The 55073-nt window shown below is 63.4% G+C and carries 55 protein-coding genes (2 of these 55 cut by a window edge); 26 read left to right on the forward strand and 29 right to left on the reverse strand.

The window, feature by feature from the left end; genetic code table 11:
* From HHJ18_RS15595 to HHJ18_RS15645, 11 genes are all read right to left on the reverse strand, one after another.
* Positions 1–587 carry the 5' portion of a TetR/AcrR family transcriptional regulator gene (locus tag HHJ18_RS15595; RefSeq protein ID WP_296916770.1) on the reverse strand. The gene continues 37 nt to the left of window position 1, outside the view, so the window shows 587 of its 624 coding nt (coding positions 1–587); it begins with the start codon at positions 585–587; its stop codon lies off the left edge, out of view.
* Between the two features lie 12 nt (positions 588–599).
* Entirely contained in the window at positions 600–1790 is a 1191-nt protein-coding gene (locus HHJ18_RS15600; protein ID WP_296916771.1) for a 2Fe-2S iron-sulfur cluster-binding protein, read from the reverse strand.
* A 41-nt stretch (positions 1791–1831) separates the two neighbouring features.
* Positions 1832–2377, reverse strand: a complete 546-nt coding sequence (paaD, locus tag HHJ18_RS15605) for a 1,2-phenylacetyl-CoA epoxidase subunit PaaD (protein ID WP_296916772.1) — start codon at positions 2375–2377, stop codon at positions 1832–1834.
* Positions 2374–3147 carry a 1,2-phenylacetyl-CoA epoxidase subunit PaaC gene (paaC, locus tag HHJ18_RS15610; protein ID WP_296916773.1) on the reverse strand — a complete coding sequence of 258 codons (774 nt, stop codon included), beginning with the start codon at positions 3145–3147 and terminating at the stop codon, positions 2374–2376. Before paaC ends, paaD begins: the two co-directional genes overlap by 4 nt.
* Before the next feature lie 8 nt (positions 3148–3155).
* Entirely contained in the window at positions 3156–3446 is a 291-nt protein-coding gene (paaB, locus tag HHJ18_RS15615) for a 1,2-phenylacetyl-CoA epoxidase subunit PaaB (RefSeq protein ID WP_296916774.1), read from the reverse strand.
* Between the two features lie 9 nt (positions 3447–3455).
* The gene (paaA, locus tag HHJ18_RS15620) at positions 3456–4481 is read right to left on the reverse strand and encodes a 1,2-phenylacetyl-CoA epoxidase subunit PaaA (protein ID WP_296916775.1); all 1026 of its coding nucleotides are present in this window, start codon (positions 4479–4481) and stop codon (positions 3456–3458) included.
* 21 nt (positions 4482–4502) lie between these two features.
* Positions 4503–5825 carry a phenylacetate--CoA ligase PaaK gene (gene paaK, locus HHJ18_RS15625; protein ID WP_296916776.1) on the reverse strand — a complete coding sequence of 441 codons (1323 nt, stop codon included), beginning with the start codon at positions 5823–5825 and terminating at the stop codon, positions 4503–4505.
* 17 nt (positions 5826–5842) lie between these two features.
* On the reverse strand, positions 5843–6280 hold the full coding sequence (gene paaI / locus HHJ18_RS15630; protein ID WP_296916777.1) for a hydroxyphenylacetyl-CoA thioesterase PaaI: 438 nt from the start codon (positions 6278–6280) through the stop codon (positions 5843–5845).
* Positions 6281–6644: 364 nt separating this feature from the next.
* On the reverse strand, positions 6645–8066 hold the full coding sequence (locus tag HHJ18_RS15635) for a MipA/OmpV family protein (protein WP_296916778.1): 1422 nt from the start codon (positions 8064–8066) through the stop codon (positions 6645–6647).
* Positions 8067–8285: 219 nt separating this feature from the next.
* Positions 8286–8786: a single-stranded DNA-binding protein gene (ssb, locus tag HHJ18_RS15640; protein ID WP_296916779.1), complete on the reverse strand. Its 501-nt coding sequence runs from the start codon at positions 8784–8786 to the stop codon at positions 8286–8288.
* A gap of 56 nt (positions 8787–8842) precedes the next feature.
* Positions 8843–10072, reverse strand: a complete 1230-nt coding sequence (locus HHJ18_RS15645; RefSeq protein WP_296917343.1) for an MFS transporter — start codon at positions 10070–10072, stop codon at positions 8843–8845.
* Between the two features lie 343 nt (positions 10073–10415).
* Here HHJ18_RS15645 and HHJ18_RS15650 point away from each other — a divergent pair, with 343 nt between their 5' ends.
* The 10 genes from HHJ18_RS15650 (at position 10416) to HHJ18_RS15695 (ending at position 22078) form a co-directional block, all read left to right on the forward strand.
* Positions 10416–13469: an excinuclease ABC subunit UvrA gene (locus HHJ18_RS15650; RefSeq protein ID WP_296917345.1), complete on the forward strand. Its 3054-nt coding sequence runs from the start codon at positions 10416–10418 to the stop codon at positions 13467–13469.
* Between the two features lie 292 nt (positions 13470–13761).
* The gene (locus HHJ18_RS15655) at positions 13762–15369 is read left to right on the forward strand and encodes an ABC transporter substrate-binding protein (protein WP_296916780.1); all 1608 of its coding nucleotides are present in this window, start codon (positions 13762–13764) and stop codon (positions 15367–15369) included.
* A gap of 76 nt (positions 15370–15445) precedes the next feature.
* The gene (locus tag HHJ18_RS15660; protein WP_296917347.1) at positions 15446–16465 is read left to right on the forward strand and encodes an ABC transporter permease; all 1020 of its coding nucleotides are present in this window, start codon (positions 15446–15448) and stop codon (positions 16463–16465) included.
* Between the two features lie 197 nt (positions 16466–16662).
* Positions 16663–17541, forward strand: a complete 879-nt coding sequence (locus HHJ18_RS15665; protein ID WP_296916781.1) for an ABC transporter permease — start codon at positions 16663–16665, stop codon at positions 17539–17541.
* Positions 17538–18419: an ABC transporter ATP-binding protein gene (locus HHJ18_RS15670; RefSeq protein ID WP_296916782.1), complete on the forward strand. Its 882-nt coding sequence runs from the start codon at positions 17538–17540 to the stop codon at positions 18417–18419. The genes HHJ18_RS15665 and HHJ18_RS15670 overlap by 4 nt, the downstream gene beginning before the upstream one ends.
* Positions 18416–19201, forward strand: coding sequence for an ABC transporter ATP-binding protein (locus tag HHJ18_RS15675; RefSeq protein WP_296917349.1), 786 nt, complete (start codon positions 18416–18418; stop codon positions 19199–19201). Before HHJ18_RS15670 ends, HHJ18_RS15675 begins: the two co-directional genes overlap by 4 nt.
* Positions 19198–20175: a membrane dipeptidase gene (locus tag HHJ18_RS15680; RefSeq protein ID WP_296916783.1), complete on the forward strand. Its 978-nt coding sequence runs from the start codon at positions 19198–19200 to the stop codon at positions 20173–20175. Before HHJ18_RS15675 ends, HHJ18_RS15680 begins: the two co-directional genes overlap by 4 nt.
* Before the next feature lie 28 nt (positions 20176–20203).
* Positions 20204–20653, forward strand: a complete 450-nt coding sequence (locus HHJ18_RS15685; RefSeq protein ID WP_296916784.1) for an acyl-CoA thioesterase — start codon at positions 20204–20206, stop codon at positions 20651–20653.
* A 16-nt stretch (positions 20654–20669) separates the two neighbouring features.
* Entirely contained in the window at positions 20670–21587 is a 918-nt protein-coding gene (locus HHJ18_RS15690; protein ID WP_296916785.1) for an EamA family transporter, read from the forward strand.
* 269 nt (positions 21588–21856) lie between these two features.
* The gene (locus HHJ18_RS15695) at positions 21857–22078 is read left to right on the forward strand and encodes a hypothetical protein (RefSeq protein WP_296916786.1); all 222 of its coding nucleotides are present in this window, start codon (positions 21857–21859) and stop codon (positions 22076–22078) included.
* A gap of 268 nt (positions 22079–22346) precedes the next feature.
* Here HHJ18_RS15695 and HHJ18_RS15700 read toward each other — a convergent pair whose 3' ends face one another.
* From HHJ18_RS15700 to HHJ18_RS15725, 6 genes are all read right to left on the reverse strand, one after another.
* Positions 22347–23324 (reverse strand): succinylglutamate desuccinylase/aspartoacylase family protein, encoded by a 978-nt coding sequence (locus tag HHJ18_RS15700; protein WP_296916787.1) that lies wholly within the window; start codon positions 23322–23324, stop codon positions 22347–22349.
* Positions 23321–24301 (reverse strand): tripartite tricarboxylate transporter substrate binding protein, encoded by a 981-nt coding sequence (locus HHJ18_RS15705; protein WP_296916788.1) that lies wholly within the window; start codon positions 24299–24301, stop codon positions 23321–23323. Before HHJ18_RS15705 ends, HHJ18_RS15700 begins: the two co-directional genes overlap by 4 nt.
* Before the next feature lie 31 nt (positions 24302–24332).
* Positions 24333–25331, reverse strand: a complete 999-nt coding sequence (locus tag HHJ18_RS15710) for a tripartite tricarboxylate transporter substrate binding protein (RefSeq protein WP_296916789.1) — start codon at positions 25329–25331, stop codon at positions 24333–24335.
* Between the two features lie 96 nt (positions 25332–25427).
* Positions 25428–26321: a LysR substrate-binding domain-containing protein gene (locus HHJ18_RS15715; RefSeq protein WP_296916790.1), complete on the reverse strand. Its 894-nt coding sequence runs from the start codon at positions 26319–26321 to the stop codon at positions 25428–25430.
* Positions 26322–26353: 32 nt separating this feature from the next.
* On the reverse strand, positions 26354–27193 hold the full coding sequence (gene pyrF, locus HHJ18_RS15720; protein WP_296916791.1) for an orotidine-5'-phosphate decarboxylase: 840 nt from the start codon (positions 27191–27193) through the stop codon (positions 26354–26356).
* A gap of 151 nt (positions 27194–27344) precedes the next feature.
* The gene (locus tag HHJ18_RS15725; RefSeq protein WP_296916792.1) at positions 27345–29888 is read right to left on the reverse strand and encodes a cytochrome c3 family protein; all 2544 of its coding nucleotides are present in this window, start codon (positions 29886–29888) and stop codon (positions 27345–27347) included.
* 258 nt (positions 29889–30146) lie between these two features.
* Between HHJ18_RS15725 and HHJ18_RS15730 the strand changes: the two genes are divergently transcribed.
* Positions 30147–31034, forward strand: coding sequence for a DMT family transporter (locus HHJ18_RS15730; protein ID WP_296916793.1), 888 nt, complete (start codon positions 30147–30149; stop codon positions 31032–31034).
* Positions 31035–31052: 18 nt separating this feature from the next.
* Here HHJ18_RS15730 and HHJ18_RS15735 read toward each other — a convergent pair whose 3' ends face one another.
* From HHJ18_RS15735 to tsaB, 3 genes are all read right to left on the reverse strand, one after another.
* Positions 31053–31817: a uracil-DNA glycosylase family protein gene (locus tag HHJ18_RS15735; RefSeq protein ID WP_296916794.1), complete on the reverse strand. Its 765-nt coding sequence runs from the start codon at positions 31815–31817 to the stop codon at positions 31053–31055.
* A complete protein-coding gene (rimI, locus tag HHJ18_RS15740) occupies positions 31814–32293 on the reverse strand; it encodes a ribosomal protein S18-alanine N-acetyltransferase (protein ID WP_296916795.1) in 480 nt (159 codons plus the stop codon). Before rimI ends, HHJ18_RS15735 begins: the two co-directional genes overlap by 4 nt.
* A gap of 67 nt (positions 32294–32360) precedes the next feature.
* Positions 32361–33173, reverse strand: coding sequence for a tRNA (adenosine(37)-N6)-threonylcarbamoyltransferase complex dimerization subunit type 1 TsaB (gene tsaB / locus HHJ18_RS15745; protein WP_296916796.1), 813 nt, complete (start codon positions 33171–33173; stop codon positions 32361–32363).
* A gap of 188 nt (positions 33174–33361) precedes the next feature.
* On the opposite strand from tsaB, the gene dacB reads away from it, so the two are divergent.
* The 3 genes from dacB to HHJ18_RS15760 all read left to right on the forward strand — a co-directional run bounded on the left by dacB (position 33362) and on the right by HHJ18_RS15760 (position 35915).
* Positions 33362–34858, forward strand: a complete 1497-nt coding sequence (dacB, locus tag HHJ18_RS15750; protein ID WP_296916797.1) for a D-alanyl-D-alanine carboxypeptidase/D-alanyl-D-alanine-endopeptidase — start codon at positions 33362–33364, stop codon at positions 34856–34858.
* Complete coding sequence (locus tag HHJ18_RS15755; RefSeq protein WP_296916798.1) at positions 34855–35130, forward strand: SemiSWEET transporter; 276 nt, start codon at positions 34855–34857, stop codon at positions 35128–35130. Before dacB ends, HHJ18_RS15755 begins: the two co-directional genes overlap by 4 nt.
* Positions 35131–35261: 131 nt before the next feature.
* On the forward strand, positions 35262–35915 hold the full coding sequence (locus tag HHJ18_RS15760) for a hypothetical protein (protein WP_296916799.1): 654 nt from the start codon (positions 35262–35264) through the stop codon (positions 35913–35915).
* An 82-nt stretch (positions 35916–35997) separates the two neighbouring features.
* On the opposite strand, the gene HHJ18_RS15765 is transcribed toward HHJ18_RS15760, so the two are convergent.
* Positions 35998–36324, reverse strand: a complete 327-nt coding sequence (locus tag HHJ18_RS15765) for a metalloregulator ArsR/SmtB family transcription factor (RefSeq protein ID WP_296916800.1) — start codon at positions 36322–36324, stop codon at positions 35998–36000.
* A gap of 110 nt (positions 36325–36434) precedes the next feature.
* Between HHJ18_RS15765 and HHJ18_RS15770 the strand changes: the two genes are divergently transcribed.
* Together HHJ18_RS15770 and HHJ18_RS15775 are read left to right on the forward strand one after the other, a co-directional pair.
* Positions 36435–37313, forward strand: a complete 879-nt coding sequence (locus tag HHJ18_RS15770; protein ID WP_296916801.1) for an MBL fold metallo-hydrolase — start codon at positions 36435–36437, stop codon at positions 37311–37313.
* Positions 37314–37436: 123 nt separating this feature from the next.
* Positions 37437–37778, forward strand: a complete 342-nt coding sequence (locus HHJ18_RS15775) for a zinc ribbon domain-containing protein YjdM (protein WP_296916802.1) — start codon at positions 37437–37439, stop codon at positions 37776–37778.
* A gap of 38 nt (positions 37779–37816) precedes the next feature.
* Here the strand turns inward: HHJ18_RS15775 and HHJ18_RS15780 are convergent, their stop codons facing one another.
* Both HHJ18_RS15780 and HHJ18_RS15785 read right to left on the reverse strand, forming a co-directional pair.
* Positions 37817–38212: a C40 family peptidase gene (locus HHJ18_RS15780; RefSeq protein ID WP_366558849.1), complete on the reverse strand. Its 396-nt coding sequence runs from the start codon at positions 38210–38212 to the stop codon at positions 37817–37819.
* 159 nt (positions 38213–38371) lie between these two features.
* Entirely contained in the window at positions 38372–38617 is a 246-nt protein-coding gene (locus HHJ18_RS15785; protein WP_296916804.1) for a hypothetical protein, read from the reverse strand.
* A 282-nt stretch (positions 38618–38899) separates the two neighbouring features.
* Between HHJ18_RS15785 and HHJ18_RS15790 the strand changes: the two genes are divergently transcribed.
* Both HHJ18_RS15790 and HHJ18_RS15795 read left to right on the forward strand, forming a co-directional pair.
* Positions 38900–39247 carry an RNA-binding protein gene (locus HHJ18_RS15790; protein WP_296916805.1) on the forward strand — a complete coding sequence of 116 codons (348 nt, stop codon included), beginning with the start codon at positions 38900–38902 and terminating at the stop codon, positions 39245–39247.
* A 214-nt stretch (positions 39248–39461) separates the two neighbouring features.
* Complete coding sequence (locus tag HHJ18_RS15795) at positions 39462–40466, forward strand: AAA family ATPase (protein ID WP_296916806.1); 1005 nt, start codon at positions 39462–39464, stop codon at positions 40464–40466.
* 51 nt (positions 40467–40517) lie between these two features.
* Here the strand turns inward: HHJ18_RS15795 and HHJ18_RS15800 are convergent, their stop codons facing one another.
* From HHJ18_RS15800 to HHJ18_RS15810, 3 genes are all read right to left on the reverse strand, one after another.
* Complete coding sequence (locus HHJ18_RS15800) at positions 40518–41255, reverse strand: hypothetical protein (protein WP_296916807.1); 738 nt, start codon at positions 41253–41255, stop codon at positions 40518–40520.
* A gap of 333 nt (positions 41256–41588) precedes the next feature.
* On the reverse strand, positions 41589–42689 hold the full coding sequence (locus tag HHJ18_RS15805) for a PHB depolymerase family esterase (protein ID WP_296916808.1): 1101 nt from the start codon (positions 42687–42689) through the stop codon (positions 41589–41591).
* A gap of 25 nt (positions 42690–42714) precedes the next feature.
* Positions 42715–43134 (reverse strand): CopG family transcriptional regulator, encoded by a 420-nt coding sequence (locus HHJ18_RS15810; protein ID WP_296916809.1) that lies wholly within the window; start codon positions 43132–43134, stop codon positions 42715–42717.
* A gap of 197 nt (positions 43135–43331) precedes the next feature.
* Between HHJ18_RS15810 and HHJ18_RS15815 the strand changes: the two genes are divergently transcribed.
* Both HHJ18_RS15815 and HHJ18_RS15820 read left to right on the forward strand, forming a co-directional pair.
* Positions 43332–44480: a branched-chain amino acid ABC transporter substrate-binding protein gene (locus tag HHJ18_RS15815; RefSeq protein ID WP_296916810.1), complete on the forward strand. Its 1149-nt coding sequence runs from the start codon at positions 43332–43334 to the stop codon at positions 44478–44480.
* A gap of 229 nt (positions 44481–44709) precedes the next feature.
* Positions 44710–46305 (forward strand): methyl-accepting chemotaxis protein, encoded by a 1596-nt coding sequence (locus HHJ18_RS15820; RefSeq protein WP_296916811.1) that lies wholly within the window; start codon positions 44710–44712, stop codon positions 46303–46305.
* A 54-nt stretch (positions 46306–46359) separates the two neighbouring features.
* Here the strand turns inward: HHJ18_RS15820 and HHJ18_RS15825 are convergent, their stop codons facing one another.
* Genes HHJ18_RS15825 through purE form a run of 3 tightly spaced genes read right to left on the reverse strand, consistent with a single transcriptional unit; the run spans position 46360 to position 49084 of the window.
* Complete coding sequence (locus tag HHJ18_RS15825) at positions 46360–47358, reverse strand: L-threonylcarbamoyladenylate synthase (protein ID WP_296916812.1); 999 nt, start codon at positions 47356–47358, stop codon at positions 46360–46362.
* The gene (locus HHJ18_RS15830) at positions 47358–48569 is read right to left on the reverse strand and encodes a 5-(carboxyamino)imidazole ribonucleotide synthase (RefSeq protein ID WP_296916813.1); all 1212 of its coding nucleotides are present in this window, start codon (positions 48567–48569) and stop codon (positions 47358–47360) included. The genes HHJ18_RS15825 and HHJ18_RS15830 overlap by 1 nt, the downstream gene beginning before the upstream one ends.
* Positions 48566–49084, reverse strand: coding sequence for a 5-(carboxyamino)imidazole ribonucleotide mutase (gene purE, locus HHJ18_RS15835; protein ID WP_296916814.1), 519 nt, complete (start codon positions 49082–49084; stop codon positions 48566–48568). The genes HHJ18_RS15830 and purE overlap by 4 nt, the downstream gene beginning before the upstream one ends.
* Positions 49085–49234: 150 nt before the next feature.
* On the opposite strand from purE, the gene trxA reads away from it, so the two are divergent.
* The 6 genes from trxA to kdpC form a co-directional block, all read left to right on the forward strand.
* Positions 49235–50131, forward strand: a complete 897-nt coding sequence (trxA, locus tag HHJ18_RS15840) for a thioredoxin (RefSeq protein WP_296916815.1) — start codon at positions 49235–49237, stop codon at positions 50129–50131.
* Between the two features lie 218 nt (positions 50132–50349).
* Positions 50350–50565, forward strand: a complete 216-nt coding sequence (locus tag HHJ18_RS15845) for a hypothetical protein (RefSeq protein ID WP_296916816.1) — start codon at positions 50350–50352, stop codon at positions 50563–50565.
* The gene (locus HHJ18_RS15850) at positions 50562–50660 is read left to right on the forward strand and encodes a potassium-transporting ATPase subunit F (RefSeq protein ID WP_296916817.1); all 99 of its coding nucleotides are present in this window, start codon (positions 50562–50564) and stop codon (positions 50658–50660) included. Before HHJ18_RS15845 ends, HHJ18_RS15850 begins: the two co-directional genes overlap by 4 nt.
* A gap of 9 nt (positions 50661–50669) precedes the next feature.
* The gene (kdpA, locus tag HHJ18_RS15855) at positions 50670–52469 is read left to right on the forward strand and encodes a potassium-transporting ATPase subunit KdpA (protein ID WP_296916818.1); all 1800 of its coding nucleotides are present in this window, start codon (positions 50670–50672) and stop codon (positions 52467–52469) included.
* A gap of 20 nt (positions 52470–52489) precedes the next feature.
* On the forward strand, positions 52490–54565 hold the full coding sequence (gene kdpB / locus HHJ18_RS15860; RefSeq protein WP_296916819.1) for a potassium-transporting ATPase subunit KdpB: 2076 nt from the start codon (positions 52490–52492) through the stop codon (positions 54563–54565).
* 9 nt (positions 54566–54574) lie between these two features.
* Positions 54575–55073, forward strand: the 5' portion of a protein-coding gene (kdpC, locus tag HHJ18_RS15865) for a potassium-transporting ATPase subunit KdpC (RefSeq protein ID WP_296916820.1). Its footprint extends 74 nt past the window's final position; 499 of the gene's 573 nt are visible here — the first part of the coding sequence; it begins with the start codon at positions 54575–54577; its stop codon lies off the right edge, out of view.

Genomic DNA, 55073 nt, shown 5'->3' on the forward strand with positions numbered 1-55073 from the left:
ACGGCGCCCAGGCCACCTAGAAAAAGATCGGCCACGATGGGTGCCATGGCGCCGTAATCAAGCTCGCCTTCGGGTTTCATCCAGGTGAACATCCAGTTGATCATTCCAAACAGCAGCATGGTCAGGGGCTTGCTCAGTTCGGCCTGCCGCAATTCGGGGTGCATGCCAGCGACCGCGAGAGAAAATCCGGCGACCACCTCGCGCTGCTTGTCCAGCACGCTCTGCCTATCCTCGGGCTGGAGGAAGCGCACGTCCTCGGTCAGCACGCGGTGCGCATCCTGGGCGTCGGCGTATTCCTCGACGATGCGGCGAATCAGTTCACGCAGCTTCTGCTCGGGGACCAGCGCCTCGCCCAGCACGTCGAGCACCAGCGCCTGCAGCCGTGACACATGGCCGTCGGCAATGCTGACGAGCAGGCTGTATTTGTCGCGGTAGTAGTGGTAGAGCGTCGCCTTGGACAGCCCGCAGGCTTCGGCAACCTGGTTCATCGAGGTGGCAGGGTAACCGCGGCGCGCGAACAGGTGCGCCGCCGCAGCAAGAATTTTCTCGCGCTGGTCGTCGTAGCCGGCGGCGCGTCCTCGGGCCATCAGGCGCTCCTTTCAGCGTTCATCGAATGACAGCACGACGCGTTCGGTCAGCGGATGGGCCTGGCAGCTCAGCACAAAACCGGCCGCCACCTCGTTCTTGTCGAGCGCAAAGTTGCGCTCCATGCGCACCTGGCCCTCCATCACCTTGGCGCGGCAGGTGCCGCAGACGCCCGAGGTGCAAGAAAACGGCACTTCCAGACCGGCCGCCGTGGCGCAGTCCAGAATGCTGGGCTGGTCATGGCGAAACTCGATCTCGCGGCGCAAGCCGTCGCGAATGATGAGCACGCGCGCCACCTCGGCATCGCCGGGCTGGGCCTGGTGAATCACCGCGCCCATCTGCCCGGTCCCCGGCTCTACCGTTTGCTCGCTCGCCGGCTGCGCCACGCCGAAGCGTTCAATGTGAATGCGCTGCTCGGGCACGCCGGCGGCTAGCAATGCCGCCTCGGCCTCGTCGTTCATCTGAAACGGGCCGCAAATGTAGACCTCGCCGATGCCGGCGCCTGGTAGCACGGTGGCGAGAAACTCGCTGATTTTCTCGCGGTTCATCACGCCGCGATTCAACGCCCCGCCAGCGCGCCGCGCTGCAGCCGCCCCGGCTGGGGCCGCCTCAGCGGACAGCAGCGCGGCAACGGGCGGGCCGTCGCCGTCCTCGCTCGGTTCGTCGGAGAACACCTGGTGCAGCACCAAGCGCGCCATGTAGCGGTTTTTCAGGTCTTCGAGTTCTTCCTTGAACATCGTCGAGCGGATCTGCCGGTTGCCGTAAATGAGCGTGCACTGGCTGTGCGGTTCGCGCGCCAGCACCGTCTTCAGGATGGACAGAATCGGTGTGATGCCGCTGCCGCCGGCGATGCCGACATGGTGGCGGCGCGCGGCCGGGTCCAGCGGCACAAAAAAGCGTCCCTGCGGCGCCATCACCTGGATCGTGTCACCGGGTTTGAGGCTGGCATTGATCCAGTTGGAAAACACGCCGCCCTTGACCTTGCGCACGCCCACGCGCAGCTCGCCATCGTCCACCCCGGCGCAGATCGAATAGGAGCGGCGCAGGTCCTGCCCGTCTATCTCGGTGCGCAGCGTCAGGTACTGCCCTTGCGTGAAACCGAAGATCGCGCGCAGCCCCTGCGGTACCTCAAAGGAGACGATCACGGCTTCCGGCGTATCGGCCTGCACCGAGCGAACGGTCAGCGGATGAAAGAGGGTGCTCATGGCGAACTCGATTTGATCTTGGTGAGTCGTGCTGAAGGGCGTCAGATCGGCTTGAAATACTCGAAGGGCTCCAGGCACGCCAGGCAGCGGTACAAGGCCTTGCATGCCGTCGAACCATAGGCCGATAGCTGCGTCGTGTCGGTGCTGGCGCAGCGCGGGCAGGCAATTAGCGTGCTGACCACGACGCGGCGGCTGAGGAAGCGCAGCGGCAGCGCCGCGCCCGCGACCAGCGCACCGGGTGGCGCAATGCCGTAGTCGCGCAGCTTGCGCCGGCCCGCGGCGCTGATCCAGTCGGTGGTCCAGGCCGGCGCGCGCTGCAGCCGCACGCGCGCGGGGCCGAGGCCGGCGGCATCAATCGCTTCGATCACAAGGCGCTCGATCAGCTCGGTGGCGGGGCAACCGGAATAGGTTGGCGTGAGCACGATCTCCAGCGCGCTGCCTGCTGCATCGCCCTGCGGCAGCACGTCGCGCACGATGCCCAGGTCGCACAGCGACAGCGCCGGGACCTCGGGATCTAGCACGGTGCCCAGTACCTCCCAGGCCAGGGCGATGCGGGCGTCGCGGGTAGTCGGCGCGGTGACGTTCACCAGGCACCGCCCGGATAGGCGCGCTGCAGATACTGCATCTCGCTCAGGAGATGGCCCATGTGTTCACTGTGCAGGCCGCGCTTGCCGGTGCTGCGAAACGCGCTGTCTGGCGGCAAGGCCAGGCCTGCCTCGTCCAGCAGCAGCGTCATGTCGGCCAGCCAGGGCGCACGCAGCTCGGACCAGCGCGGCCCGAGGCCGATCGCTGCGGCGTGCTCGTCAACGGCATCGGACTCGAGCAGCTCGGGCGTGTAGCGCCACAGCTGCGCCAGCGCCGCCTCCATGCGCTGGCGCGACTCTGCCGTGCCGTCAGCCAGTCGCACCACCCAGTCGCCGGCGTGCTGCTGGTGGTAGCGTGCCTCCTTGACGGCCTTGCCGGCAATCGCGGCGAGCTCGGCATCGGCAGAATCAACCAGCCGCTGCCACAGCAGCTTCAAGAAAGTCGCCAGCATGGCATTGCGCAACACGGTGAAGGCAAAGTCGCCGCGCGGCAGCTCGACCAGGGTGACGTTTAAATAATCACGTTCCTCGCGCAGAAAAGCCAGTTGGTCTTCGTCGTGCACGGGCGCGCTCATCTGGCCTGCATGCGTGAGCAGCGCGCGCGCCTGGCCAATCAGGTCGAGCGCGGTGTTGGTCAGCGCGATGTCTTCTTCAAGCACCGGCGCATGGCCACACCACTCGCCCAGGCGTTGTCCCAAAATTAGGCAGGTGTCGGCCAGCCGCAGCACGTAGTGCGCGGCCGGGTCGCGGCTCGCTGGTATCGATGTCTGCATCAGCGGCCTCACATGTGGTTCACGGAATCGGGCAGCGCGTAGAAAGTCGGGTGGCGGTAGACCTTGTCTTCCATCGGGTCGAAGTACATGGCCTTGTCAGCCGGATCGCTGGCCACGATCTGGGAGGAAGGCACCACCCACAGGCTGCAACCCTCCTGGCGCCGCGTGTACACGTCACGCGCGAGCTGGATCGCCATCTTGGCGTCGGTGGCGTGCAGGCTACCGCAGTGTTTGTGGTCCAGGCCGGCCTTGGTGCGTACAAACACTTCCCACAGCGGCCATTCACTTTGCGTAGTCATAGAGTCCTTTCAAGCGCAGGCGGGCTGTTCGGCCGCTGCCTGCTTGCTGGCATGGGCCAGCGCCGCTTCGCGCACCCAGGCGCCGTCTTGCCAGGCCTTGACGCGTGCGCCCAGGCGTTCGCGGTTGCAGGGCCCGTCACCACCAACCACGCGCCAGAACTCGGACCAGTCGATGCTGCCGTGGTCGTGCTGCTGGCGCGCCTCGTTCCATTTGAGGTCGGGGTCTGGCAGCGTGACGCCCAGCACCTTGGCCTGCGCTACCGTGGCGTCGATGAACTTTTGTCGCAACGCGTCGTTGCTGATGCGCTTGATGCCCCATCGCATGGACTGTGCCGAGTTGGGCGACTGGTCATCGGGGGGGCCGAACATCTGAATGGACGGCCACCACCAGCGGTTGACGCTTTCCTGCACCATCGCCCGCTGCGCGTCAGTGCCCTGCTGCATCATGGTCAGCAAGGCCTCGTAGCCCTGGCGCTGGTGAAAGCTCTCCTCGCGACAGATGCGTACCATGGCGCGCGCATACGGCGCGTAGGAGCAGCGGCAGATCGGCACCTGGTTCATGATGGCCGCGCCATCGACCAGCCAGCCTATCGTGCCCATGTCGGCCCAGCTCAGCGTCGGGTAGTTGAAGATCGAGCTGTATTTGGCCTTGCCGGTGTGCAGCGCGGCTAGCAGCTGGTCGCGGCTGCTGCCCAGGGTTTCAGCGGCGGCGTACAGGTACAGGCCATGGCCGCCCTCGTCCTGCACCTTGGCCAGCAAGATGGCCTTGCGCTTGAGCGTGGGCGCGCGCGAAATCCAGTTGCCCTCGGGCAACATGCCGACGATCTCCGAATGCGCATGCTGGCTGATCTGGCGCACCAGCGTCTTGCGGTAATGCTCGGGCATCCAGTCTTTGGGCTCGATGAAATCGCCGGCGTCAATGCGCGCGTCAAAGCGCTGCTGCAGCGCCACTTCTTCGGCTTGTTTGGCTGGCTGAACGGCCTGCCCGCCTTTGCCGGGCTCGGGCTCCAGCGTGTCCATGGCTTGGGTGTACATGGCTTTCCTTTCGGTAAGTAGTCAGGCGCTGCGCAGACGCGAGTCGATCACGCGCCTGGCCTTGCCAGTCAGCGTGCGCTGGATCGACTCGGGCGCCAGCACCACGACCCGGGTGGAAATGCCGACCCGGGTCTTGATGCGCTGCTGTACCCAGCGGCCCAGCTCCTGCATCTCGCTATCAGCCAGCTGGCCCACTGCCGGCTGTAGTTCGCAACGCACTTCCACCTGATCGAGCGCGCCGTCGCGGCTGACGAGGATCTGGTACTGTCCCGACAACCTGGCGTGCTCCAGCACGATTTCCTCGATCTGCGTGGGGAACATGTTGACGCCGCGAATGATGAGCATGTCATCACTGCGCCCGACAATCTTGCCCATGCGGCGAAACGAGCGCGCCGTCGGCGGCAGCAGGCGCGTCAGGTCGCGCGTGCGGTAGCGGATGATCGGCAAGGCCTCTTTGCTCAGCGAGGTGAACACCAGTTCGCCCTCTTCACCGTCGGGCAATAGCGCGCCGCTGTCGGGGTCTATGACCTCGGGGTAGAAATGGTCCTCCCAGATCACCGGCCCGTCCTTGCTTTCTATGCACTCGCTGGCGACACCCGGACCCATCACCTCGGACAGGCCATAAATGTCCACCGCATCGATGCCGGCCTTGGCCTCGATGTCGCGGCGCATCGCCTCGGTCCAGGGTTCGGCACCCAGGATGCCGATCTTCAGCGAACTGCCTGCCGCATCCAGCCCCTGGCGGCCGAACTCCTCGATGATCACCTGCATGTAGCTCGGGGTGGCCATGATGATGTCGGGCTTGAAGTCCTCGATCAGCTGCACCTGCTTTTCGGTTTGTCCGCCCGACATCGGCACCACCGTGCAGCCGGCGCGCTCCGCGCCGTAATGGGCACCGAGGCCGCCGGTGAACAGGCCGTAGCCGTAGGCGATGTGCACCATGTCGCCGGCGCGTCCGCCGGCCGCGCGAATCGAGCGCGCCATCAGATCGGCCCAGGTGTCAATGTCGTTGCGGGTATAGCCCACCACCGTGGACTTGCCGGTGGTGCCCGACGACGCGTGGATGCGCACCACCTGTCTGCGCGGCACGGCGAACAGGCCAAACGGATAGTTGTCTCGCAAATCTTTCTTGTCGGTGAACGGAAACCTGGCCAGATCGCCCAGCTGCTTCAGATCGCTCGGGTGCACGCCTTTGGCATCGAAAGCCTGGCGGTAGTGCGGCACCTGGTCGTAGGCATGCTGCAAGGTGGCACGCAGGCGCTGCAATTGCAGCGCCGTGATCTCGTCGCGGCTGGCGGTTTCTATCGGCTCCAGGTCGCCGGGGGCGGGTCGCTTCGCGGGCATGAAGGTTTTCTCGGGTTTCAAGCGGCCACCGCCGGCCTGCCTTTCAGGGTGTAGGAACGGCCGCGGAACAACGCCAGCCGTTCGCCGCGCTGGTTGACGACTTCAGCGTCGTAAACCCCGGTGCGGCCGGCCTTCGAGACCTCGCTGCAACGCGCCGTCAGCACGTCACCGTGGTGCGCCGGAGCGACGAAATCGACACTGAAACCTGAGGCCAGCGTCAGTTCGTTGTAGGAGTTGCAGGCATAGGCAAAGGCCGAATCGGCCAGCGTCGCGATAAAACCGCCGTGGCAGATCTCATGCCCGTTGAGCATGTCGCCGCGCACCGTCATCTGCACGGTGGCACAGCCTGGCGCCACCTCCAGCACCTGCATGCCCAGGCCCTGGCAGGCGTGGTCATTGGCAAACATGCCTTCGCGCACCCGGTCGGCGACCACCTGCGGCAAAGGCTCACTCATGAAAGGGTCCGGCAGCGAAGCTCCGGCGGCAGCCACGCAGGCGTGTCAAAACAGGAGCTTGGGAATAGCGGTAACTCGATGATGAACGCGCGCATGCTGGCTCCTGAAACAAGCCGGCCACCATCTGCTTGACTTGCCTCAAGCTTTGTCGACCGACCGTCCGGTAGACTGTACTAGCCAATCTTTACTTTATGCAAGTCAAAAACGCTACGGACAAACCCTAGACGCCGCAACCCACCGCTGCAGGGGGTAGTGCTCGGTGCCGCCCAACCGTGAAGAATTCCAGTCAAATAAGCCTCTAGCCCAATGAATACGGGCGAAAAAGCTATCAATTAGATAGCAATCGAGATGCCTCTGCAGACCCTCAAAAAGCCGATTCGACGTAGCCGTAGATGTAGTTGGAGCCGCCTTTGTTGACATTGCCAAGCAGGCGCGACGATCCAAAAATGCCGGAGCGGTGCGACACGCCCAAACCGATGAAGGTTTCCTTCAGAGCGCGCGAGCCAATCAGATCGCCCACGCTGACGTCCAGCGTCGGGTCCATATAGGTCAAGAGGCGCGAAGCCGGCCGGCCATTTGCGGCCTGGCTGGTCGCCTCAATGTAGGGAACCCGCTGTGCCAGCGAAACGCCCATGCCCAGGCCGAGCCGCGTCTTGACGCGCGCGCTCCAGGGAAATCCGGAATAAAAGGCTTTCATGAAGACATCGAGCTGCAGGCCATTGGGTTGCAGGCCCTGGTCGTTGTGGTGGGCCAGGCCGACATAGCCGACCAGATCAATCGGCCAGCCATCGAGGTTCTCGATGAACGGCCGGCCGATCTGGACCCCGGTGATGCTGGTCGAGTTGGCGCCGGCGGTCGACAGGCATTGCGCCGTGACAATTTTCAGCAAGTGGCAACCGTCTGCCGTGGCCTTGCCGTAAAACGCCTTGACGTAGGTGGGCGACCCTTCTTTGGCCCATTCCGGATCGTGGCCGCCGAAGTCGTAGGCGGCGCCCACGTAAACGCCCGGCAGCAGGGTTTTTTGCACGATAGGACTGTTCTTGGCCTGGCTGCCCAGCACGGTGGCCGACACGCCGGCCAACAAGCGCCAGCGCTGCGTCAGATCGTAGGAGCCATACAGGCCCAGCGTCGTGTTGATGCCCGCGCCGGCTGCATAGGCCGGCCGCTCGGCAGTCGCCTCGCTTGGCAGCACGCCGTAGTAATAGTTGTTGAGCTTGGCGTCGCGCCAGGCCACGGTCAGGCTGGGGCGCACTGCCCAGGGGCCGGAGCGCCATTCACGGGTGTAGCCCAGTCGCAACTCGTTGCCCCGCGAGGTGCTGCCGACATCATGCAAGAGTTCGGCCTGCACGGTTCCCCAGGGCTGGCGGTAGCGGTAGGACAGCCCCAGATCGGTGCCGGAATCGCGCATCGCCATGCCTTGCAGACTGGCCGGTTTGCTGGTGGCCGGGAAGCCTTCCAGGCGCCGCTCCAGCAGCACGTCCAGCCGATGCTCGCTGCCGTTGAAGAGTTTCAGGCCGACCCGGTTGGAATGCAGATAAAGCCGCTGGCCTTCGAAAAGGTAGAGCGGCAGCATGTCGTAGCGCGAGCCCACGTCGCGGTAAGGCGATACCTCGGTGCCCATGACCACGCCCAGCCCGGCGCTGTTGGGCTCGATCAGAATATCGGTGAAGGGCTCAATGTTGCCGTTCGCGCTGGCCGGCAACACGGCGCACAGGCCGGCGGTCAGCAAGGCTGCGCCCAGCCAGGGGCGAGAAGGAAGGCGGCGGGAGGGTAGCAAGCTGTTCATCGTTAATCTGCTTTTTCAGGACTCGTTGCCAAGGCCCTCTGACTCGCCCGTTTTTGCGGGAGTGCATGCGCACGTGAATTCATGAGGAAATAAGGGGAAAATAAAGTTCTAGCCCATACATTACGGGCGCCACGTGCTATCAACTCAATAGCATTTCAGCATTAAAAAAGCCCGCGTGATGTGGGCTTTTTGAGGCCGTCTCAAGGCCTGAAGGCAGACTCAAAACGGAATATCGTCATCCATGTCGTCAAAGCCGCTGGCGGCTTTGGACGGCGCGGGCGCCTGCCGTGGCGCGGCGGCGGGTGCGCGGGCGGGCGGCGCACCCGCCTGGCGTGGCGCTTCATAGCCGCCATCGTCATGACCGGCACCAGGGCCGCCCATGCCTTGGCGGCTGCCCAGCATCTGCATCTGGTCGGCGCGAATTTCGGTGGTGTACTTGTCAACGCCGCTCTGGTCGGTCCATTTGCGCGTGCGAAGCGAGCCCTCGACGTAGACCTGCGAACCCTTGCGCAGATACTGGCCGACGATTTCAGCAAGCCGCCCATTGAACACCACGCGGTGCCATTCGGTGGCCTCTTTCATCTCGCCGCTTTGCTTGTCCTTCCACTTGTCGGTGGTGGCAATGGTGACGTTGGCGACCTGGTCGCCACTGGGAAAGCTGCGCATTTCGGGGTCTTTCCCGAGATTGCCGACGATGATGACTTTGTTGACGGATGCCATGGTGTGTTTCCTAAACGATTCCCCGGAGCCCAATCCCCGAAGTGGTGGCTGAGAGTTTAACTGGCTGAACGGCCTTGCGGGACAACGTCAGGGGCGACCGCGCGGGCGACCCGACCCGGTGCCTTCATGGACCAGGCGACCCCCAGCCACAGCAGCATCAGGCCACCGCACACCATGAACAGCCCCTGTGCGCCCTGCGTTTTGGTGAGCCAGCCGCCGACCGCGCCGCCGGCGAAAAACCCCAGTGACTGCAAGGTGTTGTAGACACCGAGCGCCGCGCCGCGCGCATGCGCCGGTGCCACGCGCGACGCCAGGCTGGGCTGGCTGGCCTCCAGCACATTGAAACCGCAGAAAAACAGGAAAAGCAGCGCGCCCAGCAGGCCCAAGCTGGGCCCGGCTAAAGCCGTGCCGGACACCGCCCACAGCAGCCCCAGCTGCACCAGAAAAATCAGGCCGACAGCACCCAGAAACACGGCGCGCAGGTAACCGCGCTTTTCGAGGGGAAAGAGCGTCATGCCCATCACCACGAAAGAAGCCAGCACGGCAGGCAGATAAACCTGCCAGTGCAGGGTTTTGTCCAGCCCGGCGCCCACCAGTAGCGCGGGAACCGCCATCCACATGGCCAGCTGTACCGCGTGCAGCACAAAAACGCCGAAATTGAGGCGCAACAGGGCCGGATCTTTCAGCACTTCCAGCGCGTTGCCGCGCGGCCGCATCGCATGCTCCTGCGACTCGGCCGGCACCCACCACAGCACGACTGCGATGCCGGCCACGGCCAGCGCGCCGGTCAGCGCAAAAATGCCATGCAAACCTATAACGCCGGCCAGCAGCGGTGCAATCACCAGCGACAACGCGAACATCAGCGCGATGCTGCCGCCCACCAGCGCCATCGCTTTGGTGCGCACTTCGTCCCGGGTGGAATCAGCCAGCAGTGCGGTGACGGCAGCGGAAATGGCGCCAGCACCCTGCAACGAGCGGCCGGCAATCAGCCAATTCAAGTCGGGCGCCCAGGCCGCAATAAAGCTGCCGCCGGCAAACACCAGCAGCCCGGCAATGATCACGCGCTTGCGGCCCCACCAGTCCGAAGCGATGCCGAAAGGAATTTGTAACAAACCTTGGGTTAAGCCATAAATGCCCATAGCCAAGCCGACGCGGGCCGGGTCGTCACCGCCGGGGTAGGCGGCGGCTTCCAAAGCAAACACCGGCAGCACCAGAAATAGCCCGAGCATGCGCAGGGCAAAAATCGAGGCCAGCGAGAAGCTGGCGCGCCGCTCGGTGGCGGTCATGGGAAACGAGGGATGGGCAGAAGACACGGTCAAAGGATCAGGATCTTAAAAAGGAAGAATTAAGCGCAATCAGCCGCAAGACGCCGCGATCCAGCATTATCGGCCGTCTTCACGGGGCAACAGCCGCCGATACGTAACCATCTATTGTGCTCGATCAGGTGCTTCGGTCTATGATGGAAAGTTTTGCGACGCCCTCATTTCAGTGAACTCTCCCAACGACAACAACTACCTGGTTCCACCGCCTGCGGGCTCGCATAACGCGGAGACCAGCAAAGCCGACGCGGGGCAGCCCCAAGCCAGTTCAGCCTCCGCGGCGGGCAGCGCGTCACGCGCAGTCAGAAGCATGGGCGCCACCTCCATTAGCATACGCGGCGCCCGTACCCACAACCTCAAAAACATTGACCTCGACATCCCGCGCAACCAGCTGGTGGTCATCACCGGCCTGAGCGGCTCCGGCAAGTCGTCGCTCGCTTTTGACACGCTGTATGCCGAGGGCCAGCGCCGTTATGTCGAAAGCCTGTCGACCTACGCCCGGCAGTTTCTGCAGTTGATGGACAAGCCCGACGTGGACATGATCGAAGGCCTGTCGCCGGCCATTTCCATCGAACAGAAAGCCACCTCGCACAACCCGCGCTCCACTGTGGGCACGGTGACCGAAATCCACGACTACCTGCGCCTGCTGTTTGCCCGCGCCGGCACGCCGTACTGCCCCGAGCACGATTTGCCATTGCAGGCGCAAAGCGTCAGCGAGATGGTTGATACCGTGCTGGCCCTGCCCGAAGACACCCGGCTGATGATCCTGGCGCCGCTGGCGCGCGAACGCAAGGGCGAGTTTGAGGGCGTGTTTGCCGAGATGCAGGCGCAGGGCTATGTGCGCTTTCGCGTTGACGGCATCGCCTATGAATTTGATGATCTGCCCAAGCTCAAAAAGACCGAGAAGCACAACATTGACGTGGTGATTGACCGCATCAAGGTGCGCGCCGCCCAGGAGCAGCCACCGCTGGATGCCGCGCAGCCTGCGCCCGAGGGCGCGCCAGCTGCCGCGCCGCCAGCACTGCGCCAGCGCCTCGCCGAGAGCTTTGAGGCCGCGCTGCGGCTGGCCGACGGCAAGGCGATTGCACTCGAAATGGACAGCGGCAAGGAGCACCTGTTCAGCGCCAAATTTTCTTGCCCGGTCTGCAGCTACTCACTCAGCGAGATGGAACCGCGCCTGTTTTCTTTCAATTCGCCAGTGGGCGCCTGTCCCGGCTGCGACGGCCTGGGACACAAGGAATTTTTCGATCCGGCGCGGGTGGTGGCCTTTCCAACGCTCAGCCTGGCCAGCGGCGCCGTCAAAGGCTGGGACAGGCGCAATGCTTACTATTTTTCGCTGCTCGAAAGCCTGGCCAGTCATTACAAGTTTGACATCGACACGGCTTTTGAAGAGCTGCCGGCTCAGGTGCAACAAGTGGCGCTGCACGGCTCCGGTGAGGAAGACATCAAGTTCAGCTACATCATGGATTCGGGCAACTCTGCCGGCAAGAAAGTTAACAAGAAGCACCCGTTCGAAGGGATGATCACCAACTTTGAGCGCCGTTATCGCGAGACCGACTCGGCCACCGTGCGTGAAGAACTGGCGCGCTACCGCAGCGTGCAGCCCTGCCCCGACTGCGCCGGCACGCGCCTGCGCCAGGAAGCACGTCATGTTTATTTGGTGGGCGTGCCTGAAGACGGCGCAGACGCTTCGGCGCGCGGCAACCGCAAGGCCATCTACGAAATCAGCCACCTGACGCTGCGCGAGAGCTTTGATTACTTCAACACCTTGAAGATGACGGGCGCCAAGGCCGAGATTGCCGCCAAGGTGGTGCGCGAAATCGGCCTGCGCCTGAAGTTCTTGAACGACGTGGGTCTGAACTACCTGAGCCTGGACCGCAGCGCCGAAACTTTGTCAGGCGGCGAGTCGCAGCGCATCCGGCTGGCCTCGCAGATTGGCTCTGGCCTGACCGGGGTGATGTATGTGCTCGACGAGCCCAGCATTGGCCTGCACCAGCGCGACAACGACCGTCTCATCGGCACGCTCAAGCACCTGCGCGACATCGGCAACAGCGTGCTGGTGGTCGAGCATGATGAAGACATGATCCGCGCTGCCGACCATGTAATCGACATGGGACCGGGCGCCGGCATTCACGGCGGCCGCGTGATGGCGCAGGGCACGTTTGAAGAAGTGCAGGCCAACCCGGCTTCGCTGACCGGCCAGTATCTGGCGCGCACGCTCAGCATTGCGGTACCGAAGCGCCGCACGCCCTGGCTGCCCACCCTGAAAGACGCACCGGCCTTCGACCGAAGCAAATCGCGCTTTCCCGCCAGCCCGGCGGCCGAACGACGTGCGGCGCGCGAAGCCGTGCACCTGGCAACCCAGGGCGCGATGCAGGCATTGCGCGTGGTCAACGCGACCGGCCACAACCTGCAGGGCGTGAGCGTTGAAATTCCGGTCGGCCTGCTGACCTGCGTCACCGGCGTTTCGGGCTCGGGCAAGTCCACCCTCGTCAACGACACGCTGTATGCCGCCGTGGCCCGCACGCTGTACCGCGCGCACGAAGAGCCGGCAGCGCATGACGCGATTGAAGGCATAGAGCACTTCGACAAGGTCATCAATGTCGACCAGTCGCCGATTGGCCGCACGCCGCGCAGCAACCCTGCCACCTACACCGGCCTGTTCACGCCGATCCGCGAGTTGATGGCCGAGATGAACACGGCGCGCGAGCGTGGGTATGGGGCGGGAAGGTTCAGCTTCAACGTCGCCGGTGGCCGCTGCGAGGCTTGCCAGGGCGACGGCATGGTGAAAGTCGAAATGCACTTTCTGCCCGATGTGTATGTGCCCTGCGACGTCTGCAAGGGCATGCGCTACAACCGCGAAACGCTCGAAGTCCAGTACAAGGGCAAAAACATCGCGCAGATTCTGGACCTCACGGTCGAGGTGGCCGCCGAGTTCTTCAAGGCCGTGCCGACCATTGCGCGCAAGCTGCACACCTTGCTGGACGTGGGCCTTTCCTACATCAAGCTGGGCCAGGCAGCAACCACGCTGTCGGGCGGCGAGGCGCAGCGCGTCAAGCTAGCGCTGGAACTGTCCAAGCGCGATACCGGGCGCACGCTCTACATCCTGGACGAACCGACCACGGGCCTGCATTTTGCCGACATCGACCTGCTGCTCAAGGTGCTGCACCAGCTGCGCGACGCCGGCAACACGATTGTCGTGATCGAGCACAACCTGGACGTCATCAAGACCGCCGACTGGCTGATCGACATGGGCCCCGAAGGCGGCGCCGGCGGCGGCACCGTGGTGGGCGTCGGCACGCCGGAAGACATCGCGGCCAATCCGGACAGCCACACCGGACGCTACCTTGCACGGCTGCTTTGAGCGCCTTGCGGCGTTTTGGCTTTGTGCCAGAGTGACGAAATGCGTCTTTTAGGCCTGCGCTTTTTGCTCGGCAGGTTGTTGCCATCTCATGCACCCGCGCATCAAGGCCCTGCCCGGCATCAGTCGGCAGAACCCAAGAAAACTAAGGTAACTACGCATTGACGGCCTGAGCCGCGCCGGCAGACTGCGAAAGGTCTAAGCCTTGCAGGCTCTGGCACCGTGCTGGCCATCCATCAGGCGCAGTTCTTGCATCAACAAACAGCCAGTCCGAGGCTTCATTGAAGGAACCATCTTGAACTACCTATCCCTACCTGTCTCCCGCCGCGTGCTGTGCGCCACGGCAAGCGCGGCTTTGCTGCTTTGCCACGGCGCGGGCGCACTGGCGGCAACACCCAAAGACACGCTGGTGGTCGCCTGGGCTATTGACGACATCATCACCATGGACCCGGGGGAAGCGTTCGAGATTTCTGCCGGTGAAGTCATGGGCAATTCTTATGACCGGCTGCTTCGCTACGACGTCAACGATCCGTCCAAGCTGATCGCTGATCTGGCAAAAACCTGGTCGGTTTCCAGCGACGGCAAAACCTACACGTTTGAGCTCAAGCCCGGCCTGAAATTTGCCTCGGGCAATCCGATCACGGCAGAAGACGTGGCGTTTTCGCTGCAGCGCGCGGTCTTGCTGGACAAATCACCCGCGTTTATCCTGACCCAGTTCGGACTCAGCAAGGAAAACGTCAAAGACAAGGTCAAACCGACCGGCCCACTCACCCTGACTTTTGAAACCGACAAGAGCTACGCGCCCACCTTTGTCTACAACTGCTTGACGGCCAATGTCGCCTCCATCGTCGACAAAAAACTGGTCATGTCCAAAGAGGTCAATGGCGACCTCGGCTATGCCTGGCTCAAGACCAACTACGCTGGTTCCGGCCCCCTGAAGCTGCGCGAATGGCGCGCCAATGAAATTGTGGCGCTTGAGCGCAACGACAACTACCACGGCGAAAAATCCAAAATGGCGCGGGTGCTTTACCGGCACGTCAAAGAGGCCTCCAGCCAGCGCCTGCAGCTGGAAAAAGGCGACGTGGATATTGCCCGCAACCTGTCACCGGAAGACCTGGCCGCCCTCGGCAGCAACAAAAGCATCAAGACCACTTCCACGCCCAAGGGCACGGTGTACTACATCAGCCTGAACCAGAAAAACCCCAACCTGGCCAAGCCTGAAGTACGCGAAGCCATGAAGTGGCTGGTCGACTATGCCGCCATCGGCGACACGCTGATCAAGAACATTGGCATGGTCAACCAGAACTTCATGCCGGTTGGCCTGCTTGGCGCCAGCAAGGAAATGCCGTACAAACTCGACGTGGACAAGGCCAAGGCCCTGCTCGCCAAGGCCGGCCTGCCCAATGGCTTCAAGCTGACCATTGACATGCGCACGGCGCAGCCGGTGCAGGGCATCACCGAAGCCTTCCAGCAAACCGCCAAGCGGGCAGGGGTTGAAATTGAAATCTTGCCGGGTGACGGCAAGCAAACGCTGACCAAATACCGCGCCCGCACACACGACATGTACATCGGCCAGTGGGGCGCCGACTACTGGGACCCGCACACCAACGCCACTTTTGTGCAAAACCCCGACAACAGCGACGATGCCAAGGCCAAACCGCTGGCCTGGCGCAATGCCTGGGCCACGCCCGAGCTGACCAAAAAAGCCGATGCCGCCGTGCTGGAGCGCGACGCCGGCAAGCGCCGGGTGATGTACGAGGAAATGCAGGCCGAGTTCCGCAAAACCAGTCCTTTCATCATGCTTTACCAGCAGCTTGAAGTGGCCGCCATGCGCAGCGACGTGAACAACCTGAAGCTCGGGCCCACGTCCGATTCCACCTATATGTTCAAAGTCACCAAGTAATTAGTAAGCAGCGCACGGCCCTACCGGTTTGGACCCCATTTCACCCACTCCTTCGGCGCAGCCCGCGCGCGCGGGCTTGCATCGCGCGCTGAAGGCAGTGGGCAGTTTTCTGGTGGTCATATTCCTGACCTATTTGGGGCTGCTCGCGGTCACCTTCTTCATCGGCCGCGTGATGCCGATAGACCCGGTGCTGGCCATCGTGGGCGACCGCGCGCCCGAGCATGTGATCCTGCGGGTGCGGGAAGAACTCGGACTGAACAAGCCACTCTGGCAGCAGTTCTACATTTATCTAAGCAAGATCGCGCAGGGCGATTTCGGCACCTCGGTGCTGACGTCCAACCCCGTGATGCAGGACATCCGCCGCACCTTCCCCGCCACAATTGAGCTCGCCACGCTGGGCATCCTCATCGGTGCCGGCCTGGGCGTGCCGCTCGGTGTGTGGGCTGCGGTACGGCGCGGCGGCGTGGTGGACCAAATCGTGCGCATCGTAGGCCTGATTGGTTACTCGGTGCCCATCTTCTGGCTCGGCTTGATGGGGCTGGTGCTGTTTTACGCCAAGCTGGGCTGGGTCGGCGGGCCGGGGCGTGTGGATGTGACGTATGAATACACGCTGACCTCGGTGACCGGCTTTTTGCTCATCGACGCCGCGCGTGCCGGGCAGTGGGACGCCTTTGGCAACGTGTTGTCGCACCTGATCCTGCCGGCATCGCTGCTCGGCTACTTTTCACTGGCCTACATCAGCCGCATGACGCGCTCCTTCATGCTCAATGAACTGGCGCAGGAATACGTGGTGGCGGCACGCGCCAAAGGCCTGACCGAGACCCGCATCATCTGGGGCCATGCGCTGCGCAATGCCATGGTGCCGCTGGTCACGGTGATTGCGCTGTCGTACGCCGGCCTGCTTGAAGGTTCGGTGCTGACCGAAACCGTGTTCGCCTGGCCGGGCTTGGGCCTGTACATCACCAACTCGCTGCAAAACGCCGACATGAACGCGGTGCTGGGCGGCACGCTGGTGGTCGGCTCTGTTTTTATCGGACTCAATTTGCTGTCTGACTTGCTTTATAAATTGCTCGATCCGAGGACGCGGGTGCGATGAGTGCCGCCAAACCCGGGGAGCCCTCATCCCTGCCCTCTCCTGGTGAGAGAGAGCAACAAGCAGCGAGCGCTAGTGAGGGCGATCTTCGCAAGCAGGGGCCGCGGAACCGGCTCCGCCGGGCCGCAGGCGCAGCGGCCCCCTCGGGGGGCAGGGAGCCACACGCAGTGGGCGACCGTGGGGGCTTACATGCCTATTTGATGTCGGAACGGCCAACGTCGCGCCGGCAGGCGTCGTGGGGCCGGGCCTACGGGGCCGCGCGTACCTTTGCGCGCAACCGGTTGGCCATGCTGGGCCTCTTCATCGTGCTGGCGCTGATTTTCGTAGCGATTTTTGCCGATCTGCTGGCACCGTATTCGGCCTATATCGGCGACCTGCGCACCACGCGCCTGCTGCCGCCCTCGTCCGCACACTGGTTCGGCACCGACGATCAAGGCCGCGACATTTTGTCGCGCGTGATTCAGGGCTCGCGCATCACGCTGTTCGTGGTGGGGCTGGTGGCCGTGCTGGCCGCGCCCATCGGGCTCATCGTCGGCACGGTGGCCGGCTATGCGGGCGGCATTGTCGATGCCGCGCTGATGCGCATCACCGATATTTTTCTGGCATTCCCGCGGCTGATTCTGGCGCTGGCCTTTGTGGCGGCGCTGGGCCCCGGCATCGGCAATGCGGTGATCGCCATTGCCATCACTTCGTGGCCGCCTTATGCGCGGCTGGCACGCGCCGAAACGCTGACCATACGCCAGACTGACTACATCGCGGCGGTGCAACTGCTGGGCGCCTCGCCCTGGCGCATCGTGCTGCGCCACATCATGCCGCTGTGTTTGTCGTCAGTGATCGTGCGTGTCACGCTCGACATGGCGGGCATCATTTTGACAGCCGCCGGCCTGGGTTTTCTGGGCCTGGGCGCGCAACCGCCCATGCCCGAGTGGGGCGCGCTGATTGCCAACGGCCGGCTCTATGTGCTGGACCAATGGTGGGTGGCGGCGGCGCCCGGCGCGGCGATTTTCCTCGTCAGCCTGGCTTTTAATCTGCTGGGTGACGGCCTGCGCGACGCGCTGGACCCGAAGAGCAAGTCATGACGCAAGCCATGACGGGCGCAACAGCCGCCGCTGGGCCTGAGCAGACGCCCCTGCTGGAAGTCGACGATCTGCGCATCGCCTTTCCGGGCCGCGACGGCGCCATGCTGGAGGTGGTGCGCGGCGTGTCTTTTACGCTGGGCCGGGAGCGGCTGGGCATCGTCGGCGAATCGGGTTCGGGCAAATCACAGACCGGCCGTGCCATCCTGGGACTGACAGCGCCCGAAGGCCGCGTGACAGCCAGACGGCTCGCCTTCAGCGGCACCGACCTGCTCAATTGCTCGCCGAAACAGCGGCGCGAACTGCGCGGCGGGCGCATTGCCATGGTGCTACAAGACCCCAAATTTTCATTGAACCCGGTGATGCGCATAGGCGCGCAGATCGAAGAAACACTGCGCGCCCACACCCGCGTGTCGTCCGGCGAAGCAAGAAAGCGCACGCTCGCCGCGCTCGAATCGGTGCGCATCGACGACCCCGAGCGCCTCTACAAACTGTACCCGCACGAAGTGTCAGGCGGCATGGGCCAACGCGCCATGATCGCGATGATGCTGATTGCCGAGCCGGATCTGCTGATCGCCGATGAGCCGACCTCGGCGCTCGACGTCACGGTGCAGCTGCAGGTGCTTTCCATTCTGGACAAGCTGGTGACCGAACGCGGCATGGGCCTGATTTTGGTGTCTCATGATTTGCGGCTGGTGTCCTCGTTTTGCGACCGCATTCTGGTGATGTACGCCGGCCGGGTGGTTGAGGAACTCAGCGCCGGCGGGCTGGCGCATGCCCAGCATCCCTACACGCGCGGCCTGATGGCGTGCCTGCCGCAGCTCGGAAAATCGACGCATCCACTGGCCACGCTGGAGCGACTGCCGCAATGGGCCTTATGAGTGCCGGCGCTGCGCTGGGCCTGCAGGTCAAAGACTTGCGCGTGGTCTACGACGGCTTCGTCGCGGTAGCGGGCAGCAGCTTTGAAGTCGCGCCGGGAGAAAGTTTCGGCATTGTTGGTGAATCGGGCTCGGGCAAATCCACCGTGCTGCGCGCGATTTGCGGATTGGCGCCGCGCACCGGCACCGTAGCACTCAAGCAGCACGCGGGTGCTCCCACCGCTGCGCTGGCAGAACCGGGCAGCAAGGCGTTTCGCCGCCAGTTGCAGATGGTGTTTCAGGACCCCTACGGCTCGCTGCACCCACGGCAAACCGTAGACCGCATCCTGGCCGAGCCGCTGGCGATTCATGGCATCAGCGACGCCGAGACGCGCATAGAACGCGCGCTCGATGAAGTGGGCCTGGGCAACGGCTTTCGCTTTCGCTACCCGCACCAGTTGTCGGGCGGACAGCGCCAGCGCATCGCGATCGCGCGCGCGCTGATTCTGGAGCCGCAAATCCTGCTGCTCGATGAACCCACGTCGGCGCTCGATGCGTCGGTGCAGGCCGAGGTGCTCAATCTGCTGGAAGAGCTGCGCCGGCGCCGCGGCCTGACTTTCATCATGGTCAGCCATGACCTGGCGGTGGTGACCCACCTGTGCGAGCGTCTAATGGTGATGCAGCGCGGCCAGACGGTCGAACTGCTGACGGCGGCGGACCTGGCCGCCAGCCGCGTGGCCAGCCCCTACACGCGCGCCCTCATGCAAGCCTCAAGCGGCTTTCGCCGCAGCGGAGAACATCAATGATCAACTGGGAAGCCCACGCCTGCCTGCCGCTGCATCCGCAGGCAGATTTTTCACCGCTCGACCGCCTGCGCGACGCCGGCGTGCACTATGTGTCCGTCAATGTCGGCATGGACATGAATCCGGTGCCGCAGATCTTGTCGGTGATCGCGGCTTTTCGCGCCACCATCGCGGCGCATCCCGAGCGTTTTGCGCTGGCCGGCAGCATTGCCGACGTTGAGCAAGCCGCCGCTGCCGGCGTGCTGGCGATAGGTTTCGACCTGGAAGGGGCCATGCCGTTGCTCGAGCAGCCCGAGATGGTGGCGGTCTACCGCGCGCTCGGCGTGCGCCAGATTCACCTCGCCTACAACCGCAACAACAGCGTGGCCGACGGCTGCCATGACGTGGCGCGTGGCCTCACGCCGCTGGGCAGTCGCATGGTGCAAGCCATTAACGACGCGGGCGTGCTGATGGATTGCTCGCATACCGGCAGGCGTTGCAGCCTGGACATCATGGCGGCGTCAAACCACCCGGTGATCTTCAGTCACGCCAACCCGCTGGGCCTGATCGAGCACGGGCGCAACATCAGCGACCAACAGATCAAGGCCTGCGCCGCCACCGGAGGAGTGGTGTGTGTCTCCGGCGTGTCGGCCTTTCTGGGCACGCGCACGCCTACGGCGGGCGACGTGGCGCGGCACGCGGCCTATGTGGCAGACCTGGTGGGCGTGCAGCATGTCGGCATCGGGCTGGACATCAGCTTTCGCCAGGATGAGCTCAACGACAACCCGCCGGGGGATTACGACCCGGCGTACTGGTGGCCCAAGGCGGCCGGCTACGACCGCTCGCTGACCCGCATGACCTACACGCCGGTCGAGACCTGGCAAATTCTTTCCAAAGCGCTGCAAGATCTGGGCATGAGCGCTGCGGAAGCCGCCGCGGTGATGGGTGACAATATGTTGCGCGTGGCCAGCCAGGTCTGGCACCGGCCGCACACCTGATTTTCCTTTCAACCTACCCGGCTGCTCCATGTCCTCCATCACCCTGCGCTTCCTGGCTGAACCCGCCACCCTCAATTTTGGCGGCAAGGTGTATGGCGGCACCGTCATGAAATGGATAGACGACGCCGGCTACGCCTGCGCCACGCGCTGGGCCAAAGGCTACTGCGTCACCGTTTCGGTGGGCAGCATGCGCTTTGCGCGTTCCATAGCGGTGGGTGACCTGGTGGAAGTCGAGGCGCGGCTGGCTTACACCGGTCGCACCAGCATGAACATCTCGGTCGAAGTGCGCTGCGGCGACATGAAGACCGGCCAGATGGTAGCCGTCACCGAATGCCTGCTGGTGTTTGCGGCTGTCGACGTCGATGGCCAAACCATTCCCGTGAAGGCCTGGCTGCCCGAAACGCCCGGCGACATCGCGCTGGCGCAGCGCGTCAAGGCGCACCTGGATGCCGCCCGGGCGCGGCATCCGGGCGCCTGATGCGCTGACCCGATCCATGCGAAACAGTGCTCTGACGGGCCGCGATCTGGCCGCCGCGCTCATCGTGGTGGTTTTGTGGGGCGTCAATTTCGTCGTGATGAAATTCGCCCTGCGCGACTTCACCCCGCTGCAACTGGGCGCTGCCCGCTATGTGTTTGCCGTGCTGCCGTTGGCGCTGTTCATTCGCCCGCCCAAGGTGCCCTGGAAGTGGGTGGTGTTGTATGGCTTGTTTCAGGGCGTCGGGCAGTTCGGTTTTTTGTTTCTCGCCCTCAAGGTCGGCATGACGGCGGCGCTGGCGTCAGTGCTGCTGCAGACCCAGGTGTTCTTTACCGCGCTGTTCGGCTTTGTGCTGCTGCATGAACGCGCCAGCCGGCCGCTGCAGGCCGGCATGCTGCTGGCGGCGCTGGGCCTGTCGTGCTTTGCCCTCAATTATGTGAATCCCGACGCCGCCGGCGTCAATACAAGCGCCACCACAGTGCTGGGTTTGCTGCTCACGCTGAGCGCCGCCGCCATGTGGTCGATGTCCAACATCGTGGCGCGGCGCGTGCAGCAGGTGGCTGGCGACTACTCGCCGCCCGCCTTTGTCGTCTGGAGCAGTTCGGTCGCGGTGCTGCCCTTTGTGGCGCTGTCGGGGCTGTTCGATGCCGAAGCGGTGCGCTGGCAATGGACCGAGGCAAGGGGGTCCAGCTGGCTGGCGGTGGCCTACCTAGGCTGGGTCGCCACCATCGTCGGCTACAGCCTGTGGACCGGACTGCTCAAGCGCCACCCCGCCAACCGCGTCGCGCCCTTCAGCCTGGGCGTGCCGCTGGTCGGACTGGCCGCCGGCATGCTGGTGCTGGGCGAGGTCATCACCCCCTGGCAGTGGGCCGGCACCGCGCTGGTGGTGGCGGCACTGGGCTGCGTGATGCTGGGCGGGCTGCTGCGGCGCAGCTGAGGGCTGCACCTGCCTTTGGCGCTCAATTGCTATTGTTTTGATAGCTGTTTGCGCCCGTCTTTTATGGGCTAGAGGCCTATTCAATGCCTACATTGAAGGCTGTTGCCGCTGCCGGCCTGGCTGACCAGTCGCCACGCGCAGCGAGAGCGGTATTGGTTTGCCAGACCCCGGCTGCTACCGCCATTTGCGGCGATGTCCGACAGCCGCCATGACGATCCGAAGTTAGGGTGAAAATTGTGAAACCCATCCCAACTTCTCGGTCCCTCTCCTTGCAACGCGCCCTGCAAAACTACCGGGCCTGGGACGACAGCCGCGACAGCTTTCCCGGGGAGCACTGGCTGGTGCTGACTGCCGGCGTGGCGCTGCTGCTGGCTGCCAGCCAGAGTTCGTCGCCGGTCAAACGGATTGCCGGGGCTGCGCTGGGCAGCGCGCTGCTTTGTCGGGCAGCAAGCGGGCGTAATGGGCTGGCGCGGCTGCTGCGGCACCCCTAAACTGCTATTTATTTAATAGCTGTACACGCCCGCATTTATTGGGCTACACCTTAGAATACCCAAAACTTCGCGCTGCGCCGCATCAGCAAGATCCTCGCTAGCCGCCGCATACAAAATCGCGCGCACATCAGGCAGGCGTGCGGATAACAGGCGCGCACACGCTTTATGGCGTCCATGCCGGTGTGCCTTTACCCCTTGTCGATGCCGCTGCCGCGCTCCTCGCACACGCCAGTGCGGCGCATGAACGCAGCCGCTGTGCCCGCCCTCGTCACAAGGGACGACGACGCGCGAAACGCACCACGGTGACGCCGGCGCGCGCCTGGCGCACCGAGGGCATCACCAGCACACAATTGTCGTAAGGCGTGGTCACCGGCTCGCTATCGTTCCAGCCGATCACCGTGTCAGCGCGCGCAATAATTTCCAGCCCCTGGTAGGGTTCGACAAAGCGAAACTTTTCGCTCTGGGCCACGACTGGGCCGGTCACATCCAGCGCCCATTGCTGCTCTGCATCGGGTTGGCGCCAGCCGGGCAGCAGACGCAGACTCTCGGTCGCGTCCAGCATGCCGGCGGCCTGCAGAAAACGCACGCAGATATCCTGGGCCACGCTGCGGCTTTGCAGGGCGCCATGAAAACCGCATTCGATCAGCAGGGAACGGGTGCCGTTGTCGCTGCCGTCGGCGCATAGCTCGCCAAAACGGCCAAAGTCGCGCATGCGCACCCCGTCCTTGTGGCCAGGATCGACCACGATGTGTTCGGGGCAGCGCAGCTCGCGCGCCAACGCCACGTTGCGCGCCTGCATGCCGGTTAGCAGCAGCGGCGCGGCGGGCTCATGCATGCTGTGCAGGTCAAGCAGCCAGTCGGCCTGCGCAACAAAAGGCTGCAAGGCCAGGGCGCGCCGGCGCTCCTGCGTGCCACCAACCTGAATGCGTTCTGGCGACCACTGGCGGTTCAGGTCTTCATCGACAAAGCGCGAGGCATCGTGGTTGGCCGGATCGAAGCGGTCAAACGCGGCGAGGTTGCAAAAAGCCAAGGTCAGGCGCCCCCGATGCGGCCGCACCCCGGCCTCCAGCAGGCCCTTGAGCGCCCAGGCGCCGCAGAGTTCGTTGCCGTGAACCAGCGCGCTGATCAGCACGTCACGGCCGGCTTGGCCCGAGTCAAACTGCCAGACACCCTCGACCCCGGTGTTGCCGGCGCGCCAGCCTGTCAGGTCGGGTTGGGGCAAATCAAATGGCAACACGTTGCTCATTCCTTGATCTTCGCGAAGTCAACAATGCGTTTGTACTTGACGGTTTCCTGGCTCAGAAACTTCGGCATGTCGACATTGAGGGGCGAGACGGTCGAGCCCGAGTCTTCAAGCTTCTTGCGCAAATCGGCCGTTTGCAAAGATTCGTTCAGTGCCTTCCTGAGCTTGGTCACCACCGGATCGGGCAGCCGGGCCGGGCCCATCAGCGCAAACCAGATGTTGATGTCCATGCCCTTCAGCTTGGGCGTTTCGGCCAGCGCCGGGATCTCGGCCGTCATCGGCGAACGCTTGGCCTCGGTGGTACCGAGTGCAACCACCTTGCCGCTGCGAATGTGGGGCAGCCCGCTGGACAGCACGAACACGCCGAAATCAATGTTGTTGCCGAGCAGGTCATTGGCCAAGGGCGCGACGCCGCGATAAGGAATGTGGGTCATGAACAGTCCGCCCTGGTCTTTCAGCATCTCGCCGGCCAGGTGCAGGGCGGTGCCCACGCCGGAGCTGCCGTAGCTATACTTGCCGGGGTTTTGCTTGACCAAGCTGATGAACTGCGCCACCGTCTTCACGCCCGACTTCTGCGACGCCACCAGCACCATGGGCTGGGCGGCGATCAGGCCGATTGGGGTGAAATCCTTCAGATCGTATTTGACGGCGCCCGAAACCAGGCGGCTGATCGCGATCTCGTTGCTCGCGCCGGCCAGCAGGGTGTAGCCGTCGGGGGCGGCGTTCGCCACCTTCTGGGCGCCAATCGCCCCGCCGGCGCCACCGACGTTTTCGATGATCACCGGCACACCGAGTTTTTTCGACAGTTCAGCGCCCAGGGTGCGCCCGGTCAGGTCGGTGCTGCCGCCGGGCGGGTAGGCCACCACGAGGGTGATGGGTTTGCTGGGGTAGCTGTCGGGCTGGGCCAGCACGCTGGCGCAGGCCAGCAGCGCCAGCGCGCCACACAGCGCGGCACGGCCCGAAAAAAATAGGGAGGTCATGGCTTTTCCTTCAAAAAATGGCGGAGGCGGGTTATTCGCTGATCTTCGCGAAATCGACAATCTTCTTGTACTTCGCAACCTCGGTGCTGAGGAAGCGGGGCATGTCCACATTGGCCGGGGCGATGGTTGAGCTGGCGTCTTCCAGCTTTTTGCGCAACTCGGGCGACTGCAGCGCGTCGTTCAAGGCTTTCTTGAGCCTGGCCACCACCGGCGCAGGCAGATTTGCTGGCCCCATCAGCACATACCAGGTGCCGATGTCGATGCCTTTGAGCCTTGGCGTCTCGGCCAGCGCGGGGATGTCCGGCGTCACCGCGGAACGGTGGAGCTCGGTCGTGCCCAGCGCCACCAGCTTGCCGCTGCGGATGTGCGGCAGCGCGCTGGACAACACATAGACGCCAAAGTCGATATTGTTGCCAAGCAGGTCATTGGTCAGGGGTGCTACGCCGCGGTAGGGGATGTGCGTGATGAACAGTCCGGCTTGTTCCTTGACCATTTCACCGGCCAGGTGCAGCGAGCTGCCGACCCCCGACGAGCCATAGCTGAACTTGCCGGGGTTTTGCTTGACCGCGCTGAGAAACTGATCGACTGTTTTGACACCGGACTTCTGCGAGGCCACCAGCACCAACGGCTGCGAGGCAATCAGGCCCAACGGCGTGAAGTCCTTGAGCTCGTATTTGACCGATGGAGACACCAGCCGGTTGATGGCAATTTCATTGTTGGCACCGACCAGCAGCGTGTAACCATCCGGCGCCGCATGGACCACTTTCTGAGCGCCAATCGCGCCCGCCGCACCACCGATGTTTTCGATCACCACCGGCACGCCGAGTTTTTTCGCCAGCTCGGCGGCCAAGGTACGGCCGGTCAGGTCGGTGCTTCCGCCCGGCGGGTAGGCCACCACCAGGGTCACCGGCTTGCTGGGATAGGCCTCGGGCTGCGCCGCAGCGGGCAAAGCCGCCAGCAGCGACATGGCGCCCGCGACCGTTAGTGCCAGCCAACGCGTGGCGTGAAGGACAGAACAAGGGACGAGCATCGCGACTCCTGAAGAACACAGATTCCTCTATTGTCATCAGGACAATGTCCAAGCCCGTGCTACTTCGGCACAACTTGTGGCCGTTTTGGCAAACGATCAGCGCTTTGCCAGCACCTGCCACATGCGTTCAGCCAGCGCATTCAGGCGGCGCTTGGCGCGGTAAACCCGGACCTCGAAAGACACTTCCAGCCGCGCGTCGCCTAGCACCACCAGCTGGCCGGCCTTGCAGGCACCCGACACCATTGACCAGGGTAGCCACGCCACGCCAAGGCCCTTGCGGGCGTATTCGAACACGGCGTCGGCCGAGTCGCACTCGATCACCCGCCGCAGGCGCGGGGCATGAGGGTTGTGGGCCAGATGGTCCTGAACCAGCCGGCCCAGCGCCAGCGTCCCGGCATAGGCCAGGTAAGGAGTGGCGGCCTGCGCGCCAAAGCTGTGCTGGGCCCGCCCCGAGGCGTTGGCCCGGGTCACCGGCACCAGCTTGTCTTGTGCCAGCGTCAGGTGCGCGTACTGCCGGGCGCTGAGCCGCACGGCCAGCAGCGGGTGGTGGTAAATCAGCATGAAATCCACCTCCCCGCGCTCTAGCATCTGCGCAGTATCAGTCAGCGAGCGGGTCAGGATGCGCAACTCGCCCTGGGCCAGCAGCGGCCGCAGACGCAGCAGCAGATCGGCCGCGAGGGTGCGAGCCAGCGTGCGCCCGGTGGCGAGGCTAACGGTGTTTTCGTGGCGCCCGGCAGCGTCGAGCAATTCCTCGCGCGCATGCCCGAGAGTGCCCACCATCTGCTGCGCGTTGTCCAGCAGGCTCGCTCCTGCGGCGGTCAGAGCCAGCGGCGAGCTGTCGCGCTCAATCAGCGCGGTGCCGGCCCAGGCTTCCAGCGCCTTGATGCGGCGCCCGAACGCCGGGTGGGTGACGTGCCGCAACTCGGCCGCACGGCTGAAATTGCGAGTTTGCGCGAGCGCCACAAAATCTTCCAGCCATTTGAGTTGCATCGCCGGCGCGCAGGTTGGAAAGTCGCAAAGCCTTAGGCGCGCGCAACTCGCAGCACGTCGCGAGTTTTGACGGCTTCACGCCGCGCCGCTTCGGCAAAATCGTCACCCGACGAGGCATACAAAATCGCGCGTGACGAATTGACGATGATGGGGGCGAGGGTGACGCCGTCCAGTCCGCGCCAGCCGGCGCCAACCGTAGCCACAGCGTCGCCGCCCTGGGCACCGACGCCGGGAATCAGCAGCGGCAAAGTCGGCGCCATGGCGCGCACGCGCTCGATTTCGGCCGGATAGGTGGCGCCCACCACCAGGCCAAGCTGGCCGTTGCTATTCCACGGGCCCTGCGCCAGCCGCGCGATGTGTTCGTACAGCAGCGGCTGGCCGTCGACCGACGCCAGGCGCTGGTTTTGCAGGTCGTCGCCGCCGGGGTTGGAGGTGCGGCACAGCAAAAACGCACCCTTGCCGTGGTAAGTCAGGTACGGCTGCACCGAGTCAAAACCCATGAAGGGCGAGAGCGTGACGGCGTCGGCGCCGTAGCGCTCGAAGGCCTCGATGGCGTACTGCGCGGCGGTGCTGCCGATGTCGCCGCGCTTGGCGTCCAGAATGATGGGCACGCCCGGCGCGGCGCGGCGCATGTGCGCCATCAGCCGCTCGAGCTGGTCTTCGGCGCGGTGCGCGGCAAAGTAAGCGATCTGCGGCTTGAAAGCGATGACCAGGTCGGCGCTGGCGTCGACAATGGCGGCGCAAAAATCGTAAATTTTTCCAGCATCGCCCTGGAGCCTGCCGGGGAATTTGGCCGGATCCGGGTCCAGGCCGACGCACAGCATGGAGTGGTTCTGGCGTTCTGCGGCGGCGAGCATGGCAAGGAAGGTCATTGGCTATTGTAAGAAGCGCTTAGACCCCCTAAAGTCAAGTTAGCCCTTTTGGCCCTGCACCCCCGCAGGCACCGGAGCTTCTGCTCTTTACGCCAATTCACGCCGTGCAGCGAGCGAGCCGGTCAGGCGTGCGTTGTCGTCGGCTTAAGCCTCAGGGCGGGCTGCCGCACATCGCGCCTCTCATATAGTCTTTTCCGCCGCAATCACCAGCGGCCCAGGCGCCGCTGCTGGCAAACGTAGTAACCCGCAGTACCGCCTTGTAATAGTAAGGACCGTTGGTGTACGCCCCCGTTGGTGCTGCGGTGCCGGCCGTCTTACCCACCTCCGGCCCTAGATCGTTCAGGTTCACCAGCAAGCCCTTGTTCTTCCAGCCATGCGGTACGGCGACATGACACCAGGTGCAGCGCAGTTCTTTGCCCATCCTGTCGACGTGATAATTGTGCAGATTGCCCTTACCGCTGGAACGATCGTAAAAGCCGGTTTTTCTCCCGGTGTCGTTTCCGCTCGTGTAGTTGGCCTTCGCATGGCACTTGAAGCACAGCAGGCTGGCGTTGCCGCCGCCGGTATCGGTCCATGCCCCCTTTAATATGAAATCGTTAGTGGACCCATGCGGGCCCCAAGGGTTGCCGTTGTCGCCATTGTCGGGAACGACCGAGGTCGTCGATATCACGCTGGAGCCATGGCAGTCGCTGCAATACATCGTGTTCGATCCAACCTGGTTATTCCAGGGGGCCAGCCACGGATTACCGCCGCTCATGCCGCGTATGGTGGTCGTGCGACCCGTGGCATTCATCACCGGATGCCAGGATCGGTGATTGACTTTGCCGGCGCCTTCAAAGGCCGCCGCCGCTCCGCCTCCCGCGACACCCACTGTTTCTCCAGCATGAGCAATAGGCGCTTGGAATTCCTTGGCCTGATTCGTGTACATCGTCACGCCATTGGTGTTGGGTGGTGTGCCTGGCGTTCCCAGCGTTGGCCGATTGCCGAAGCCAGTGCCACCATCGGTTTGAGGCAGATTGTTGTCGGAATAACCATAGTCGGAATGGCACTTCAGGCAAATCTGGTATTCCCGCGTCACGAAAGTTTCGGTAACTGCTGCACTGCTGCTGGTTCCCGGATCGCCGCGCACAACCCGGAAACCTGTCGGCAGTGATTGAAATGATGCACCAACACCACCACCATAAGTTGGCTCGACCCCCCAACTGCCGCGCAGTACGCCAGACGCAATATTGGTGTGATTCATGGCGTTATCGGTGTGCGGATGGGTACCTGCCGCATCGGGCGTACCCGTGATGTTGCCCGACGACGAATTGCCACGGAAATCGCGGAATTTGACCACTCGGTGCGGGTTGTGGCAATCAGAGCATTCCGCGTGGCGGTTGGTTAAGTTGCCCTCGCCAAGTTTGGTACGCGACTCCAGCATATCTATGCCGCATTTGCCGGTTATCTTGCTGCAATCAGCGCGGGGACCGTCGTTAAATACACCGCCGATGTCGTGCACTTCCGTGGCGGCAGCGATCGGCATGTGGGTGGCTAGGCCGAAATCCGTCTTGATATCCGGGATGGCGTTGGCACTCAGCGGGGCATAGGTCACAGCTGAGCTGCCGAAAGGGGCGTGGCACTGGTAGCAGGCCTCTTCCAGCGCAGCGCTGCCGCCGGTCTTGGTATTCGTACCCTCACGCAGCAGACGCCGCGAATCCTGTACCGAATGCGTGTCGTGGCAGTTCAGACAGCCGACCTGCCATACCGGCGGATTGGCGTTGGCAGGAGTGTCCAGCGAGGACGGAAATTCACGCAGCTGGGCCGCCGCCGGGGTATACCTCTGAGTGGCCACTTGGCTATTGGCATGCGCTGAAAATGCCCACGACGCACCGGCCTTGTCGTGGCAGGCCAGGCAGATGATGTCGCTGGCAGAATTGAAAATGGCGCCTGCGGGCTGCGCCACCTGGAAGCGGTTCATGCGCAGGAATTTGGCGTTGCCATTGCTGGCGGTTTTGTCGCGCAGATGCGGATCGTGGCAGGTTGAACACTGCACCTGGTTGTTTTCCAGCGGCAGCTTGGGCGGTGTCGCGCCGCGCACACGGTTGCCGACCAGCACGCCATCGGGGCTGCGCAGTTCGCCGTCGCGACCGGCCAGCGTGCTGTCATAGGTGAACGAGATAGGATGGTCGTTGCTCAGGTCGGTTCCCAGGTTGCGCGTGAACCCGGTCCCCGCGCCGGGGCTGATTGGCATCTTGCCCCCAGACGTGCCGGTCATCGCGATGGTGGCGTTTTTGATGCCGTTCAGCACGTTGACCTTGTCGATCGCCATCGTGCCGTCGTGACACGACAGGCAGAGTTTGGAACTGCCGCCCGGCGCCGCGGCCAATTGCGCCGCATCCGCTTCCAGCGAGCTGGAGGTGTAGGGCGTGTAAGTGGCGCCCGACAATTGCCGGTTCCACAGCGGCGCCACGATGCCCGAAGTCGCCTCATGAGGGGTATGGCAAAACACGCAGACTTGCGTTTCGGAAGTCGCCTTGACGGCCCGGACCGGCACCGTACCGCCGGATGGAGTTGCAGACCCGTCGGCCGCCGCCGACAAGTTGTGCTTGGTGCCGCGCACATCGGAAATCTTGTTGCTTGCGGCAATCTGCGCCTGCGCAAACGCCGTGAACAGCAACAGCGCAAGTGTGGCCAGCCTGGCCATGGAAAGCATACGGCACGACATCCAGGCCATCCCCAACTAAAAAATTCGGATTCAAATACGAGCCAAGACCCGTGCGCGGCGAACATATTTGTTGCCATTGTTACTATTTGTATAGTAGGGGGTCAGTGAAACGTTTAGTAGCACTGCATCGCAATAGCTTGACATGGCTCAATCTTCAGTGAAATGCTGGCATCTCCGGCGGCTTAGGGTCCAGGCGCAAAACCGGCACAATCCACGCTGGCCCAACTAGCGCCCCGGCGCCTTCGCATGCAACTTAACCGCCGGCAACTCGTTCTTCTGGTTTTTCTGACACTGGTGTGGGGTATCAACTGGCCAGTGATGAAGCTGGGTGTAGCCGACTTTGCGCCGTTGGCGTTTCGCGCCCTCTCGATATGGCTGGGCCTGCCACTGCTGGGACTGGCAGTGGTGGTCCTGAAAATCCCGTTCTACGTGCCGCGCCCGCACTACCGCGCGTTGTTCGGGCTGGCGGTCACCAACATGCTGGTCTGGCATGTGCTGATCATTCTGGCCGTGAAAGACCTCAGCAGCGGGCGCACGGCGATTTTGGGCTACACCATGCCGATTTTTTCGGCGCTGATTGGCGCCTGGTTTTTTGGCGCGCGCCTGAAAGCCCGCAACTGGCTGGGCGTGGCTGCGGCCGCGCTGGGCGTCTCGCTGCTGCTTTGGTACGAGCTGAGCCAGCTGTCGGGCCACCCGGTGGCGGTGCTAAGCGCGCTCCTGGCGGCCGCCGTCTGGGCCGTCGGAACGCAGCAACTGCGCCACAGCACCCTGCCCGCCGCCACGCTGACGCTGGCGTTCTGGATGACGCTGATGACGGCCGTGCTGCTGTCGCTGCTGAGCCTGCTGTTTGAGCGCGCGCAGTGGCATATGCCCTCGCCGCGCACCTGGGCCGCTATTGTTTACAACGCGGTACTGATTTTTGGCTTTGCTCAGGCCGCCTGGTTCACGCTGGCGCGCTCGCTGCCGCCGGTGGCGTCTACCCTGAGCGTGATGATGATCCCGGTGCTTGGCGTGTTTTCCGGCGCCATCGGCCTCGGCGAAGTATTGCACTGGCAGGACTGGACTGCGGTGCTGCTGATGGTGGCGGCAATTGCCTCGGTGCTGGCGCCCAGCCGGGCGGTCGTCAGGGCCTGAAAGGGCGCAGCTATTCCATCAGGCCGGGGGCCGTGCCAGGCTCATCGCCAGACACAGGTCCGCCCAGGCCTTGGCCTTGTCGGCCGGGCTGCGCAGCAGGTAGGGCGCGTCGTACGTCACCACCGTGGCGCGGCCGTGCAGGCGGTGCACCTGGCCGCGCAGTTTGCCGAAAGGCAGCGTCGACTGCAGCAAGCCCTGCGCCGCCAGCCGGCCCATCACCAGCACGACATCGGGCTGAGCCCGCTCTAACAGTGCTGCCAGCGCGGCCGAAAAGTCTGCCGCTGCGCCGCCGCCGGCCGCGTGACGCGCCAGTGGCGCCAGCAGCACCGCGCCGGCCTGCTGCAGGCGGGCGGCACGCAGCATGTTGTCGAGCAGCTTGCCGGCATCGCCCAGAAACGGCGGGTCGTGCAGCGCGGCCGCGCCGCTTTCGGCCAGCACCAGCCAGCGCGCGCCCTGCGCCCGAGCCGTATCGGCGCTATCGGCGCTATCGGCGCTATCGGCGTAGAGCAGCTGCGCCTCACCTAGTTGCCAGACGGCCGCACCGCCGCCGGAGCGCTCGGCAACTGGCGGCGCCGGGGTGGGCACTGCGGCGGGCCCTGACGGAGCCTCTCCTGAAACCGCCATCTTCCCAGTCAAAAGTCCTGCAGCCTCCTCAGTATCCGCGCGAGCAGCTATTAAATCAATAGCAACCAGAGGTTCGGCAGGCACCGTGGCCGGCTGCCAGACGCGCACGCCCATCTCGCGCAGCATGGCGCGCTGGCGTTTGTCCAGGTCAAGGCTCACAGGGGAAAACTCATGACAATGGCGTCTTCCCGCCCGGCAGCCGTCGCCGGATAGTAGTTGCGGCGCACGCCCATCTGGCGAAAGCCATAGCGCTCGTAAATGCTTTTGGCGCGCGTGTTGCCCACACGCACTTCCAGCCAAAGCCACCGGGCGCCTTGGCCGCGCGACCACAGCGCCAGCGCATCCAGCATGACGCAGGCCCAGCCCTGGCGCTGATGCGCCGGCGCCACAGTGATATTGAGCAGGTGTACCTCGTCCAGGCCCTTCATGGCGACAAAGTAGCCCAGCAGCACGGCATCGGGCGCGAGGCCCGCCGTCAGCAGCTGCGCCCGGTAGCCAGCGTTGATGGAATCGGCAAAATTAACTTCCGACCAGGGATGGTCATAGGCGCTGCGCTCAAGCCGCGCTACCGCCGCCAGCCAGGCCGGCGTCATGGCTTCGAACTGGGCTTCGAGGGGTTTGAGAACAGCGCTCATGACAGGTGGGGCAGGTGGATCAAGGTCTGGGCGGTTGGTTCGGGTCAGGCATTGCAAGCTGACAAGCTTAGCCGGGATCGGCCAATTGCGTGGCTTGCGCGGCTTGCGCGGCCAGCAGCGCCTCGGCCTTGGCCAGTGCGCGCTCTTCGCTGGTGAAAGCGACTTTATCGCGCACATACAGCGGCAGCGCCAGCGCGGCAGCCACGCAATGCCCGGAGGCGGCCAGTGCGGGCGCCAGCCGCAGCAGCGCGGTCGCGCTGGGCCAGGCCGGCACGCAGGGAAGCGCGGCCAGGGCCGCAGGCAAGCGTCCGGCGTACACGCCAAACACATTGCCGGCGAACAGCTGCGGCGTCGGTCCCAGCACCAGATTTTCTGGCCGAATCAGCTCGCAGCCTTTGATGGATGTGCACAGGCCGCTATTGAATTCATAGCTTTGAACATACATCTCGTCCATCCGTGCGTCGAGCAGCGCGGTGATGGTCACGGGCGCATTACCCGGTGTGGCGGGCGTATGGGGCGCCAGTGCAGCCTGCTGAAAGCGCGCCTCCTCGGCCAGCGCCATCAGCGTATCGACCGGCAGCACTGGCAGGCCCGCGCCCTGCCTCGCGCCAAAGGCCAGGCCCTGCGCCACCGCGCAGGCCGTGCGCAGGCCGGTGAACGAGCCCGGGCCGCGGCCAAAGACAATCGCGTCGAGCCCGTCCAGCGCCAGACCGGCCTCGGCCAGCAACGCCAGAATCGCCGGGATCAGCGTGCTGGAGGCCTGCGCGCCGCCCGGACCGCTGTGCTGCCAGACGCGTACGCCGTCGGTCAGCGCAATCGACATGCGGTCGGTACTGGTGTCAAAAGCCAGAAATTTCAGGAATTCTTCGGATTTAGGCATCAAATAAGGCTCTAGCCCATACGGTACGAGCGTTAGCAGCTATTAAAAACATAGTGAATAGAGTGCGGCGCCAAGTTAGCCCTGCCTCAAGACGGCCGGCCGGGCTTGCCGCAGAGTTGCGACGCGCCTCAGTGATTATCCGGCCTGGGCTGGCCGGTGTGGTCTGACATGACACGGATAATCGACGCATGCTTTTCAACGCACCCCCCAGTCAGTTCACGGCGCGACTGCTCGCCTGCTTGATTTTCCTTGCCGTAAGCGCGCCGGTGCTGGCTCAAAACGCCGCATCAACCCTGCCGCCTGAGGTCGACGCCCTGCTGGCCCGCGCCAAAGTGCCGCGCGAGGCGCTGGCGGCCATTGTGGTGGACGCCGCGCCCGCCCTGGCCGGCAAATCTGCGCCGCTGCTGAGCTACCGCGCCGGCAGCCTGATGAACCCGGCCTCGGTCATGAAGCTGGTGACCACTTACGCCGGGCTGGAGCTGCTGGGCCCATCGTTTACCTGGAACACGCCGGTCTACGTCGACGGCACGGTGGCCGACGGTGTGCTGCACGGCAACCTGGTGATTCAGGGCAAGGGCGACCCCAAGTTGGTGCTGGAGCGGCTCTGGCTGCTGCTGCGCCGGGTGCAGGGGCTGGGCATCAAGACCATCAGCGGCGACATCGTGCTGGACCGCAGCGCTTTTGCGCCAGCCGCGCAAAACCCGGCCGACTTTGACGGCGAGCCGCTGCGCCCGTACAACGCCGCGCCGGATGCGCTGCTGGTCAACTTCAAGTCGGTGGTGATGACTTTTGTACCGAATCCGGCCAGCGGCAACGCCAACATCAGCTTTGAGCCGGCGCTGGCCGGCGTGCGGCAGCAGGCCAGTGTGCCGCTGTCGGCCGGGCTCAACGGCAGGGCGGCGCTGACCGAATGCGGCGACTACCGGGAGGCGCTCAAGGCCGACTTTGCCGATCCCTTGCGCATGGCCTTTAACGGCAGCTACCCGGTCGGTTGCGGCGAAAAGGTCTGGGCCATTGCCTACGCCGACCCGGCCAGCTACGCCGAGCGCGCCATCGCCGGACTGTGGCAGGAAATGGGTGGCCAGCTGGGCGGGCGGGTGCGCGAAGGCCGCGCCACGCCCCATCAGGCGCCGACGTTTGAAATGGTCTCGCCAACGCTGGCCGAGGTGATTCGGGATATCAACAAATACAGCAACAACGTGATGGCGCAGCAGCTGTTTCTGACACTCAGCCAGCAGCAGCCGGGCGGCGCCAGCAACGAGGCATCGCGCGAGCTGGTGCGCGCCTGGTGGCAGACGCGCTTTGCCGGGCCGAACAATCAACAGGAGCTGCCGGTGTTGGACAACGGCTCGGGCCTGTCGCGGCTGGAGCGCGTCACGCCACAGGGGCTGGCGCGGCTGCTGCAAACCGCCTACGTGTCGGGCGCGATGCCAGAGTTGATGGCGTCCTTGCCGATCACCGGGGTGGACGGCACGCTCAAGCGCAGCAAATCACGCGTCTCACAGGGCTGGGCGCATCTGAAAAGCGGCACACTGCGCGACGCCAGCGCGCTGGCCGGCTATGTGCACACGCCCAGCGGGCGGCGCCTGGTGGTGGTGGCCATCGTCAACCACGCCAACGCGCCAGCGGCCCGGCCAGCGCTGGAAGCGCTGGTGGACTGGGCCGTGCGGGAAGGCAGCCGATGACCCTTGTCGACCTCGTAGGCGCGCTGGCCGCCTGCCTCACCACCGTGAGTTTCTTGCCGCAAGCCTGGCTCAGCTTTAAAACCCGCGACGTCAGCGGCGTCTCGCTCGGTATGTACAGCGTGTTCACCCTGGGCGTGGCGCTTTGGCTGGTGTACGGTGTGCTGCTGAGCGCCTGGCCGATCGTGATTGCCAACGTCGTCACGCTGGCGCTGGCGCTGGCGATCCTGGGAATGAAACTGCTTTACGGACGGCGCCCGGCAAGCGCTGACTAGGCCAACCCATCCAGTTTTTTTCGCCTAAATTAGTACTATTAATGGATATTTTGTCTTTTTAAAATACTTATAATTTATTACTTTTTTATGCTGCACCGCTTTTGCCACGGCCCCGCCACGCCGCTTTCACCATGACGATTTTGATCAGAACGCCGCGCGGCGACGACGCTCTGCGCAGCCCGGACGTGCCACTCCCACGGCGCACCAAGTCGCTGCTGATTGCCATTGACGGCAAAACCGACGCGTCGCTTTATATTGCAAAGCTGTCGTCATTCGGCGATGTGGCTGCAATGCTGGAAACCTTGCTTCGCGCCGGTCTGGTGCGGGCGCTCGAGCCGGTTGCGCGCGTTGCAGGGCGCTCCGCGCCTTCCGGCGCCGCGACTGGCCAAGTCAGCACCTGGTTTCTGACGACCGCCCAGCACGCCGGAGACTTCCGGCCCTGGAGCGACACCTATGGGGTACCGCATGAGCCAGGCGGCGATTACTTCGTTGACCCGTGGAAGTTGGACGACTCGCCACTTGCACCGACAGCGGCCGCCAGCAGCCACAAGGACCGGGACTCCACCGCGCAGCAACAGGTGCGCAAGGCGGTTGCACTGATGAACAACTTTGTCGCAACTCATTTTGCCGAACGGGCCGATGAACTGCTGCCGGCCATTGACAAGCTCACCTCAGTAGAGCGCATTGCGCGAAGCCTCAGGAATTACGAAGCGCTGGTCGCGCCTGTGGGCAAGGCCGCCACGCGGCATCTGGTGGATTTGCGGGCTACGCTGACACGTCGCTGAAGTCTGGTGCGCGCCGGCGTCATTCCAGCGCGTACCAAAAACAGCGCAGTGATCGCAGCTGTGGTTTTGGTGCGGACTGGAATCAGTCTTCTTCTTTTGAACAGTAAAGCAGATACAGCAGGGCCAAAATCTCCAGCAAGGCCGGATCGGCGACGCTGTAAAAAATGTTTTTCCCCTGCCGCCGCGTACTTACCACCTGCTCGGTGCGCAGCACGCCCAGTTGCTGTGACAGTGTCGGCTGCCGAATACCCAGCAGCAACTCCAGCTCGCCGACCGAGCATTCGCCCTGCGAGATCTGGCATAGGAGCAGCAGTCGGTCCTCATTGGCCAATAGCTTCAAGGTGGCAACGGCTTGCCCGGCGTTGCTGCGCAGCAGCTCGGGACTGATGAGGAGGGGTGAGGACGTCATTCGAAATGATTAGCGGTTTTAATTGACTTCAATATATCATCTAACATAATGATGATGAATGCACCGCTCGCATGTCCCTATTTGTTGCAGCCCCGCGCAAGGAGCCACAAATGAGCACCCGCACCACCACCCAAGCCTTCTTTGACCCGCAGACCTGGACCGTGTCCTACCTGGTATGGGACAGCGCGAGCCGGCACGCCGCCGTCATAGATCCGGTGCTCGACTACGATTTCAAGTCCGGCCATACCAGCACCAGTTCTGCCGACCAGGTGCTGGCGTGCGTGCGCGAGCAGGGCCTGCAGGTCGAATGGATTTTAGAAACCCATGCGCATGCAGACCACCTGTCGGGCGCGCGCTATCTGCAAGACCGGCTGGGCGGGCGCATCGCCATTGGCGAGCACATTCGCGAGGTGCAGGCGGCCTTCAAGAAAATCTACAACCTGGAGCGCAGTTTTCTGCCCGACGGTAGCCAGTTCGACCACTTGTTCAAGGACGGCGAGACCTTCAACATCGGCACCGTGAAAGCCACCGCCCTGCTGGTGCCCGGCCACACGCCCGCTGACATGGCCTATTTGGTCGATGGCTGCGCCTTTGTCGGCGACACGCTGTTCATGCCCGACGTGGGCACGGCCCGCGCAGATTTCCCCGGCGGCGACGCGCACCAGCTTTACCGCTCCATCCACCGCCTGCTGGCGCTGCCGCCGGAGACCCACGTCTACGTCTGCCACGACTACCCGCCGGCCGCGCGTGCGGCCAAGTGGCAAACCACGGTGGCCGAGCAGCGCGCCCACAACATCCATGTGCGCGACGGCATTGGCGAGGACGAGTTTGTCGCCATGCGCACCGCCCGCGATGCGACGCTGGAGGTACCGACGCTGATCCTGCCGTCGATGCAGGTCAACGTGCGCGCCGGGCAACTGCCGCCGCCCGACGACAACGGCGTGGCCTACCTGCGGATTCCGCTGAACGCGTTGCCGCTGCACAAATAGCGCGCGCCTTTGGGCTCGGCCAGCCAGATCGGCACCGGAGAGTGCGGGTACTAAACTTTGGCTCTTTTCTTTGCCAATACTTCGGCCATTTTTCGGCCATCCCTGGCCATCTGAACGGAAACCATGCCCACTCCCCCCGCCTGCCCCCAATGCGCAATGCCCAACACCTACCCCGACGGCGACAACTATGTATGCGCCGACTGCGGCCATGAATGGGCCATGGCCGCAGCCCCTGAAGTTGTCCACAGCGACGACGCGGTGGTCAAGGATTCAAATGGCAATGTGTTGGCCGATGGCGACGCCGTGGTGCTGATCAAGGACCTGAAGGTCAAGGGCTCATCGACCACGCTGAAGATGGGCACCAAGGTCAAGAGCATCCGCCTGGTCGGCGGCGACCACGAGGTGGACTGCAAGATGGACGCCGGCAGCTTCATGCTGAAGGCTTGTTTCTTGAAGAAGGTTTGACGGGACTGGACTGGTACCTAGCGGACGGCGCACAGTCCTCAGGGCCGGCGAAAAGTCACATTCTGCGACGACCAATATTTTGAATTCAATTGAGCCAGCCTGACCTCCCCGCCAGTCGAGGGTGCGTGGACAAACCGGCCACCGCCTACATAGATGCCGGCGTGCGTGGCAACGTCGCGCTGCGCAAAGATGACCAGGTCACCCGAGCGAATGCTGTCACTGGCTACCGGCTGACCCCAATTTTGCAGCCGTGAGACGGTGCGAGGTGGCGCAAGCCCAGCCCTCGTCTGGTAGACATGGCCAATCAGCCCACTGCAGTCAAAGCCGGAGTCTGGTGTATTGCCACCATAGCGGTAAGGCGTTCCGACCAGGCCGACGGCATAGATGGTAACGTCACTGGCCTGCTCTTGCGAGATACGCGATGGCACGTTCATGCCTGCGACGCCAACAAGACCACGAGGGCGCGACGGCGCGGAGCTGCATCCCGCTAGAACCAGGACGAGCGCGATTGCCGCAGCGGTGAGGCCACGATGGTTGGAAACGGTCATACGCCTGCTTTGCCTTTCAAGCATCTCAATGGAACAAAGCGCAACTCAATTCCACTTGACATAAACCCACCCGCAAAGAACGGCACCAACAGCCCAGAGCAACCACGTTTGGGCTACCGCATAGGGGTACACCATCAAGGCCACGCCTGTCCAGGTAAGCGCCGGACTTGCTGCTTTTCGGCCCCGCCTGAATGCCACATAGCCGAGGATGCCGAACAGGATGGCGCCGGCGATGTAGGCCGGGCTGGGCAGAACCAGTCCCAGCGCTTCAAGTTTTTTCAGTTCTTCCATGCGACATCGTAAACCGGGCCGATAACTCAGGCCCTCTTGATCGTCAAACTCCCCCAGTCCAAAGCTTCACACTCACCTCGGTCTCTTGCCTCCCTCCCCGACCAAACCTATGACTTGGATCAAGGGACGGATGCCTTCCCGCACATTTACACTCAGTGCATCTGCACACTGGCTTCGGCCAAGCGTCAGTTTCGTTGATCGGTTTTCTAACCAAGACCGTCATTCCCCGCTTCGCGCATTTGATTTAAAACGCGCAAGCCTTTTTTTTGAAAGGTCCTATAAATGGGCAAAAAACTTTATGTCGGTAATCTCTCCTATTCGGTGAGCGACGATTCCCTGCAGCAACACTTCTCCGAATTTGGCACGATCTCGTCGGCCAAAGTCATGATGGACCGCGACAGCGGCCGTTCCAAGGGCTTCGGCTTCGTGGAAATGTCGAGCGACGCGGAAGCCCAGGCGGCAATCAGCGGCATGAACGGCAAATCAGTCGATGGTCGTGACATGGTGGTCAATGAAGCCCGTCCAATGGAGCCGCGTACCGGCGGCTTCGGTGGTGGTGGCGGTGGCCGTCGTGAAGGCGGTGGCGGCGGCGGCGGCGGCGGTTATGGCGGCGGTCGCAACAACTACTAAAGTCTGCATCGCAGTTGAGAAAACCGGTCTCTTGGCCGGTTTTTTTCGTCCGGCGCAGTCCTGCCAGGGAACGAACGGGCGTCGTTTTATGGACCGGTGCTGGTCGAACCCTTCACTTCAATTGCCAGCCTGAAGGCGGATTTCGCTGCATTGCGCAAAAAACGTAAATTTGTGTTGGAATGAAGTCTCGCGGCTCAACAACACGGAGTGTTCCATGGAATCCACCCACGTCGTTCCCCATGCGCCCACCTTCACGCTACCCATCGCGAAGGTGCGAAGTGTGTACCAAACCGCCGATGTCGCGCGCAAGCTCGACAAACTACACCAAAGCGATTCACGCGAGCACGACAGCTTGCGCAGCACCTACGAGCGCATGCTCGAACGCGGCCCTGACCGCTTTCAGATGAAGCCCAGCGGCATTCCCGAAATGGCTTCGCTGTATGACGCGCTTCCCAACTTTACCGACGTGCTTGACGACGTGCGGCGCCATGTGGCCCTGAGCCATGACAGCAGCGATGGCCTGGAGGTCACGCCCATGCTGCTGTTGGGTCAACCCGGCATCGGCAAGACGCATTTCGCCAAGCAGATGGCCGACTTGATAGGCACCGGCATGAACCTGGTGTCCATGAGTTCCCTGACGGCCGGCTGGCTGCTGTCCGGCTCTGCATCGCAGTGGAAGGGGGCCAAGCCTGGCAAGGTGTTCGAATCGCTGGTGGACGGCAGCTACGCCAACCCGGTGATCGTGATCGACGAGATTGACAAGGCCGCCAGCGACGCCCAGTACGACCCGCTCGGCTCGCTGTACAGCCTGCTCGAACACGACACGGCCTGTGCCTTTGTGGACGAGTTTGCCGAGGTGCCCATCGATGCGAGTCAGGTGCTGTGGATCATGACGGCCAATGATGAGCGCGGCATCCCCCACCCGATCCTGAACCGTATGAATGTGTTTGCGATTCAGCCGCTCACGCCTGGCCAGGCGCGGCACATTGCCTTGCGCCTCTACCAATCGATTCGCTCCAGTCACGATTGGGGCTCGCGCTTCGATGATTTTCCCTGCGATGATTTGCTGGACAAACTGGCCACGCTGGTCCCGCGCGAAATGCGTCGGGGCTTGATGGCGGCATTCGGCAACGCGCGGCTGGCAGGCCGGGGCGTGCTGCAGGTGGACGACCTGCCGCGCGGCACGGCCAACAAGGGCCAGATCGGGTTTATGCAATAGGCTGGGCGACGCGCTGGCCGCGCCGCTGACCCGGTCGTAACTGCCGTAATTTCAGGCGGTCAGCGCAACCAGCTTCGCCTTAAGCGCCGCATTTTCCGCGCTGAGTTCCGTGATGGTCTGCCTGAGCCGGGCGATCACGCCTTCGGGCGATTCGGGCTCGGTACGCGCGACGGCCTTGCTTTCACGCACCTGCCGGGCGGCTTGCTGCAGCTCTTTCCTGCCGCCGGCCACGGCAGCGACTTGCGCTTCAACCGGCAGCGAAGCCACGCTGGCCGCCGCGTTGATCGAAATCGTGCCCGACTTGACCGCCGCCAGCAGTTCGGGCGCGGCTGACTTCTGGATCTTTTCAATCTGGTTGACGGTGTTGCTGCTGATGCGCGCAGCCTTGGCGATAGCCTCCCGCGTCGGCACGGCTTCGGGCTTGGGCTGATCCGGTACCGGCGCTGACCCGGACGCCGGCTGCACGCGCGCGCTCAGGATGTCCTTTCTGCGCAGGGCCAGCACGCCGCGCTGGAAATCCGACACACTGCGCCGTCCCAGGTGCTGGTCAATCATCCACAGATGCACGTCGGCCAAGGATTGGAAACGCGTGTTTTGCACGGTATTGAAAGGTATGCCGTGCCGGCTGCAAATGCTGTGGCGGTTGTGTCCGTCCACCAGCACTTCGCCCCACAGCACCAGCGCGTCGCGGCAGCCCTCGGCCAGCAGGCTGCGCTCCAGCGCAGCGTGTTCGTCAAGGGTCAGCGGGTCGATGTAGGCAAGCAGTTCTTCGTTGACCGTGATGTTCATGGAGAGGCAGACAGGTAGGAAGTGGCAGGGGCGCCATTCTATAAGGCGGGTAATGTTGCGCAGTGGCGCCGCCGCGGGCTTTTGCGCAGCTCCGGTTCTGTCAGGCTTTGAAAAAGCTATTGGGTTGGGTACTACTGGCGCGGGCTGCGGGCGAGTCACCCTGGAGGACCTTGGTTTGTTGACGGCGGTCTGCGAATCTCCGGATTAAATGCCAAATTGGCCCCTAGCCCAATGAGCACGGGCGCTACTAGCTATTGAATAGATAGCTACTAGCGCCCATATCCATTGGGCCGTTCTAAAGCCAATTTGACACAAAACAAAGCTGACCTGCCTTCAATGCGTCCGACGAAGCGTATTGGCAAAGAAAAACCGCAGCATCTCTTCACTCGCATCAGGTCCCGCAGCATCGGTGTACGAACCCCGCGCACTGCCACCCGACCAGGCATGTCCGGCGCCGTGCACCGCCCAGTGTTCAGCCACGACCCTGCCCCCAGCTTCCTTGTAGATGCGCCGGGTGTAATCACGGCCGTTGCCGCTACGCGCCCTTTTCATTTCCGGCTTTGAAACACCGGCGCTGGCCGCGACGACCTGCTCGCCATTGGCCGGATGCACGGTGGCGTCCTGGTCGCCGTGAAAGACGATGGTCGGCGGGCTGACCTCGGTTCGCGGACTGGCGGCGGCGCCGGTTTGCATCACGCTAAGCGCACCCTGCACATTGGATGCCGAACCGGTGGGCAAGCCCGAATGCACGCCGACTGCGGCAAACAGGTCGGGATAGGCATCGCCCAAAATCGCCGCCATGGCGCCGCCAGCTGACAGGCCCGCCACATAGACGCGTTGTGGGTCGATGTTGTAGCGGCTCATCACATCCCGCGTCATGCCCGCCAGAATGGCCGGCTCGCCCCGGCCGCGTTTCTGGTGGTTGTGCTTGAACCAGTTCCAGCAGCGCGAGCTGTTGGCGTGCTGCGTCTGCGCTGGATAGAGCACGTAAAAGCCACGTTGGCGCGCTGCCTCGTTCATGCCGGTGCCGGCGGCAAAATCGTCGGGGTTCTGAGTGCAGCCGTGCAGCATCACGACCAGCGGCAGCGCCTCTTCAGTGGCAACCGCTGGAATGTAGAGCTTGTATTCGCGCGTGTCGGCCGCTTCGGTGTGCGTGCCGCTGATGAACTGGCCGGCTGGCCCCGGGTTGACTGGCCTGGCCGCCGGGGCTGGCGCTGCGGGTTCCGGGTCCGCCGAGGTGGTTGTCTGCTGCGCTTCGCGGTGTATCTCGCGCACTTCGACATCGATGACGTCCATGACATCGGCATGGTCAGTGGCTGCCGGCACGGCACTGCCGCTGAGCGCAGCCTGGATGGCCGCGGTGGCGGCCTGCAGGTCGCCGCCCTGGGTCAGGCGTGCGGCTTGGGACATCAGGCTTAGAAAATCGGGGTTCATGGCTTTCCTTTAAGAGAATGGAGGGTCAGCGGATTCGGCTGGCAAGCGCCGCTTTCACGGCCGGGCTGGCATGTAGCGCGCCCAGCACCACCACCGAATCAATGGCGGCCAGCGCCAGTTCCGGGGTGACGTCCAGCGCGATGGTGGCCAAGCCGAGCACACGGATTTGCAAGGCTTCGCCCGAGGCCTGCACGGCGCGCAGGTCGTCGGCCGAAAAATGCTGGATGCCCAGCACCAGCGTCTTGCGCGCCACCACCTGTTTCACCACCTCCGCATGCGCGGCCAGCTGGTTGCGGATGGCGGTGCGTATGAGGTCGGTACGGTTGGCATAAAAGCCTTCCTGCACCAGCAGATCAATCTGGCCCAGATCGACATAGCCCAGGTTGATGGTGATTTTTTCGTCGGCCGGTTTGGGCACGGCGCTTGTGTTGGCGCTTTTTAGCATGAGCGCCATCTTATCACCATCCGATGACCATCCATACGGATGGTATTTATGTAGGCCATCTACAAGCTTGCCAGCTCGATATCCGGGAAGGCACTGCGCTGCGGCGGCTCGGTCCAGTCTTGGCTTGGCTTGGCTTGGTTTGGCTTGCCGATGGAGGGTTTACCCTATAATTTTTCCTTTGCTCATTGGATTTTTTAATGCCGCAATTTTTCTTTCGCACCGCAAAGTCTTGTATTGCCACCGCTGTGCTGGCCTTGGGGGCTGCGCAGGTCCAGGCTCAGCCGGTGCAAACCGTCAAAATCGCCCACGCCGGCCCCACCTCTGGCGGCATTGCGCATATCGGAAAGGACACCGAAAACGGCGTGCAGCTTGCGATTGACGCGCTCAATACGCAAAACCTGGTGATAGGCAGCAAGAAGATTAAATTTGAGCTGGTGGCCGAGGACGACGGCGGCGAGCCGCGCCAGGCCACGGCCGTGGCGCAGAAACTGTGCGACGAGGAGGTCGCGGGCGTGATCGGGCATTTGCAGTCGGGCACCACCCTTCCGGCAGCCAGCGTGTACAGCCGCTGCGGCATTCCGCAGATCACCGCTTCGGCGACCAACCCGGCACTGACCAAGCCGGGCTACAAGACCGCCTTTAGACTGATCGCCAACGACAACGCGCTGGGCGCCGCGCTGGCGATTTTTGCCAAGGACGCGCTGCAGATCAAGCGGGTCGCCGTCATCGACGACCGCACCGCCTACGGCCAGGGCCTGGTCGAGGTGTTCAAGGCCACGGCGCGAAAAAAAGGCATCGAGGTGGTGGCCGAAGAGTTCACCAGCGACAGGGCCACCGATTTCATGGCCATCCTGACCGGCATCAAAAGCAAGAAGCCCGACGCCATCTTTTTCGGCGGCCTGGACGCGCAGGCCGGCCCTATGTTGCGCCAAATGGACCAGCTCGGCCTGTCGAACGTGAAGTTCTTTGGCGGCGATGCACTGTGCACTGAAAAGCTGCCCGCGCTGTCCAGCCAGGCGGCCGCGCTGAAAAACGTGACCTGCGCCACCGGCGGCGCGTCGCTGCAAAAAATGCAGGGCGGCGTTGAATGGAAGAAGGCTTACGACGCCAAATTCCCCGGCCAATTCCAGATCTACAGCCCTTACGCCTACGACGCGACTTTTGTTCTTGTCGACGCGATGAAGCGCGCCAACTCGGTCGACCCCAAGGTCTACCTGCCCTTCATCGGCAAAACGCAATACCGGGGCGTGACCGCGCAGATCGCCTTCACCCCCCAAGGCGAGTTGACCAAACCGGCCGTGACGCTGTACCGGTACAAAGACCATGCGCGGACGGCGCTGAACTAAGGGCAGGCTTGGCGGGCTGGACCTGTCCAGTCCGGCGGGTTGACCGAAGTATTAGCCTAAAGGGCCTCTGCTTGGCCAACTGCAAGCCCGAAGCCAACGTCAGAATAGGCGTCTGTGGTCCTGGCTGACCAGCGGGGGCCTTCGCTTCATCCTGTTTTCCCTTCCCCTTCCCTTTCCCTTTCCCGCTGCTGCAGTGCCGTCAGCGGTCGCCCTTTGAATGAAACCACCCATGTTCAAACACCCCAGCATCAAGGCCCGACTGGCACTTGGCTTCGCCCTGGTCTGCGCAATTTTCGTGTTGACGATTGCCGCCGCTGGCTTTGCGATCTTCAGCCTGTCCCAGGACATTCGAACGCTCCAGACGCAAGACCTGCCCAACGTGCTGCTGGTCGATGAAATGAACCTGAGCCGTTCAGACGTACAACAATTTCTGACCGACGTGTCGGCTACCCACGATCCAGCCGGCTACAAAGACGCTGAAGACGCAGCGCAACGGTTTCAGCAAGGCGTGCAAACGTTTCGTGAGTTTTATCAACTGGAAAAGAACGCCGAAGGGCTGAAAGAAATTGCACAGCTGGAAGCTGATTTCCTCAAGCTGTACGCCATGGGAAAAACCATGGCTGAGGTTTACCTGTCCCAGGGCATGGAAGCCGGCAACGTGCTGATGAAGGGGTCTGATACCAGCCCCGGATTTGACAAGGCCAGCGAAGTGCTGCTGACGCACATGACCGCATTTCGCCAACGCGAGGTGCAAGAAGCCAACCAGTTGGCCGCCGTTGCCGTAAAAACAGCGGCCACCATGTCGACCGGCATAGTGGCCGCGGGGCTGCTGGCCTGCGCGTTGGCGGCGCTGATTGCGGCCTGGGTAGTGCGCAGCATCTTTCAGTTGCTGGGCGGTGAGCCGAGCCAGGCCATGCGGGTGGCGCAACGTGTAGGCGCCGGCGACTTGAGTGTGCCGATTGAACTTCGACAAGGTGACAGCACCAGCCTGATGGCCGAACTTGAGACCATGCAGCAGCGCTTGAGCACGGTGGTGACGCTGGTTCGCCAAAGCTCCGAGGAAGTGGCCATGGGCAGTGTCGAAATTGCACAGGGCAATACCGACTTGTCTGCCCGCACCGAGCAACAAGCCAGCGCGCTGGAGCAAACCGCTGCATCGATGGAAGAGCTCAGTGCCACCGTCCAACAAAACGCCGAAAGCGCGCGCCAGGCCAACCAGCTGGCGCAAGGGGCTTCGTCGGTAGCGGTTCAAGGCGGCGCCGTGGTGGCCCAAGTGGTCACCACCATGAAAGGCATCAACAATGCCTCCGGCAAAATCGCCGACATCATCGGTGTCATTGAAAGCATCGCTTTTCAGACCAACATCCTGGCGCTCAATGCCGCCGTCGAAGCCGCGCGGGCGGGCGACCAGGGCCGCGGCTTTGCCGTCGTGGCCAGTGAAGTGCGTTCGCTGGCCGGGCGCAGTGCGGAGGCCGCCAAAGAGATAAAAAAACTCATAGGCGCCAGCGTCGAGCAAGTCGCGCAGGGAACGGTTCAGGCCGACCGGGCGGGCGCCACCATGTCTGAGGTGGTCAGCAGCATCCACCGGGTGACAGGCATCATGGGCGAGATTAGCGCAGCCAGCAACGAGCAAGCCATCGGGGTGGCACAAGTAGGCGAAGCGGTCACGCAAATGGACCACGCCACGCAACAAAATGCCGCGTTGGTTGAAGAGATGGCGGCAGCGGCCAGCAGTCTGAATGCCCAGTCGCAAACTCTGGTGCAGACCGTTGCCGTGTTTAAAGTGGGTGCCGGCGCTGGCATGGCGCTGGTTGGCGCCGCCTGAACACGCGGGAAAGTGGCAATTTGGCGAAAGTCTGAGCAGACCGCTCGCTCGCATTTAACTCGCCGCCGCCCGCCCCAACCGGTCGCGCACGCCGTCCCACTCCCCCGCCTCGGGCGGGTGTTCAATCCAGATCAGTTTGACGCCCTGGGCGTCGAACTCGCGCAGCACGCCGAACAGCTGCTGTGCGGTGGCCGCTGCGTCGTCGGGCATGCGGCGGTACAGCACCTGGGTGGAGGCGATACGCACGATGCTGCGGGCATAGACCGCGATGTGGGCGGCCTCTAGACCCAGCAGGTCAAGCGCGGTCTGGATGGCGTCGGCACGCATCAGGCGCACCCTGGCGTTGGGCGCATAGTGCGCCGTCAGCGTGCCGGGGGCGCGCGGCGCGGCGCCAGCACGCTGCTGCAACTCATCTTGGTCGAGCACCGGCTCGCCGCAGGCGGCCTCCAGCTGCGCGCGGGTCAGCACGCCGGGGCGCAGCAGCACCGGCTGGCCGCGTGTGCAGTCGACGATGCTGGACTCGATGCCGACCGCGCAGGGCCCGCCGTCCAGCACCAGCAGCGCATCGCCAAACTCCTGCTGCACATGCTGCGCAGTGGTCGGGCTGACGCGGCCGAAGCGATTGGCGCTGGGGCCGGCAACGCCGCTTACGCCCAATTCCAGGCAAGCCTTTAAAAAAGCCAGCGCCACCGGATGCGCCGGGCAGCGCAGGCCAATCGAGTTTTGGCCACCGGCGGCGGCGCTGGCAATGCCGTCGCGGCGCGGCAAGATGACCGTCAGCGGACCCGGCCAAAAGGCTTTCATCAGGCGGGCGGCGAACGCCGGCACGCTGCTGGCGTAATCACTGACCTGCGCCGCCTCGGCCACATGAACAATCAGCGGGTGCTCGGCAGGCCGGCCTTTGGCGGCAAAAATGTCGGCGACGGCCCGGTCGCTGGACGCATCGGCGCCCAGGCCATAGACCGTTTCGGTCGGAAACCCGACCAGCGCACCGGCCTGTATGCGGCGCGCGGCGTCAACAATCACTTGCGGGTCGCTGCCGGGCAGAATCATCAAGGGCTCGCGAAACCAAAGCCGGGCAGGCCCAGAATTTCAGCCGCCCGTCGCGCCGTGGCTTGCACGCTCGCCACATCAGCGCCGGTCACCGTCAGATGCCCCATCTTGCGGCCCGCTCGCGCCTCGGTTTTGCCGTAAAGGTGCAGGTGCGTGCCGGGCAGGGCCAGCACCGCCGGCCAGTCGGGTGCACGCGCCTGACCCTCAGCGCCAAACCAGCCATCGCCCAGCAGATTGAGCATGATGGCGGGCGAATGCTGGCGCGGTGCGGGCAGCGGCAAGCCGGCCATGGCATGGACTTGCAGGTCAAACTGCGAAACATCGCAGGCGTCCAGCGTGTAGTGGCCGCTGTTGTGCGGGCGCGGCGCCATTTCGTTGACGATGAGCGCGCCGTTTTCGCTGCCGTCGTCGATCACAAAAAACTCGACGCACAGGACACCGACGTAATCGATGTGATTTGCTATCGTTTTTGTAGCTGCAAATGCCCGTTCTGAAAGGGCTGCAGGCATATTTCCTTCATAAGCATGGGTCACTGCCAAAATCCCGTCGAGATGCACGTTGCGCTGCGGCGCAAAGCTCACGATGTCGCCATTCCAGCCGCGCGCCACGATCACCGAGCATTCGGCCTTGAGTGGCAACAGCTTTTCGAGCACGCAATGCACCTGTTCCAGCTCGGCCCAGGCGTCCGCCAGTTGCGCCGCATCTTTGACGCGGACCTGGCCCTTGCCGTCGTAACCCATGCGCGCAGTTTTCAAAATGCCCGGCAGCAGGTCTGCCGGCACGGCTTGCAGCTGCTCTGGCGTTGTGATGACCGCGTAGGGCGCGCAGCGCACGCCCGCCAGCGCGCCCGCTTCAGCGGCACTGGCCATCAAGTGGGACTTTTCCTGAATCCGGTCCTGCGCAATCGCCACGGCCGCTGCACTTGGAGCAACCGGGCGGCTGGCAGCCAGCGTTTGCAGCGCGGCGGCGGGCACGTTTTCAAACTCGGTGGTGATGGCATCGCACTGCGCGGCCAGCTGCGCCAGGCCCTGCGCGTCGTTATAACCGAAAGGGATGTGATGATGGCTGACGCGCCCGGCGGGACTTTGCGGATCGGGGTCCAGCACGGCTGTGAAGTAGCCCAGGCGCTGCGCGGCATGCACAAACATGCGGCCGAGCTGCCCGCCGCCGATCACGCCCAGCGTGGCACCGGGAAGGATGAGCGGGTTCATAGCGGCGGCAGCGTCATGGCGCGTGCGGCGCCGGTCTGCTCGGCACGAAACGCCTGCAGCTTGGCGGCCAGGGTTTGGTCATGCAGCGCCAGCATGGCGACGGCAAACAGCGCCGCGTTGGCCGCGCCAGCGTTGCCAATGGCAAAGGTGGCAACCGGCACGCCCTTGGGCATTTGCACAATGCTGTGCAGCGAGTCAACACCTTGCAAATGCTTGCTGGCCACCGGCACGCCGAGCACCGGCACAATGGTTTTGGCCGCCAGCATGCCGGGCAGATGGGCCGCGCCGCCGGCGCCGGCGATGATGGCCTGCAGGCCGCGGCCAGCGGCTTGATCGGCATAGGCCAACAGGTCATCGGGCATGCGGTGCGCCGACACCACTCTGGCCTCGTACGCCACGCCAAACTGCTGCAAAATTTGCACCGCATGCTGCATCGTGTCCCAGTCGCTGCTGGAGCCCATCAGCACACCCACCAGCGGGGCGATTGCACTGTGTGCATTGTGTGTTGTCGTCATAAAGGGGGCTTCAAGGTCCTGGGGTTGGTCGGGCGGCGCGGTCTGGGGCAGCCCCTGATTTTAAGGCTTGAGCGAGCGCCCGCGTGCTATCGTCTGGCGACTCAGCCATCCGGTTGAAAAGCGCTCTGCAAACCCCACCTCCAAAAAACCATGATAGCTATCACCACTGCCAATTTTGAAGACGAAGTCATCACGGCTTCCATGACCACCCCGGTGCTGATCGACTTCTGGGCGCCCTGGTGCGGTCCCTGCAAGTCGCTTGGGCCGATTCTGGAAAAGGTCGAGGCCGACTACGCCGGGCGCTTCAAGCTGGTGAAGATCGACTCCGACCAAGAGCAGCAGCTGGGCACCGCCTTCGGCATTCGCAGCATTCCGACCTGCATCCTGATGATGAACGGCCAGCCGGTGGACGGCTTTACCGGCGCCCTGACCGAAGGCAAGGTCAAGGAGTTTTTGGACAAGCACCTGCCGCCAGCGGCCGAGCCAGCGCCGCAAGAAGAATTAGCTGTCGAAGAAGACAACAGCCCGGAGGCGACGCTGGAAAAGCTGCAGCACGCCGTCGCTATTGATCCGGCCAGTGACAATGCCCGCTTTGACTATGTCAAGCAGCTCTTGAGCCTGGGCCGCGAAGACGATGCCAAGGTGGCGTTCGCGCCCGTGATCGCGCAAACCTCGGTGGTGCGGCGTTTTGATTCGCTGCAGCGCTGGATGGATGCTATTGATTTTGTAGCTGCTAACGCCCATGGAACGGGGGCTGGAGCCCAGTTTGACGCACAAATAGCGACCAACAAGCGGGATTTTGAAGCGCGCTTTGGCAAAGCCCGCTGGCTGATGGCGCAGCAGCACTGGACCGAGGCGCTGGACGAGCTGCTGGACATCCTGATGCGCGACCGGGCGTGGTCTGACGAGCTCGCGCGCAAAACCTACATCGCCGTGCTCGACATCATGGAAACGCCCCAGGCCAAGGTTGCCGACGGCCATATTCCGCTGGAAGATCCCGTCGTGGCGACCTATCGGCGTCGTTTGAGCAGTGTCATTTTGAGCTAGGCTGGAAAGCTGCGGGTGCGGGACGGGCCGCAAAGATCCGTCGAGGAGCGGCCCGCAGGCGCTTTCCGCTGCCCGCTTGAAGTCCTGACTGCTACTTAATTGATAGCGCTATCCGCAGGTAATGCTAAGTCTGCAACCTGTTTTTGGGTGAAACAGCGCCTCAATCCTGCCCCCACAAAGAGAGCTCGGCTTGAGCAGCGCCAAGCCGAACTCAGACCTTGGCTGAAGCCTGTTTTTACGGCTTTTTTACAGCCAGCCGACCAAGATCTTCGCCGTTTTTACGCACCACCGGCCAGACTTCAGTCATTCATTTGACTCTGGAGTTGTTCATGGATCTTGCATTTATTGCCATCGCCACCGGGCTGTGGGGCCTGATGGTTTTACTGGTCTGGGGCTTCCAGAAACTGGAACGTCCGCTGAAAGGCCGCTCATGATCAGCCTTGAAGTTCTTTATGGCCTTGGCGCGATATGCGCCATGGCGCTGCTGGCTTATCTGGCCTATGCGCTGATCTGCGCTGATCTGCGCTGAGGAATTTTGATGAACTCTTCAAGCTGGGGCCTGCTGGCCGTTTTTCTCGGGGTTCTGCTGGTGGCCGCCTGGCCAGTCGGCATCTGGCTGGCGCGCCTGAGTTCCGGAAACCTGCCGCCCTGGATGTTGCGGCTGGAGGCGCCCTTGTACCGCCTGGCGGGTACTTCGGCAGACCAGTCGATGAAGTGGTCGCACTACGCGCTGGCGCTGCTGGCCTTCAATCTGCTCGGCGTACTGATGGTCTATGCGCTGCAGCGCCTGCAGGTCTGGCTGCCGCTCAATCCGGCCGGTATGGCGGCGGTCTCGCCTGATTCGGCTTTCAATACCGCCATCAGCTTTGTCGCCAACACCAACTGGCAGGGTTATGCCGGTGAGTCCACCATGAGCTACCTGACGCAGATGCTGGCGCTGGCAGTGCAGAACTTTTTATCCGCCGCCACCGGCATCGCGGTGGTGTTTGCGCTGTTTCGCGGGTTTGCCGCACGCTCCACCGGGGTGATCGGCAATTTTTGGGTGGACGTCACGCGCATCACGGCCTGGTTGCTGGTTCCCTTGTCGCTGGTGTTCGCGGTATTTCTCGTGGGTCAGGGCGTGATCCAGAACTTCGACAGCTACAAGGAGGCGACGACGCTGGAAGTCACCAGCTACAGCCAGCCTAAAAAAGATGCCGCAGGTGAAGTCATGAAGGACGCCAAAGGCGAGCCAGTCATGGAAGACCTGAAGGCTGACAAGCAGACGCTTGCCATGGGCCCGGTCGCTTCGCAGGAAGCCATCAAAATGCTGGGCACCAATGGTGGCGGATTTTTCAACGCCAATTCGGCCCACCCTTACGAAAACCCGACGGCGCTGGTCAACTTTTTCCAGATGTTGGCGATTTTTCTCATTCCTGCCGGCTTGGTGTTTGCTTTTGGCCGTGTTGTGGGTGACTCGCGCCAGGGCTGGGCCGTTTTGGCGACGATGACCGTAATTTTTGTTATGGCGGTCGTGGCGATCACACCTGCCGAGCAGGCGGGCAACCCCCTGCTGCTGCCGCTGGGGGTGGACCAGGCCGCCAGCGCGCTGCAATCGGGCGGAAATATGGAAGGCAAGGAAACCCGCTTCGGCATCAACGCCTCCGCTTTGTTCGCGGTCATCACCACGGCGGCCTCCTGTGGCGCCGTCAACGCCATGCACGACTCCTTCACGCCGCTGGGAGGCATGGTGCCCATGGTGATGATGCAGCTCGGCGAAGTAGTGTTCGGCGGCGTCGGCACCGGCCTGTACGGCATGCTGGTGTTCGCCATTTTGGCGGTGTTCATTGCCGGGCTGATGATAGGCCGCACACCGGAGTATCTGGGCAAGAAAATCGAGTCGCATGAGATGAAGCTGGTCTCGATCGCCATTCTGATCACGCCGATTTTGGTGCTCGCAGGAACCGCCATCGCCGTGATGGCAGGCGCTGGCAGGGCGGGCATTGCGAACCCCGGTGCGCACGGGTTCTCCGAAATTCTTTATGCGCTGACCTCGGCCGCCAATAACAATGGCAGCGCCTTTGCCGGGCTGTCGGCCAACACGCCGTTCTACAACACGCTGCTGGGGCTGGTGATGTGGCTGGGCCGCTTCGGCGTGATCGTGCCGGTGCTGGCGATTGCCGGCGCGCTCGCGGCCAAGAAGCGCTTGCCGGTGACGGCAGGGACCATGCCGACCCATGGCCCGCTGTTTGTGTTCCTACTGATCGGGACAGTGCTGCTGGTCGGCCTGCTCAATTACGTTCCGGCGCTGGCGCTAGGACCGGTTGTCGAGCATTTGATGCTGTGGCCAGCCAAATAAACCACAAAAGAGTAATTAATATGAGTACCAAAAAACCTTTTGTATTGCTGGACCCTGCCCTGCTTACGCCAGCCATCGCAGCTTCTTTTACCAAGCTGAGTCCGCGCGTGCAATGGCGCAACCCGGTGATGTTCGTGGTCTACATCGGCAGCATCCTGACCACCTTGCTAGGCCTGCAGGCACTGCAGTCCCAGGGCGAAACGTCGGCGGGATTCATCTTTGCCGTGGCCGTGTGGCTGTGGTTCACCGTGCTGTTCGCCAATTTCGCCGAAGCGCTGGCCGAGGGCCGCAGCAAGGCGCAAGCCGCTTCGCTGCGCAGCCTGAAGAAGAGCACCTTGGCCAAGAAACTTCAGACGCCAAAACACGGCTCCAACTGGTTGCCAGAGCAGGCTGAAAACCTGCGCAAGGGCGATGTCGCGCTGGTCGAGGCGGGCGACATGATTCCGCTGGACGGCGAAGTCATCGAAGGCGTCGCCTCGGTCGACGAGAGCGCCATCACTGGCGAATCGGCACCCGTCGTGCGCGAGTCGGGCGGCGACTTCTCGTCGGTGACCGGCGGCACGCGCGTGTTGTCCGACTGGCTGGTGGTGCGCATCGTGGTCAACCCGGGCGAATCGTTTCTGGACCGCATGATCAGCATGGTCGAAGGCGCCAAACGCCAGAAAACACCGAACGAAATTGCGCTGACGATTTTGCTGGTGGCGCTGACCATCGTGTTTTTGATCGTCACGGTCACCTTGCTGCCGTTTTCAATTTTCAGCGTGGCGGCGGCCGGCGCGGGCCAGGTCGTTGGCATGACCGCCCTGATCGCCTTGCTGGTGTGCCTGATTCCCACCACCATCGGCGGCCTGTTGTCGGCCGTCGGCGTGGCGGGCATGAGCCGCATGATGCAGGCCAATGTGATTGCCACCTCGGGCCGTGCCGTGGAAGCGGCCGGCGACGTCGATGTGCTGCTGCTTGATAAAACCGGCACCATCACCCACGGCAACCGCCAGGCTTCGGCATTTTTTCCGGCCCCGGGCGTCTCGCAAGCCCAGCTAGCGCTCTGCGCCATGCAGGCGTCGATGGCCGATGAAACGCCCGAGGGCCGCAGTATCGTGGCACTGGCCCAGCGTCTTGGCGCCAGCGAGCCGCTGATGGGCGACAGCCATGAGGTGCCTTTCACGGCGCAGACGCGGATGAGCGGCATGGATGCGCAAAAAGGCGACGGCAGCACGCGCCAGTTGCGCAAGGGCGCGGTCGATGCGGTTCGCAAGCATGTGGAGGCGCTGGGTGGCGCTATGCCTGCCGAAGTGGCTCGCGCGGCCGATGAGGCAGCGCGCCGCGGCAGCACACCGCTGGCGGTTTCCGACGGCAACATCGTGCTCGGAGTGGTGGAGCTCAAGGACATCGTCAAGTCCGACATCAAGCAACGCTTCGGCGAGCTGCGGCGCATGGGCATCAAGACGGTGATGATCACCGGCGATAACAAGCTCACGGCGGCGGCGATTGCCGCGGAAGCGGGTGTCGATGATTTTCTGGCCGAGGCCACGCCGGAAGACAAGCTCAAGCTGATTCGCCAGTACCAGGCCGAAGGCCGGCTGGTGGCCATGATGGGTGACGGCACCAACGACGCACCGGCGCTAGCGCAGGCCGACGTGGCAGTGGCGATGAACAGCGGCACCCAGGCGGCCAAGGAGGCCGGCAACATGGTCGATCTCGATTCGAATCCGACCAAGCTGCTGGAGATTGTGGAGACTGGCAAGGCGCTGTTAATGACGCGTGGCTCGCTCACCACCTTTTCGATTGCCAACGACGTGGCCAAGTACTTCGCCATCATTCCAGCGATTTTTGTGACCACTTATCCGCAGCTGGCAGCCCTCAATGTGATGCGCCTGGGCAGCCCCTCCTCGGCCATATTGTCGGCGGTGATTTTCAACGCGCTGATCATCATGTTTTTGATCCCGCTGGCGCTCAAGGGCGTGAAGTACCGCGCCGTCGGCGCGGCTGCGCTGCTGCGCCGCAATCTGTTGATTTACGGCCTGGGCGGCTTGATCGTGCCTTTCATCGGCATCAAGGCGATCGACCTGCTGCTGGTGGCGATAAATCTCGTTTAAGGAAAAATCATGAAAAACATTCTTCGTCCTGCATTAATCCTCTTCTTGGTGCTGACGCTGCTAACCGGCGTGGCCTACCCGCTGGTGGTGACCGGTGTGGCGCAATCCCTGTTCCCGGTGCAGGCCGCGGGCAGCCTGATCCTGCGCGATGGCAAACCCGTGGGCTCCGAGTTGATCGGGCAAAACTTCAGTGACCCCAAACATTTCTGGGGCCGTCCCTCGGCCACCGGGCTTATGCCTTACAACGCAGCGGCCTCCAGCGGCTCGAACCAGGGCCCGCTCAATCCGGCGCTGGTGGATGCGGTCAAAGGCCGGGTCGAAGCGCTCAGGGCGGCCGATCCGGGCAACACGGCTGCGGTGCCGGTGGACTTGGTCACCGCTTCGGCCAGTGGACTCGATCCGCACATCAGCCCGGCTGCCGCCCGCTACCAGGCGGCACGCGTGGCCAGGGCCCGCAATGTGCCGGTCGACAAGGTGCAAAGCCTGGTCGAGCAGCAGACCGAAACAC

Origin of the sequence: Polaromonas sp. (assembly GCF_012927455.1) — a bacterium.
Classification (GTDB): Bacteria; Pseudomonadota; Gammaproteobacteria; order Burkholderiales; family Burkholderiaceae_C; genus Polaromonas.

What these genes read in the sequence shown, in the direction of transcription:
- HHJ18_RS15600 (WP_296916771.1), bottom strand. Translation starts at nt 1,790, where the DNA reads ATGAGCACCCTCTTTCATCCGCTGACCGTTCGCTCGGTGCAGGCCGAT.
- paaC (WP_296916773.1), bottom strand. Translation starts at nt 3,147, where the DNA reads ATGCAGACATCGATACCAGCGAGCCGCGACCCGGCCGCGCACTACGTG.
- paaB (WP_296916774.1), bottom strand. Translation starts at nt 3,446, where the DNA reads ATGACTACGCAAAGTGAATGGCCGCTGTGGGAAGTGTTTGTACGCACC.
- paaA (WP_296916775.1), bottom strand. Translation starts at nt 4,481, where the DNA reads ATGTACACCCAAGCCATGGACACGCTGGAGCCCGAGCCCGGCAAAGGC.
- paaK (WP_296916776.1), bottom strand. Translation starts at nt 5,825, where the DNA reads ATGCCCGCGAAGCGACCCGCCCCCGGCGACCTGGAGCCGATAGAAACC.
- paaI (WP_296916777.1), bottom strand. Translation starts at nt 6,280, where the DNA reads ATGAGTGAGCCTTTGCCGCAGGTGGTCGCCGACCGGGTGCGCGAAGGC.
- HHJ18_RS15635 (WP_296916778.1), bottom strand. Translation starts at nt 8,066, where the DNA reads ATGAACAGCTTGCTACCCTCCCGCCGCCTTCCTTCTCGCCCCTGGCTG.
- ssb (WP_296916779.1), bottom strand. Translation starts at nt 8,786, where the DNA reads ATGGCATCCGTCAACAAAGTCATCATCGTCGGCAATCTCGGGAAAGAC.
- HHJ18_RS15645 (WP_296917343.1), bottom strand. Translation starts at nt 10,072, where the DNA reads ATGACCGCCACCGAGCGGCGCGCCAGCTTCTCGCTGGCCTCGATTTTT.
- HHJ18_RS15650 (WP_296917345.1), top strand. Translation starts at nt 10,416, where the DNA reads ATGGGCGCCACCTCCATTAGCATACGCGGCGCCCGTACCCACAACCTC.
- HHJ18_RS15665 (WP_296916781.1), top strand. Translation starts at nt 16,663, where the DNA reads ATGTCGGAACGGCCAACGTCGCGCCGGCAGGCGTCGTGGGGCCGGGCC.
- HHJ18_RS15670 (WP_296916782.1), top strand. Translation starts at nt 17,538, where the DNA reads ATGACGCAAGCCATGACGGGCGCAACAGCCGCCGCTGGGCCTGAGCAG.
- HHJ18_RS15675 (WP_296917349.1), top strand. Translation starts at nt 18,416, where the DNA reads ATGAGTGCCGGCGCTGCGCTGGGCCTGCAGGTCAAAGACTTGCGCGTG.
- HHJ18_RS15680 (WP_296916783.1), top strand. Translation starts at nt 19,198, where the DNA reads ATGATCAACTGGGAAGCCCACGCCTGCCTGCCGCTGCATCCGCAGGCA.
- HHJ18_RS15685 (WP_296916784.1), top strand. Translation starts at nt 20,204, where the DNA reads ATGTCCTCCATCACCCTGCGCTTCCTGGCTGAACCCGCCACCCTCAAT.
- HHJ18_RS15690 (WP_296916785.1), top strand. Translation starts at nt 20,670, where the DNA reads ATGCGAAACAGTGCTCTGACGGGCCGCGATCTGGCCGCCGCGCTCATC.
- HHJ18_RS15700 (WP_296916787.1), bottom strand. Translation starts at nt 23,324, where the DNA reads ATGAGCAACGTGTTGCCATTTGATTTGCCCCAACCCGACCTGACAGGC.
- HHJ18_RS15705 (WP_296916788.1), bottom strand. Translation starts at nt 24,301, where the DNA reads ATGACCTCCCTATTTTTTTCGGGCCGTGCCGCGCTGTGTGGCGCGCTG.
- HHJ18_RS15710 (WP_296916789.1), bottom strand. Translation starts at nt 25,331, where the DNA reads ATGCTCGTCCCTTGTTCTGTCCTTCACGCCACGCGTTGGCTGGCACTA.
- HHJ18_RS15715 (WP_296916790.1), bottom strand. Translation starts at nt 26,321, where the DNA reads ATGCAACTCAAATGGCTGGAAGATTTTGTGGCGCTCGCGCAAACTCGC.
- pyrF (WP_296916791.1), bottom strand. Translation starts at nt 27,193, where the DNA reads ATGACCTTCCTTGCCATGCTCGCCGCCGCAGAACGCCAGAACCACTCC.
- HHJ18_RS15725 (WP_296916792.1), bottom strand. Translation starts at nt 29,888, where the DNA reads ATGCTTTCCATGGCCAGGCTGGCCACACTTGCGCTGTTGCTGTTCACG.
- HHJ18_RS15730 (WP_296916793.1), top strand. Translation starts at nt 30,147, where the DNA reads ATGCAACTTAACCGCCGGCAACTCGTTCTTCTGGTTTTTCTGACACTG.
- rimI (WP_296916795.1), bottom strand. Translation starts at nt 32,293, where the DNA reads ATGAGCGCTGTTCTCAAACCCCTCGAAGCCCAGTTCGAAGCCATGACG.
- tsaB (WP_296916796.1), bottom strand. Translation starts at nt 33,173, where the DNA reads ATGCCTAAATCCGAAGAATTCCTGAAATTTCTGGCTTTTGACACCAGT.
- dacB (WP_296916797.1), top strand. Translation starts at nt 33,362, where the DNA reads ATGCTTTTCAACGCACCCCCCAGTCAGTTCACGGCGCGACTGCTCGCC.
- HHJ18_RS15755 (WP_296916798.1), top strand. Translation starts at nt 34,855, where the DNA reads ATGACCCTTGTCGACCTCGTAGGCGCGCTGGCCGCCTGCCTCACCACC.
- HHJ18_RS15760 (WP_296916799.1), top strand. Translation starts at nt 35,262, where the DNA reads ATGACGATTTTGATCAGAACGCCGCGCGGCGACGACGCTCTGCGCAGC.
- HHJ18_RS15765 (WP_296916800.1), bottom strand. Translation starts at nt 36,324, where the DNA reads ATGACGTCCTCACCCCTCCTCATCAGTCCCGAGCTGCTGCGCAGCAAC.
- HHJ18_RS15770 (WP_296916801.1), top strand. Translation starts at nt 36,435, where the DNA reads ATGAGCACCCGCACCACCACCCAAGCCTTCTTTGACCCGCAGACCTGG.
- HHJ18_RS15775 (WP_296916802.1), top strand. Translation starts at nt 37,437, where the DNA reads ATGCCCACTCCCCCCGCCTGCCCCCAATGCGCAATGCCCAACACCTAC.
- HHJ18_RS15780 (WP_366558849.1), bottom strand. Translation starts at nt 38,212, where the DNA reads ATGAACGTGCCATCGCGTATCTCGCAAGAGCAGGCCAGTGACGTTACC.
- HHJ18_RS15785 (WP_296916804.1), bottom strand. Translation starts at nt 38,617, where the DNA reads ATGGAAGAACTGAAAAAACTTGAAGCGCTGGGACTGGTTCTGCCCAGC.
- HHJ18_RS15790 (WP_296916805.1), top strand. Translation starts at nt 38,900, where the DNA reads ATGGGCAAAAAACTTTATGTCGGTAATCTCTCCTATTCGGTGAGCGAC.
- HHJ18_RS15795 (WP_296916806.1), top strand. Translation starts at nt 39,462, where the DNA reads ATGGAATCCACCCACGTCGTTCCCCATGCGCCCACCTTCACGCTACCC.
- HHJ18_RS15800 (WP_296916807.1), bottom strand. Translation starts at nt 41,255, where the DNA reads ATGAACATCACGGTCAACGAAGAACTGCTTGCCTACATCGACCCGCTG.
- HHJ18_RS15805 (WP_296916808.1), bottom strand. Translation starts at nt 42,689, where the DNA reads ATGAACCCCGATTTTCTAAGCCTGATGTCCCAAGCCGCACGCCTGACC.
- HHJ18_RS15810 (WP_296916809.1), bottom strand. Translation starts at nt 43,134, where the DNA reads ATGCTAAAAAGCGCCAACACAAGCGCCGTGCCCAAACCGGCCGACGAA.
- HHJ18_RS15815 (WP_296916810.1), top strand. Translation starts at nt 43,332, where the DNA reads ATGCCGCAATTTTTCTTTCGCACCGCAAAGTCTTGTATTGCCACCGCT.
- HHJ18_RS15820 (WP_296916811.1), top strand. Translation starts at nt 44,710, where the DNA reads ATGTTCAAACACCCCAGCATCAAGGCCCGACTGGCACTTGGCTTCGCC.
- HHJ18_RS15825 (WP_296916812.1), bottom strand. Translation starts at nt 47,358, where the DNA reads ATGATTCTGCCCGGCAGCGACCCGCAAGTGATTGTTGACGCCGCGCGC.
- HHJ18_RS15830 (WP_296916813.1), bottom strand. Translation starts at nt 48,569, where the DNA reads ATGAACCCGCTCATCCTTCCCGGTGCCACGCTGGGCGTGATCGGCGGC.
- purE (WP_296916814.1), bottom strand. Translation starts at nt 49,084, where the DNA reads ATGACGACAACACACAATGCACACAGTGCAATCGCCCCGCTGGTGGGT.
- trxA (WP_296916815.1), top strand. Translation starts at nt 49,235, where the DNA reads ATGATAGCTATCACCACTGCCAATTTTGAAGACGAAGTCATCACGGCT.
- HHJ18_RS15850 (WP_296916817.1), top strand. Translation starts at nt 50,562, where the DNA reads ATGATCAGCCTTGAAGTTCTTTATGGCCTTGGCGCGATATGCGCCATG.
- kdpA (WP_296916818.1), top strand. Translation starts at nt 50,670, where the DNA reads ATGAACTCTTCAAGCTGGGGCCTGCTGGCCGTTTTTCTCGGGGTTCTG.
- kdpB (WP_296916819.1), top strand. Translation starts at nt 52,490, where the DNA reads ATGAGTACCAAAAAACCTTTTGTATTGCTGGACCCTGCCCTGCTTACG.